Origin of the sequence: Streptomyces sp. NPDC006872 (assembly GCF_040635845.1) — a bacterium.
GTDB lineage: Bacteria > Actinomycetota > Actinomycetes > Streptomycetales > Streptomycetaceae > Streptomyces.
Window position 1 is genome coordinate 56,476 of record NZ_JBEYIL010000017.1, and the last position, 55,758, is coordinate 112,233.

Consider the following 55,758-nt stretch of genomic DNA (forward strand, 5'->3'; position numbering starts at 1 on the left):
GGACATCGCGGGCGCCCACCAGTCGTCGTACGGCCGCGAGGCGGCGGGTGTCTTCGCGGCGGCGGTGGCGGCCGCATGCGCTCCGGGCGCGACGGCGCAGTCGGTCGTGACGGCCTGTCTGGCCCTGGCGAAGGACGGCACGCGCACCGCGATCGAGAAGGTCTGCGAAACGGCGGCCCGCCACAGCGACTTCGAGTCCGCGCTCGTCCCGCTGCGGGAGGCGGTGGCGCCGTACGACACGGTGGGCCCCGACTACCGTCGGCCCTCCCTGGCCGCCCGCCGCCCCTCCCGCGTGCACGCGATCGAGGAACTCCCCGTCGCCCTGGGCATGTTGCTGGTCGCGGACGGCGACTACCGGCAGGCGGTCCTCGGCTCCGTGAACTACGGCCGCGACTGCGACTCGATCGCGACGATGGCGGGAGCGATCGCCGGCGCCCTCGGCTCGCCGGTCCCGGACGACTGGTCGAAGCAGGTAGCCGAGGCCAGCCGGCTCGACCTCTGGCAGCCGGCGGCGACGCTCACCGAGGTCGCCCACGAGGTCTTCCACCGCGACGCCGAGCGCCGCCGCACCCACGAGCGGGCGTTCCTCGCCCTCGGAGGCCCGCGATGCTCCGACTGACCTGGGTCCAGCCGGAGGACCTCCTCGGCCACGAACTGCGCCAGGCGGCCGAGGACGGCCGTGAGCCATGGGCGATCGCCGCACGCTGGAAGGCGGCGGGAGGCTGCGAGGCGCCGGCCCGAGCGGGTGCGTCCCCCCACCGCGCCTCCCGCTATCTGCGTCTCCTCGCGGAAGACCTGCTGGACGAACTGGCGGACCTGCCCAGCAGATCGGCGGAGGACGAGCCGACCGAACCGGAGCGGATCAAGGCCCTGTGCCCGCAGTGGCCCAGCGGCAGCCGTTCCCCCTCCCCCGCGCCCTCCCGGTCCCGCCTGGAAGCCGCCTGGCTGGGCCGGGCCGTCGGCTGTCTGCTCGGCAAGCCGGTCGAGAAACTCCCCCTCGACGCCATCCGCGACCTCGCCCGCGCCACCGGAAACTGGCCCCTGAACTCCTACTTCACCGCGAGAGGGGTCCCTGGGCCGCTCCTCGACGCGCACCCCTGGAACCGCCGCTCGGCGCCCACCTCCCTCGCCGAGAACATCGACGGCATGCCCGAGGACGACGACCTCAACTACCCCCTCCTCAACCTCCTCCTACTCAAGCGTCACGGCAGGCACTTCACCACCGCGGACGTGGCCCGGCTCTGGCTGGACGAGCTCCCGGCAGGCCGCACCTTCACCGCCGAACGCGTCGCCTACCGCAACCTCCTCTGCGGCATCGAGCCCCCGCAGACCGCCCGCCACCGCAACCCCTTCCGCGAGTGGATCGGCGCGCTGATCCGCGCCGACGTCCACGGCTGGACCAACCCCGGCGACCCGGCCGCCGCGGCCGAACAGGCCCACCGGGACGCCGTCCTCACCCATACCGCCAACGGCGTCTACGCGGCGATGTTCACGGCGGCCGCCGTCGCCACGGCAGCGACCGGCGCCCACGACGTCCACTCCTGTCTGCGCACCGGCCTGAGCGTCGTACCGCCCCGTTCCCGCCTCGCCCGGGCCGTCGCCCACGCCGTCCGACTCGCCGAGGAACACCCCGACTTCGACACGGTCGTCGACGAACTCCACGCCGCCCACAAGTCGGTCCACTGGGTGCACGCCGTCCCCAACACCGCCCTGATCGCCGCCGCCCTCACCCACGCGGACGGGGACTTCACCGGCTCCATCTGCCGTGCGGTGTCCGGGGGTTGGGACACCGACTCCAACGGCGCGACGGCCGGCGGCATCGCCGCCCTCCTGACCGGTGACCCGGCCGCCCTCCCCGAGCGGTGGACGGCTCCCCTCAAGAACCGGCTGGCCACCTCCGTCGCCGACTTCAACGGCGTCGGCTTCGACGCCCTGGCCCACCTCACCTGGTCCCTCACCCACCGGGAGGCTTCCCAGCCATGACCGACATCGTCGTGCTCGGCAGCACGAACATGGACCTCGTCGCCTACGTCGAGAAGCCCCCGCAGCGCGGGGAGACCGTGACCGGACGGGAGTTCCGAACGATCCCGGGCGGCAAGGGCGCCAACCAGGCGATCGCCGCGGCCCACGCGGGCGCCGTCGTCTCGATGATCGGCGCGGTCGGCAACGACGCCTTCGGCACCCGCCTGCGCTCCACCCTCGAACACTCCGGCGTCAACACCGACCACCTGCGCACCGTCGAGCGCCCCTCCGGCACCGCGCACATCGTCGTGGACGACGAGGGCGGCAACGCGATCGTCGTCATCCCCGGCGCGAACGGCACCGTCGACCATCTCGTCCCCGGCGACGAGGTCCTCATCGCCTCCGCCGACGCCCTCCTGCTCCAACTCGAAGTCCCCCTGGCCGCGGTCGTGGCCGGAGCCCGGGCGGCCCGCGCCCACGGCGTCCGGACGATCCTCACCCCGGCCCCCGCCCAACCCCTCCCGCCCGAACTCCTCGCCGCCACCGACCTGTTGGTCCCCAACGAGCACGAGGCGGCCACGCTCACCGGCCGCACCGACCCGCGCGAGGCGGCCACCGCCCTGCTGGACAGCGTGCCCGAGGTGGTCATCACCCTGGGCTCGGCCGGCAGCCTGTACGCGGCCCGGGGCGCCGAACCGCTGACCGTCCCCGCCCCGCGCGTCACCGCCGTGGACTCGACCGGCGCGGGCGACACGTTCGTCGGCGCCCTCGCGGTGGCGCTCGGCGAGGAACTCCCCGTGCGGGAGGCCCTGGCGTGGGCGGCCGCCGCGGCGGCGCTGTCGGTCCAGCGGCCCGGCGCCTCCGCCTCGATGCCGTACCGCTCCGAGATCGAGACGCAGTACACGTCATGACCGAGACCGCCACCGACACGGCCACCGAGTCCGCCCCCGAGAAGACCACTCCCCTGCACGGCGTGCGCGTCCTCGACCTCGCCACCCTCTTCGCCGGCCCCCTCGCCGCCACCATGCTCGGCGACTTCGGCGCGGAGGTCATCAAGGTCGAGCACCCCACCCGGCCCGACCCGTCCCGAGGCCACGGCCCGTCCAAGGACGGGGTGGGCCTGTGGTGGAAGCTCCTCGGCCGCAACAAGCGCACGATCACCCTGAACCTCTCCAGACCCGGCGGCCGCGCCACCCTCCTGCGGCTCGCCGCCACCGCCGACGTGATCATCGAGAACTTCCGCCCCGGCACCCTGGAGAAGTGGGACCTCGGCTGGGAGGAGCTGTCGGCGGCCAACCCCCGCCTGGTCCTCGCCCGCGTCACGGCCTTCGGCCAGTTCGGCCCCTACGCGCACCGCCCCGGCTTCGGCACCCTCGCCGAGGCGATGAGCGGATTCGCCGCGATCACCGGAGAACCGGACGCCTCCCCCACCCTCCCGCCGTTCGGCCTGGCCGACTCGATCGCGGGCCTGGCCACCGCCTACGCCGTCATGACGGCCCTCGCCGCACGCGAGCGCACCGGCGAGGGCCAGGTCGTCGACATGGCGATCATCGAGCCCATCCTGACCGTCCTGGGCCCCCAGCCCCTCTGGTACGACCAGCTGGGATACGTCCAGGCCCGCACCGGAAACCGGTCCGCCAACAACGCCCCGCGCAACACCTACCGCACGGCCGACGGCAGTTGGGTCGCCGTCTCGACCTCGGCCCAGTCGGTCGCGGAGCGGGTGCTGCGGCTGGTCGGCCGCCCCGAGCTGATCGACGAGCCCTGGTTCGCGACCGGCGCGGACCGGGCCGCCCACGCCGACGTCCTCGACGAGGCGGTCGGCGCCTGGATCGCCGCCCGCACCCGCACCGACGTCCTCGCCGCCTTCGAGAAGGCCGAGGCCGCGATCGCCCCGATCCAGGACGTACGGGACGTGATGACGGACCCCCAGTACCAGGCCCTCGACACCATCACCGCGGTGGACGACCCCGAACTGGGCCGGATCCGTATGCAGAACGTCCTCTTCCGGCTCTCCTCGACCCCCGGCGCGATCCGCTGGGCCGGCCGCCCGCACGGCGCCGACACCGAGACGGTGCTGACCGAGCTGGGCCTCACACCGACCGAGCTGTCCGCCCTGCGCACCGAGGGCGCCCTATGACGGCACTCCCTCTGACCTGGCTCTACGTCCCCGGCGATCACCCGAAGACCGTCACCAAGGCCCTTGCCTGCGGCGCCGACGTCGTCATCATCGACCTGGAGGACGCGGTCGCCCCCGACCGTAAGGAGTACGCCCGTACGGCCACCGCCGAACGCCTGTCCGAACCCCAGCCGGTCCCGGTCCACGTCCGGGTGAACGCCCTGGACACCCCGTTCGCCTCCGCGGACGTCCGCACGATGGCCGCCCTCCCCGGGGTCTCCGGCCTGCGCCTGCCCAAGGTGACCTCCCCGCACCAGATCACCCGGGTCGCCGAGACCGCGCCCCGCGCCGAGGCCGGAGCCACCCCGCTCCACGCCCTGCTGGAAACAGCCCTCGGCATCGAACACGCCTACGCCATCGCGTCCGCCCACCCCTCCCTGCGCGGCATCGCCCTCGGCGAGGCGGACCTCCGGGCCGACCTGGGCGTCCGCGAGGACGCGGGCCTCGACTGGTCCCGCTCCCGCGTGGTCGTCGCCGCCCGGGCCGCCGGGCTCGCGCCCCCGCCCCAGTCGGTCCACCCCGACATCCGCGACCTGGACGGCCTGGCCACCAGCTGCGCCCACGGCCGCACCCTCGGCTTCCTGGGCCGCGCCGCCATCCACCCCCGCCAGCTCCCGATCATCGAACGGGCCTACCTGCCCACCCAGCAGGAGCTGGAGGACGCCGAGACGATCGTCAAGGCGGCCGCCACCGACCAGGGCGCCCAGGCCCTCCCGGACGGCCGCTTCATCGACGCGGCCGTGGTGGCCACGGCCCACCGCACGCTGTCACTGGCCCGCAGCACCTAGCTCCCCCACACATACGACGAGGGCGCCCGGCAGACCCCGGGCGCCCTCGTCGTCGTACGACCAGCCGTCAGCTCTTCTTACCGGCCGACTCGGCTTCGTCCTTCTTCACGTCAACACCGTCGGACTCGGCATCGGCATCGGTCTCGACCTCGGCCTTGGCCTTGGCTTCGGCGTCGTCCTTGGCTTCGGCCTCGACGTCGGTGTCGTCAGCCTTGGCCTTGTCCTCCGACTTGCCCTCGCCCTCGTCGTCGCCGTCGGAGTCCGCGTCGGCGTCGGAGGCCTCCGCACCCGGCTCGACCACCGCTTCGCGCCCCGGCCGCTTCTTCGCCGAGATCACGATGTACGTCACCGCGAGCAGGAACACGATCAGCGCGGTCCAGACGTTGAGCCGCAGACCGAGGATGTGGTGGGCGTCGTCGACGCGCATGTTCTCGATCCACGCGCGGCCCGCGCAGTACCCGGCGACGTACAGCGCGAACGCCCGGCCGTGGCCCAGCTTGAAGCGGCGGTCGGCCCAGATGACGAGGAGCGCGACGCCGATGCACCACAGCGACTCGTACAGGAACGTCGGGTGGTAGTAGCCCGGCACCCGGCCGTCCGCGGAGGACGTGATGTGCAGGGCCCAGGGGAGGTCGGTCTCCTTGCCGTACAGCTCCTGGTTGAACCAGTTGCCCCAGCGGCCGATGGCCTGTGCGAGGGCGATGCCGGGCGCGATGGCGTCCGCGTACGCGGGCAGTGCGATGCCCCGGCGACGGCAGCCGATCCACGCGCCCACCGCACCGAGCGAGATCGCGCCCCAGATGCCGAGGCCGCCCTCCCAGACCTTGAAGGAGTCCACCCAGTCGCGGCCGTCGCTGAAGTACAGCTCGTAGTCCGTGATCACGTGGTAGAGCCGACCGCCCACCAGTCCGAAGGGCACCGCCCAGACGGAGATGTCGGCCACCGTGCCGGCCCGCCCGCCCCGGGCGAGCCAGCGCCTGTTGCCGAGCCAGACCGCGACGAAGACGCCGATGATGATGCAGAACGCGTAGCCGCGCAGCGGAACGGGGCCGAGGTACAGCACTCCGTGCGACGGGCTGGGAATGTAGGCAAGGTTCATGGCAGGGTCGACGCTACCTTGCCGGACCGGGCCGACGGCGGGCAGCCCGGCAACGGCTCCATAACGGGCAGGTGTGAAAAGGACTCAGCGCTTCGTCACCCCTTGTCGGCGTCCTCCACCATCTGCTTCAGCTTCGCCGGGGTCATCGACTGGTCCTGGTAGATGTTCTTGCCGTTGAACAACACGGTCGGGGTGCCGCCGAAGTGGCCGTTCTGGAAGGCCTGGTTGGACTTGTCGACCCAGCTGCCGTGCGTGCCGTCCTCGACACACGTGCGAAACGCGGGCGTGTCGAGACCGTCGACCTTGGCCGCGAGCTCGATGAGTCTGCTGTTCTCGGCGTAGGCGTCCTTCGTTTCTTCCGGCTGGTTCTCGAACAGCACGTCGTGGTACGCGGTGAACTTTCCGACGTCCTGGGCGCAGGCCGCCGCGTTGGCCGCGTTGCGGGAGCCGCTGCCGCCCATGTTCCCGTCGATGAGGGTGGCCAGGTGGTACTCGACCTTGAGCTTTCCGGCTTCCGCCAGCTCATGGACCGTGGGTCGGTACGCCGTCTCGAAGGCCTTGCAGGCCGGGCAGCGGAAGTCCTCCCACACCGTGAGCGTGGACTTGGCGGTGTCCTTGCCGACGGGGATCGCGAGCGCGTCCTCGCCCTGTGCGCCCGAGGGCGCCACGACCGGGCCCGCCTTGTCGCTGGTGTCGTCCTTGCCGGAGTTCGCGGCGACGACGCCGATCACCGCGGCCAGCCCCAGCACACAGACCACGCTCGCGCCGACGATCAGTGTGCGCCGACGCCGCTCGGCGGCCTTCTGCTTGTCGCGCTCCGCCGCCAGCCGCTCCCGGGCAGTGCGCTTTCCGTCACGATTCTTCTCGCTCACACCCCCAGAACGAACCGGGGAGGCGCAATGCGCCTCCCCGACCCCAGGTCCACCCGTTCGGGTGACCGAACCTCCTGTTACGCCTGACGGCTCACACCCGACGGCTCACACCCGACGGCTCACGCCTGTCCGCGCACGCCCTTCGCCAGCTCGCCCGCGAGCGCACGGACCGCCTCGACGCCTGCCGCGTCGTCCGGCGCGTCCAGCATCCGCTTGACGAAGGCCGAGCCGACGATCACTCCGTCGGCGAAGCCCGCCACCTCGGCGGCCTGCCGAGCGTCGGAGACGCCGAGGCCGACGCAGACGGGCAGGCCGGTGCCGGTGGCCCGGGTCCGCTCGACCAGGTCCTGGGCCTGCGCGCCGACCGACTCACGGGTGCCGGTGACGCCCATCAGCGAGGCGGCGTAGACGAAGCCGCTGCCCGCCTCGGTGATCTGCGCGAGCCGTGCGTCCTTGCTGCTCGGCGCCACGACGAAGACCGTCGCGAGGCCGTGCTTCTCGGCGTGCTCCCTCCACAGCGCCGCCTCCTGGACCGGCAGGTCGGGCAGGATGCAGCCCGCCCCGCCCGCCTCGGCCAGCTCGGCGGTGAAGCGCTCGACGCCGTAGCGGTCGATGGGGTTCCAGTACGTCATGACGAGGATCGGCCTGCCGGTGGCCTCGAAGGCCTCGCGCACCGTGCGCATGACGTCCGCGATGCGCACCCCGCCGCGCAGGGCGATGTCGTCGGCGGTCTGGATGACCGGGCCGTCGAGGACGGGGTCGCTGTGCGGCAGCCCGACCTCGACCACGTCCGCGCCGCCGTCGAGGACGGCCTTGATCGCCTCGATGCCGCCGTCCACGGTCGGGAACCCGGCCGGGAGGTAGGCGATGAGCGCGGCACGGCCGTCCGCCTTGGCGGCGGCGAGGGTGTCCGACAGCAGTTGGATGTTGCCGCTCACTTGGCGTCCCCCTCGATCTCGGCGGTGTCGGCCGTGTTGGCGGCGACCTCGGCGTCGGTGTCGTACAGCCCGAAGTAGCGGGCGGCCGTGTCCATGTCCTTGTCGCCGCGGCCGGACAGGTTGACGATGATCAGCCCGTCCTTGCCGAGCTCCCTGCCGACCTCCAGGGCCCCGGCCAGCGCATGGGCGCTCTCGATGGCCGGGATGATGCCCTCGGTGCGCGACAGCAGACGCAGCGCCTGCATGGCCGCGTCGTCGGTGACCGCGCGGTACTCGCCGCGGCCGCTGTCCTTGAGGTAGGAGTGCTCGGGGCCGATGCCCGGGTAGTCCAGGCCGGCCGAGATGGAGTACGGCTCGGTGATCTGGCCCTCGTCGTCCTGCAGGACGTAGGAGCGGGAGCCGTGCAGGATGCCGGGCTCGCCGGCGGTGAGGGTGGCCGCGTGCTCGCCGGTCTCGATGCCGTGGCCGGCCGGCTCGCAGCCGATCAGCCGGACGTCGGCGTCCGGGATGAACGCGTGGAAGAGACCGATGGCGTTGGAGCCGCCGCCGACGCAGGCGACGGCCGCGTCGGGCAGGCGTCCCGCGCGCTCCAGGATCTGGCGGCGGGCCTCGACCCCGATGACGCGGTGGAAGTCGCGGACCATCGCCGGGAAGGGGTGGGGGCCTGCGACCGTGCCGAACAGGTAGTGGGTGCGGTCGACGTTGGCGACCCAGTCGCGGAAGGCCTCGTTGATGGCGTCCTTCAGCGTGCGGCTGCCGGACTTCACGGCCACGACCTCGGCGCCCAGCATGCGCATGCGCGCCACGTTGAGGGCCTGGCGCTGGGTGTCGATCTCGCCCATGTAGATCGTGCAGTCGAGACCGAACAGGGCGCAGGCGGTGGCCGTGGCCACGCCGTGCTGGCCCGCGCCGGTCTCGGCGATCACGCGCGTCTTGCCCATGCGCTTGGTGAGCAGCGCCTGGCCGAGCACGTTGTTGATCTTGTGGGAGCCGGTGTGGTTGAGGTCCTCGCGCTTGAGGAACACCCGGGCGCCGCCCGCTTCCGCGGCGAACCGGGGCACCTCGGTGAGCTGCGAGGGGCGGCCGGTGTAGTGGACCAGCAGGTCCTCGAGCTCGCGCGCGAACTCGGGGTCGTGCTTGGCCTTGTCGTACTCGACGGCGACCTCGTCGACGGCGGCGACGAGGGCCTCCGGGATGAACTTGCCGCCGAACGCGCCGAAGTAGCCCTCGGTGTCGGGGACTTGACCCTCGGGGTCGGGAATGAAGAACTCGCTGGGCATGCGTCTACCTCACGGTGAGTGCGGGAAAAAACACTGAGCGCCGTGGGGGCGGGGGTTGTCGTATGACCTCAGGCCGTATGCGGCTGGTCGCGCTCGCGCGGCGGCAGCCGCAGATCGAGCAGGGCCCCGCGCCCCTGGGTAGGCCATCGCATGCCGTTCACCTGGCCAGGCTCGTCTCCGATGACGTAGCGCACCCGACGGCCGTGCACCCTGCGTGCGGGCGCACGGCAACCACGAGGGCGGCAGCCGCGCGCGAGGCGGGCGTACCGGTCCGTGGCAGTTGTCGTGGGCGTCATCGGGGCAAGCCTATCGAAAGATCAACTGCGGCCGTGCCGCAGTGCCGGGTGTTCGCCCGCCGCGACCAGGTCGGCCACCGCCGTCTTCGGGTCGCGGCCCGTCACCAGGGACTCGCCGACCAGGACCGCGTCGGCGCCGGCGTTGGCGTAGGCGATGAGGTCGTGCGGGCCTCGGACGCCGGACTCGGCGATCTTGACGATGTGGTCCGGGATCTCGGGGGCGACGCGCTCGAAGGTGCCCCGGTCGACCTCGAGGGTCTTCAGGTTGCGCGCGTTGACGCCGATCACCTTCGCGCCCGCGTCGACCGCGCGCTCCACCTCGTCCTCGTCGTGGACCTCGACGAGCGGGGTCAGGCCGATGGAGACGGCACGCTCGATCAGCGACTCCAGGGCCGACTGTTCGAGGGCGGCCACGATCAGCAGTGCGAGATCGGCGCCGTACGCGCGGGCCTCCCACAGCTGGTACGAGGTGACGATGAAGTCCTTGCGCAGGACCGGGATGTCGACCCGGGCGCGGACGGCCTCCAGGTCGGCCAGCGAGCCGCCGAAGCGGCGCTGTTCGGTGAGGACGGAGATGACGGCCGCGCCGCCCGCCTCGTAGTCCGCGGCGAGGCCGGCCGGGTCGGCGATCGCGGCCAGCGCGCCCTTGGACGGGCTGGAGCGCTTGACCTCGCAGATGACCTTGACGCCGTCGCCCCGGAGTGCGGCGACCCCGTCCTTGGCCGCGGGGGCCTTCGCCGCGCGCTCCTTGAGCTCGTCGAGGCTGACGCGCGCCTGCCGCTCCGCGAGGTCGGCACGGACTCCGTCGATGATCTCGTCGAGCACACTCACGCGAGCGGCCCCCTTCCAGCTGAGAGACGGGTGACAGTTCCAGCGACCAGCGAAAAAGGTGGTCACTGCGATGGTATCCGGAGGAAGGCGAAGGCCTCACATCCGGTTGACGGCGGTCCCAATACCTGGACGTCCGTCTGTTGATCAAGGGTGTAGCCAGCCACCGAACGGCAGGTTCCGGACAACCGTGAAGACCAGCAGCAACGCGCCCGCCGCCCAGAGCTGCACCGAGGTGAGATCGACGCGCACCGGTCGTCCACGGGCCGCACGGACCACCCAGACGGTCCACAGAACCGCGAAGCCCAGGTAGGCCAGAACGGCGGGCGCGTTGTCCTGGAGGGCGGCCTGGAAGTCGCCGTGCACGACGGCGTGCGCGCTGCGCAGGCCGCCGCAGCCGGGGCAGTACAGGCCCGTGTAGCGCAGCAGGGGGCAGGCGGGATAGTGACCGGGCTCGTTGGGGTCGACGGCCCCGACGTAGGCGAAGGCCCCGGCGACGGCCGCGAGGATCCCGGCGGGCACGGCCAGTCGTCCCAGGGCCGTGGACGTCACCCTCTGGCTGTCGGCGTTCACGCCTCGCATTGTGCCCCGCCGGTGCGCCGTGCGCGCGTGAGGGGCGGCCGGTTGCGCACCGGCCGCCCCTCATGAAGTCGCGGGAGACTCAGCCCTCGACGCTCGCCGGCTCACGGGTCGCGGTGGCCGCCGGGGTCGCCGCGACCCGGTGCACCGGGTGCGCGGTCCGCGGCTGGCCGAGGCCCGCCGCGCGCATCGCCATGCCGACGACACCGGCGAGAGCCACGATCGCCATGCCGGCCCAGAAGCCGAGCGGCTCGGCCATCACCATGAACGCGCCCGCGACGGTGAACCCGATGATGGCGATGGTGACACCGGTCCAGGCGGCCGGGGTGTGTCCGTGGCTGCTGCCCGCCATGTCTTGCTCCTCAGTGCTGTCTCTGTGTCCGTCCGAGCCGGACGCTCATCGTCCATTGTCCCGTACGCGCACGCGTACGGGACGCGGGGGTGGTCATCGGTCGCGTCTGATTCACCACATCGAGAGCCGCGCCGAAGAGGTCGGAAGAAGTCGGGAGAGGTCGGGAGGGGCGATCAGGCCGGATCCATGCCCGTCGGGTCCTCGCCTCGGTCCAGGGCCTTCCACATGTCCTCGGGCCGGTCGGGGTCGACGGGCCGGGCCGCGCGCCGGGGGCGCGGGGTGCCGTCGCGCTCGTAGCGGCCGGACATGGCGGGCCACAGCCGGCCGTAGCGCAGGGCGAGCAGGCCGGCCAGGAGGATCAGGGCGCCGCCCACGGCCGCGGCGTAGGGCCAGGCGGTGTGGGTGAAGGAGGCGACGGTGGCCGTGGTGTCGCCGGAGGCCTTTGCGGCCTGTTCGTCGAGGGCGGCGCCGTCGGTGGCGCCGAGCAGCGCGGCGGTCATGATCCCGGCGCCGGAGAGCGCGAGCAGGGCGGAGACCGCGAAGCGTCCGGCCCGGCGGACGGCGAAGACGGCGACGAGCGCAGCGAGGCCCACTATGGCGAGCGCCGCGGGCAGGCCCGTGACGTCGCTGCCCTTGGCGGTCAGCGGGAAGGCGCCGCCGGCGACCGTCGCCGTGCCCTCCGACCAGCGCTGCCGGGTGGAGAGCAGGGCCACGGCCGCGCCCAGCGCACCGCACAGCAGGGCGACGGCGAGGCTCAGACGGCCCGACCGGGCGGAGGCGGCTTCGGAACGGGGGTGCGGAACAGCAGCAGTCACGTACCCCACTATCGCCTGAACCCCGGGCGAACCGGCACCCGGGGTTCACGTGATACGCGCCCCACTGTCCGGACGGCGGCTATCCGGCGAGCCGGTTGGCGGTGTGGACCGCGCGCAGTACGGCCGCCGCCTTGTTGCGGCACTCCTGGTCCTCGGCGACCGGGTCGGAGTCGGCGACGATGCCCGCGCCGGCCTGGACGTAGGCGGTGCCGTCGCGCAGCAGGGCCGTGCGGATGGCGATGGCGGTGTCGGAGTCGCCCGCGAAGTCCAGGTAGCCCACGCAGCCGCCGTACAGGCCGCGGCGGGAGGGCTCCAGTTCGTCGATGATCTGCATGGCGCGCGGCTTGGGGGCGCCGGAGAGGGTGCCGGCGGGGAAGCAGGCGGTGAGGACGTCGAACGCGGTGCGGCCGGTCGCGACCTTGCCGGTGACCGTGGAGACGATGTGCATCACGTGCGAGTACCGCTCGATGGACATGAAGTCGACGACCTCGACCGAGCCCGGCTCACAGACCCGGCCCAGGTCGTTGCGGCCCAGGTCGACGAGCATGAGGTGCTCGGCGCGCTCCTTGGGGTCGGCGAGCAGCTCGTCGGCGAGGGCCTGGTCCTCCTGCGGGGTGGCCCCCCGGTGCCGGGTGCCGGCGATGGGGTGGACCAGGGCGTGGCCGTCCTCGACCTTGACCAGGGCTTCCGGGGAGGAGCCCACGACGTCGAAGCCCTCGAAGCGGAACAGGTACATGTACGGGGAGGGGTTGGTGGCGCGCAGCACCCGGTACACGTCCAGGGCGCTCGCCGTGCACGCCGTCTCGAAGCGCTGTGAGGGGACGACCTGGAAGGCCTCGCCCGCGCGGATGCGCTCCTTGACGTCCTCGACGGCTTCCTGGAAGTCGGGGCCGCCCCACCGGGCGGTGTACTCGGGGAGTTCGGAGGGCGGCAGCACGGCGGGCGGCTGGGCGACCGGGCGGGCGAGGTCGGCCTCCATGGCGTCGAGCCGGGCCGTCGCGTCCGCGTACGACTCGTCCACGCCCGTGTCGAGGTCGTTGTGGTTGATCGCGTTGGCGATCAGCAGGACGGAGCCCTCCCAGTGGTCCATGACGGCGAGATCGCTGGTCAGGAGCATGGTCAGTTCGGGGAGCCGCAGGTCGTCCCGCTCGCCGGGGCCGATCTTCTCCAGGCGGCGGACGATGTCGTAGCCGAGGTAGCCGACCATGCCGCCGGTGAAGGGGGGCATGCCCTCCTGGTGGGGGGTGTGCAGGGCCTCGATGGTGGCGCGCAGCGCGGCGAGCGGGTCGCCGTCGACGGGGACGCCGACGGGCGGGGTGCCGAGCCAGTGCGCCTGTCCGTCCCGCGCGGTGAGCGTGGCCGAGCTGCGGACGCCCACGAAGGAGTACCGGGACCAGGAGCGGCCGTTCTCCGCGGACTCCAGCAGGAAGGTGCCGGTGCGCTCGGCGGCGAGCTTGCGGTAGAGCGCGACCGGGGTGTCGCCGTCGGCGAGGAGCTTGCGGGTGACCGGGATGACCCGACGGTCGGTGGCCAGCTTGCGGAACGTCTCGAGGTCCATGGCGGCTGACCTTACTGATCCGAGGCCGGTACGCCGGAATCGGCGCCCTCGGCGTCCTTGAGGAGCACATCGGCGTCGAAGCAGGTGCGCGCGCCGGTGTGGCAGGCGGCGCCGACCTGGTCGACCTTGACCAGCACGGTGTCGGCGTCGCAGTCGAGGGCGACCGACTTGACCCACTGGAAGTGGCCGGAGGTGTCGCCCTTGACCCAGTACTCCCGGCGGCTGCGCGACCAGTAGGTGCAGCGGCCGGTGGTGAGCGTGCGGTGCAGTGCCTCGTCGTCCATCCAGCCGAGCATGAGCACCTCACCGGTGTCGTACTGCTGGGCGATGGCGGGGACGAGCCCGTCGGCGCTGCGCTTGAGGCGTGCGGCGATCTCGGGGTCGAGGGTGCTGGGCGAGGGCGTGCTGGTCATGCCTGCCATTGTGCCGCGCGCCACTGACAGTGACGGTGCGGTGTCCACTGATTGGAAGGAGCGGCGCGACGCGTCTCGGTGGGGGTGGTGGTCGGGCGACGGGTGGGCGGTCCTCGTACGTGGTCGTAGGCTGACTCCATGTCGACTTTCGCCAAGCGTGAACGGCTCCTGCTCGCCGACCTCTTGGAGACCGCGGGTCCCGAGGCGCCGACCCTCTGCGAGGGCTGGCAGACCCGGGATCTGGCGGCGCATGTGGTGGTGCGCGAGCGCCGACCGGACGCGGCCGGGGGGATCCTGATCAAGCAGCTCGCGTCCCGCCTGGACAAGGTGATGGAGGAGTTCGCCGCCAAGCCGTACGAGGAGCTCCTCCAGCTGATCCGCACGGGTCCGCCGCGCTTCTCCCCCTTCCAGCTCAAGCAGCTCGACGAGGCGTCGAACACGATCGAGTTCTACGTCCACACCGAGGACGTCCGCCGCGCCCGGCCCGACTGGACGCCGCGCGAGCTCGACCCGGTGTTCCAGGACGCGCTGTGGTCCCGGTTGGAGCGCACCGCGCGCCTGATGGGCCGCGGCACCCCGACGGGCCTGGTCCTGCGCCGCGCGGACGGCCGTACGGCGGTCGCCAACCGGGGCACGCCGGTCGTGACGGCGACCGGGGAGCCGTCGGAGCTGCTGCTGTTCCTGTACGGCCGGCAGAGCGCCGCGAAGGTGGAGCTGGACGGCGACAAGGACGCGATCGCCAAGCTGTCGGCCGGCAAGCAGCTCGGGATCTGAGCGGCGGCGGATGTCGGCTGCGAGCTGACTAGCGAACGGGATGCCCGGCGCCCCGCAGCGCGTCCTTCACCTCACCGATCCGCAGATCGCCGAAGTGGAACACCGACGCCGCCAGGACCGCGTCCGCGCCCGCCTCGACCGCCGGCGGGAAGTCGGCGAGCTTGCCGGCGCCGCCGGAGGCGATCACCGGGACCGTCACGTGCTTGCGGACCGCGGCGATCATCTCCAGGTCGTAGCCGTCCTTCGTGCCGTCCGCGTCCATCGAGTTGAGCAGGATCTCGCCCGCGCCCAGCTCGGCCGCCCGGTGCGCCCACTCGACGGCGTCGATGCCGGTGCCCTTGCGGCCGCCGTGCGTCGTCACCTCGAAGCTCCCGGACGGGGTCCGCCGGGCGTCCACCGACAGCACCAGGACCTGGCTGCCGAACCGCTCGGCGATCTCCTTGATCAGCTCGGGTCGGGCGATGGCCGCGGTGTTCACGCCCACCTTGTCGGCGCCCGCCCGCAGCAGCTTGTCGACGTCCTCGGGAGCGCGCACCCCGCCGCCGACGGTCAGCGGGATGAAGACCTGCTCGGCGGTGCGGCGCACCACGTCGTAGGTCGTCTCGCGGTTGCCCGACGAGGCGGTGATGTCCAGGAACGTCAGTTCGTCGGCGCCCTCGGCGTCGTACACCTTGGCCATCTCGACGGGGTCGCCCGCGTCGCGCAGGTTCTGGAAGTTGACGCCCTTGACGACCCGGCCGTTGTCCACGTCCAGGCAGGGGATGACTCGTACGGCGAGGCTCATGGTGCGGACTCCCCTCGGAACGCCTCGACCTCGACCTCGACGACCAGACTCGGGTCCACGAGGCCGGAGACGATGATCATGGATGCGGCGGGCCGGACGGCGTCGAACAGCTCCTTGTGGGCGCGGCCGACCTCCTCCACGTCCCGGGCGTGGGTGAGGTACATGCGCGTGCGCACGACGTCGTCGCTGCCGAGGCCCAGCTGCCCCAGCGCCGCGAACGCGACGTTGAAGGCGTTGACCGTCTGCTCGTAGGGGCCGCCGCCGGCGATCTGGCCGTCCACTATCGAGGTGCAGCCGGAGACCAGCACCAGGCCGTTCGGCAGCTCCACCGCGCGGGAGTAGCCGAAGGCGTCCTCCCAGGGCGCGCCGGTCGAGACGCGTCGCAGATCGCTCACCGGGCCACCGCCTCCAGGGCCTCTTCCAGGGTGAACGCCTTCGCGTAGAGCGCCTTGCCGACGATGGCGCCCTCGACGCCGAGCGGCACCAGCTCGGCGATGGCGCGGAGGTCGTCGAGGGACGACACGCCGCCCGACGCCACGACCGGCCGGTCCGTCGCCGCGCACACATTGCGCAGCAGCTCCAGGTTCGGGCCCTGCAGCGTGCCGTCCTTGGCGATGTCGGTGACGACGTACCGTGCGCAGCCCTCGCCGTTGAGCCGCTCCAGCGTCTCGTAGAGGTCGCCGCCGTCCCGGGTCCAGCCGCGGCCGCGCAGGGTCGTGCCCCGCACGTCCAGGCCCACCGCGATCTTGTCGCCGTGCTCGGCGATGACCTTGGCGACCCAGTCGGGCGTCTCCAGGGCGGCCGTGCCCAGGTTCACGCGCGTGCAGCCGGTGGCGAGGGCGGCGGCCAGGGTGTCGTCGTCGCGGATGCCGCCGGACAGCTCCACCTTGATGTCCATCGCCTTCGCGACCTCGGCGATCAGCGCCCGGTTGTCGCCGGTGCCGAACGCGGCGTCCAGGTCGACCAGGTGCAGCCATTCTGCGCCCGAGCGCTGCCAGGCGAGGGCGGCCTCGAGCGGGGAGCCGTAGGAGGTCTCGGTCCCGGACTCGCCGTGCACGAGCCGGACGGCCTGGCCGTCGCGGACGTCGACGGCGGGGAGGAGTTCGAGCTTGCTCACAGTGTTCCGATCCAGTTGGTGAGGAGCTGGGCGCCGGCGTCGCCGGACTTCTCGGGGTGGAACTGCGTGGCCCACAGGGCGCCGTTCTCCACGGCGGCCACGAACGGCTTGCCGTGCGTCGACCAGGTCACCTTGGGGGCGCGTATGGCCGGGTTCAGCACTTCGAGGGACCAGTCGTGGACGGCGTAGGAGTGCACGAAGTAGAAGCGCGCGTCCGCGTCCAGCCCGGCGAAGAGCTCGGAGCCTTCCGGCGCGTCGACGGTGTTCCAGCCCATGTGGGGCACGATGTCGGCCTGGAGCGGGCCGACGGTGCCGGGCCATTCGTCCAGGCCCTCGGTCTCCACACCGTGCTCGATGCCGCGCGCGAACAGGATCTGCATGCCGACGCAGATGCCCATCACCGGGCGTCCGCCGGACAGCCGGCGGTCGATGATCCAGTCGCCGCGGGCCTCGCGCAGGCCCTTCATGCAGGCGGCGAAGGCGCCGACGCCCGGCACCAGCAGTCCGTCGGCGTTCATGGCTGTGTCGAAGTCACGCGTGATCTCGACGTCGGCCCCGGTGCGCGCGAGGGCGCGCTCGGCGGAGCGGACGTTGCCGAAGCCGTAGTCGAAGACGACGACCTTCTTGGATGCGGTGCCTTTGCTCAATTCCACACCTCCAGCCTCATGACGCCGGCGACGAGACACATCGTCGCGCCGATCGAGAGCAGCACGATCAGGCTCTTCGGCATCTGCTGCCTGACGAAGGAGTAGATGCCGCCGGCCAGGAAGAGGCCGACGACGATCAGGATGGTCGACAGTCCGGTCATGGCTCAGAGCGCGCCCTTCGTGGAGGGAAGGATGCCGGCCGCGCGCGGGTCGCGCTCGGAGGCGTAGCGCAGGGCTCGGGCCAGCGCCTTGAACTGGCACTCCACGATGTGGTGCGCGTTGCGCCCGTAGGGCACGTGCACGTGCAGCGCGATCTGCGCCTGGGCGACGAAGGACTCCAGGATGTGCCGGGTCATCGTGGTGTCGTACTCGCCGATCATCGGCGCCATGTTCTCGGGCTCGGTGTGCACGAGGTACGGGCGGCCGGAGAGGTCGACGGTGACCTGGGCGAGGGACTCGTCCAGCGGGACCGTGCAGTTGCCGAAGCGGTAGATGCCCACCTTGTCGCCGAGGGCCTGCTTGAAGGCGGCGCCCAGCGCGAGGGCGGTGTCCTCGATGGTGTGGTGGGAGTCGATGTGCAGATCGCCGTCGGTCTTGACGGTCAGGTCGAACAGACCGTGCCGGCCGAGCTGGTCGAGCATGTGGTCGTAGAAGCCGACGCCGGTCGACACATCGACCTTGCCGGCGCCGTCGAGGTTGATCTCGACGAGGACCGACGTCTCCTTCGTGGTGCGCTCTATGCGTCCTACGCGGCTCATGCGCTCTGCTCCTTCTTGACTTCACGGACCGCGTCGAGGAACGCGTCGTTCTCTTCGGGGGTTCCTGCGGTGACCCGCAGCCAGCCGGGCACGCCGTTGTCCCGGACCAGGACGCCCCGGTCGAGGATCTGCTGCCAGACCGCGTGGGCGTCTTCGAACCGCCCGAACTGCACGAAGTTGGCGTCGGACGCGGTGACCGCGTAGCCGATCGCGCGCAGCTCGCTCACCAGCCGGTCCCGCTCCGACTTCAGCTGCTCGACGTACTTCAGCAGCGTGTCGGTGTGCTCCAGCGCGGCCAGGGCGGTCGCCTGGGTGACGGCCGAGAGGTGGTACGGCAGCCGGACGAGCTGGACGGCGTCCACCACCGCCGGGTGCGCGGCGAGGTAGCCGAGGCGCAGCCCCGCCGCGCCGAAGGCCTTCGACATCGTGCGCGAGACGACGAGATTCGGCCGACCTTCGAGCAGCGGCAGCAGTGAGTCGCCGTGGCTGAACTCGATGTACGCCTCGTCGACCACCACCATCGACGGCTTGGCGGCCTGCGCGGCCTCGTACAGCGCGAGGACCGTCTCGGCCGGGACCGCGGTGCCGGTGGGGTTGTTGGGGGTGGTGATGAAGACGACGTCCGGGCGGTGCTCGGCGATCGCCTTCTCGGCGGCCGCGAGGTCGATGGTGAAGTCCTCGCGCCGAGGACCGGAGATCCAGCCGGTTCCGGTGCCGCGTGAGATGAGCCCGTGCATCGAGTAGGACGGCTCGAAGCCGATCGCGCTGCGGCCCGGCCCGCCGAAGGTCTGCAGCAGCTGCTGCAGGACCTCGTTGGAGCCGTTGGCGGCCCATACGTTGGCCGGGCCGACCTCGTGGCCGGAGGTGTCCGTCAGGTACTGCGCGAGCCGGGTGCGCAGTTCCACGGCGTCCCGGTCCGGGTAGCGGTTGAGGTTCCGGGCGGCCTCGCGCACCCGCTCGGCGATCCGCTCGACCAGCGCCTCGGGCAGCGGGTAGGGGTTCTCGTTCGTGTTCAGCCGTACCGGCACGTCCAGCTGGGGCGCGCCGTAGGGGGACTTGCCGCGCAGCTCGTCCCGTACGGGGAGATCGTCGATTCCGAAGTTCACTTGCTCGCCGGTACCTTCCACTCGAACCGGGCCTTGATCGCCGCGCCGTGCGCGGGCAGGTCCTCCGCCTCCGCCAGCGTCACCACGTGGTGCGCGACCTCGGCCAGCGCGTCGCGCGTGTAGTCGACGATGTGGATGCCCCGCAGGAAGGACTGCACGGACAGCCCGGAGGAGTGGCAGGCGCAGCCGCCGGTGGGGAGCACATGGTTGGACCCGGCCGCGTAGTCGCCCAGGGACACCGGCGCCCAGGGCCCGATGAAGATCGCGCCCGCGTTCTTCACCCGGTCGGCCACGGCGGCGGCGTCGGCCGTCTGGATCTCCAGGTGCTCGGCGCCGTACGCGTCGACCACCTTGAGGCCTTCCTCCACCCCGTCGACCAGCACGATCGCCGACTGCCGGCCGGCCAGCGCCGGGACGATCCGGTCCTCGATGTGCTTGGTGGCCGCGACCTGCGGCTGAAGCTCCTTCGCGACCGCGTCCGCCAGCTCGACGGAGTCGGTGACCAGGACGGCGGCGGCCAGCGGGTCGTGCTCGGCCTGGCTGATCAGGTCGGCGGCCACGTGCACCGGGTCGGCCGTGTCGTCGGCCAGGACCGCGATCTCGGTCGGGCCGGCCTCGGCGTCGATGCCGATCTTGCCGGTGAAGTAGCGCTTGGCGGCGGCGACCCAGATGTTGCCGGGGCCGGTGACCATGTTGGCGGGCGCGCAGGACTCGGTGCCGTACGCGAACATCGCGACGGCGGTGGCGCCGCCGGCCGCGTAGACCTCGTCGACGCCGAGCAGCGCGCAGGCGGCGAGGATCGTGGGGTGCGGAAGGCCGTCGAACTCGGCCTGCGCCGGGGAGGCGAGCGCGATGGACGGGACGCCGGCCTCCTGCGCGGGCACCACGTTCATGATCACGGAGGACGGGTAGACCGACCGGCCGCCGGGCGCGTACAGCCCGACCCGCTCGACCGGCACCCACTTCTCGGTCACCGACCCGCCGGGCACGACCTGGGTCGTGTGCGTCGTACGGCGCTGCTCGCGGTGGACGAGACGGGTGCGGCGGATGGACTCCTCCAGGGCCGCGCGCACGGCCGGGTCGAGCTGCTCCAGCGCCTCGGTGATCGCCCGCGCCGGGACCCGTACGGATTCCAGCCGCACTCCGTCGAACCGCTCGGCGAAGTCGATCAGCGCCGCGTCGCCCCGATGATGCACGGCCTCGCAGATCGGACGCACCTTCTCCAGGGCGGCCGAGACGTCGAAGTCGGCTCGGGGCAGCAGGTCGCGCAGTGCGGGGCCCTCGGGGAGGGCGTCGCCGCGCAGATCGATTCGGGAGATCACGCGGTCAATTCTCTCAGACCGGAATCGGGCGTCGTCCGCGCGTATCAATGGCTGATACAGAACGTGGCCGGAACCCTGAAGATCGCCTTCCCCCTTAGCGTTCGGGGGTCGCCCAGCGGGCATGAACGGCTGTGCGAAACCGGTGAGTAACGAAGAGGGTGAACAGCGTGACGGAGGGGGCGGGCATCCGTACGGGAGACGGCACGGGAGACCTGCCGGACGACCTGACCGCCGCCGAGGCAGGCATGTGGCAGGCCTTCCGCAACGGCAGCGCGTACGACCTGAGCAGCGGGGACACGGTCGTCGACGATCCGCACGGAGGGCATCCGTGGGGCGCGGCGCGGACCGTGCGGGCCCGGATCGTGGCCTGGCTGCTGCTGGCCGGACCGCCCGCGCTGGCCGGCCGGGTGGCGTCCCTCAAGCTCTCCGGCGTGCAGATCAGCGGCACCCTGGACCTCGCGGGCGGCACGGTGGTGCCGTACGTGGAGCTGAAGCGCTGCCGGTTCGAGCGCGAGGTGCTGCTGCCGGAGGCGCGGTTCACGACCCTGCGGATGGTGGACTGCTCGGTGCCGCGCCTGGAGGCGGCCCGGGTGCACACCGAGGGCGATCTGCACCTCCCGCGCTGCCGCTTCCACAACGGCGTACGGCTCACCGACGCGCACATCGGCACGGACCTGCTGCTCAACCAGGCGATCGTCTACCGCGACCGCACCGGCCGCTCGATCGCCGGCGACGGCTTGACGGTCGGCCAGGACCTCCAGGCCGAGCTCCTCGAATCGCACGGCGAGCTGAGTCTGCGCAGCGCCAAGATCGGCGTGTCGTTGAGCCTGCGCGGGGCGCGGCTGGCCAACCCGTACACGCGGCTCGCGCTGAACGCCCCGCAGCTGACCGTGGAGCGCTCGCTGTATCTGACCCCGGCGGGCGTCGGCGGCCAGGCGCTGAGCGGCACGACCCCCGCGCGCGGGACGCGCATCCAGCGCTTCGAGTGCCGGGGCGGGGTGCGCCTGGACGACGGCCGGTTCGGGGACGCCGTGGACCTGGAGCGGGCCCGGTTCACCTTCACCGACGACCAGGAGCTGTCGCTGCGCCGGGTGCAGACGCCCGAGCTGCGCTTCCTCGGGGAGCCGCCGAGACGCGGCAAGGTCGTGCTGTCCGGCGCCCGGGTGATCAACCTCGTGGACCGCGCGAGCGCCTGGCCGGGCCCCGGCAATCTGCACATGGGCGGCTTCGCGTACGAGAACCTGGTGCCGCAGGGACCGTTCCCGCTGGCCGAGCGGTTGCGCTGGGTGGCCGCGGCGACCGCCGAGTACGCCCCGGAACCGTACGAGCGGCTGGCGACCGTGCTGCGGGCCGGCGGGGAGGACGAGGACGCCCGCGAGGTGCTGCTGGCCAAACAGCGCCGCCGCCGCGAGACGCTGCCGCCGGCCGCGAAGCTCCTGGGGTACGTGCAGGACTGGACGGTCGCGTACGGCTACCGGCCGGGCCGGGCGGCGGTGTGGATGGCGGTGCTGTGGGCGGCGAGCTCGCTGGCCTTCGCGCACGCCGCGCATCCGCCGGTCGACGGCAACGGCGACGGACACCCGCCCTGGAACCCGGCCCTCTTCGCCCTCGACCTGCTGCTGCCGGTCATCGACCTGGGGCAGGTCGGCCAGTGGCGGTTGCACGGCGGCTGGCAGTGGCTGTCCACGGCGCTGATCCTGCTCGGCTGGATCCTGGCGACGACGGTGGCGGCGGGGGCGACGCGGCTGCTGCGCCGGGGCTGACACGGCTGCTGCGCCGGGGCTGAGGACAGCGCCCGATGCACACGCGATGCGCACACCATCAGCACACTCCCACCGCACCGACACCCTTTGAGCAGCCTCCTTTTACCGTCCCTTGACTCTGGGTCGTACAACTTTCCGCAGGTTGCGTGAAGGCTCTGGCGCAATCTGAAGCTGCGGCTTTTCAATGGCGAGACCATGGCTCTGCTGCCCCCGTTCATCCGCGCCTCCCGGGCCTCCCGGGCGCTACGGAACGCCGCGCCCCACAGCACCGCCGCCGGGCTCCCCGCCGACGACGAGGTGCTCCTCGACGTACCCGACGAGCGGCTCGGTCCCGCGCTCGTCGCCGCCGGCCTGGGCGCCTACGCGCCCGCCGCCGAGCTGATGGCCCATACCCGCGAGCAAGCCCAGTGGGAGTACCGCGACCGGGACGCGATCCGGCTGGCGTCCTTCGCGCTCTCCCGTCCGGAGTGGTTCGAGGAGTGGCGTGCCGCCGCCCCGCGCGACCCCGATGTGCTGCTCGTCTCCGCCCAGCTCGCGGTGGACCGCGCCTGGCGGTCGCCGGCCCGCGCGGAGCTGCTGCGCGAGGTGAGCCCGCTGATCACGGCCGCCGCGCAGAGCGACGTCCGCGACCCCGTGCCGTGGCGCATCGCCCTGGACCACGCGCGCGGCGCACGGGCCGGACACAAGTACTTCGGCGAGCTGTGGGCGGCCGCGGTCCGCCGCGCCCCGCACCACTACGGCTGCCATGTGGCCGCCAAGCGCTATCTGGCCGCGTCCTGGCACGGCTCCCACCGCGAGTGCTTCGACTTCGCCGACCGGGCCGCCCAGGACGCGCCCGCCGGTTCCCTCGTCCAGGCGCTGCCGGCCCGGGCGGCCTTCGCGTACCTGACCGACGGCTGCGGCCCCGACGTGCCGCGCGAGCGGCTGGACGCGGCCGCCGACCGCGCCATCGCGCTCTCCGTGCGCTTCCCCGGCCTCGACCCCTGGACGGCCGAGATCCGCAACCTGCTGACGTACGTCCTGGTCCGCCTGGACCGCCGTGACGAAGCCCTCGTACAGCTCCGGCTGATCGGCCCGTACGCCACGTCGTTCCCCTGGGGCCTGCTGTCGGACGACCCGCTCGGCCACTTCCTGGCGGTACGCGAGGAAGTGCGCTCGGGGCCTTCCGGACAGCCTCCGTGGCATCCAGGGAATGGGCACGGCGGACGAGACCGCCCGCTGGACCACTAGGCTTCTGCGTCGTGACCACCGTCCGCCTGCCGCTCTTCCCCCTGAACTCGGTGTTGTTCCCGGGACTCGTGCTCCCGCTCAACGTCTTCGAGGAGCGCTATCGCGCCATGATGCGCGACCTGTTGAAGACCCCCGAGGACGAATCGCGCCGGTTCGCCGTCGTCGCCATCCGCGACGGCCACGAGGTGGCGCCCAGCGCGCAGGGCCTGCCCGACCAGACCGCCGTGCCCGAGCGCGGCCCCGCGGCCGGCTTCGGCGACGACCCGGTCAAGGCGTTCCACGGCGTCGGCTGTGTGGCGGACGCGGCGACGATCCGCGAGCGCGCCGACGGCACGTTCGAGGTGCTGGCGACGGGCACGACCCGGGTGAAGCTGCTGTCGGTGGACGCCTCGGGCCCCTTCCTGACGGCTGAGCTCGAGGAGCTGCCGGAGGACCCGGGCGACGAGGCGGGCGCCCTCGCGGAGGGCGTGCTGCGGGCCTTCCGTCAGTACCAGAAGCGCCTGGCGGGCGCCCGCGAACGCTCCCTGGCCACCGGCGCGGAGCTCCCGGACGACCCGTCGGTGGTGTCGTACCTGGTGGCGGCCGCGATGATGCTGGACACCCCCACCAAGCAGCGTTTCCTCCAGGCCCCCGACACGGCCTCCCGGCTGCGGGACGAGCTGACGCTCCTGCGCGCGGAGACCGCGATCATCCGCAACCTGCCCTCGCTGCCCGCGGCGGACCTGACCCGCGGCCCGACGAGTCTCAACTGAAGGTCGAGCATGGCGAAGAAGCAACGTCAGCAGTCCGGGGGCACGCCCGCGACGGTGGCCCTGACGGCGGCGGGCGTGGACTTCACGGTCCACTCCTACGACCACGACCCCGGCCACCCGTCCTACGGCGAGGAGGCGGCCGAGGCGATGGGCGTCTCCCCCGACCGCGTCTTCAAGACCCTGGTCGCGGACGTGGACGGCGCCCTGACGGTGGCGGTGGTTCCCGTGGCCGGCTCCCTGGACCTCAAGGCCCTGGCCTCGGCGGTGGGCGGCAAACGAGCGTCGATGGCCGACCCGACCCTGGCCGAACGCACCACAGGCTACGTCCGGGGCGGCATCTCCCCACTGGGCCAGCGCAAGAAGCTCCCCACCGTGCTGGACGCCTCGGCGACGAACCACGCGACGATCTGCGTCTCGGCCGGCAGAAGGGGCCTGGAGGTGGAACTCTCCCCGACCGCCTTGGCCACCCTGACGGCAGCGGTGCTGTCGCCGATCGCCCGCGGGTGAGTTCTCTCGGCCCGTGAACCGGCTCCTCAGGCCGTCGGCGCCCCGTATCCGTCCTTGGGCACGGTCCCCTGCGCCGCGTACGGATCGGGATCGCGGGGCCCGAACAGCGACGTGAGCCCCAGATGCACCATCAGGGCGGCCAGCGACCACGCGAGCAACGCGCCCTTCGCCCCCAGCTTCAACGGCGCCGAGAACGTGACCCCCTTGCCCGCCGACTGCGCATGCGCGATCACATCGGACTCGGGCCCGAGCCACATCCCCAGCCGCCAGGCCAGCAGCGACCCGAGGAACCCGCCGAGGGCGAGCGCGACCACCGCCGGCACTCCACCGCGCCGCCGCCAGGCGAACACCGCCAGCGCGCTCACGGCGCCGCACGCCAGGGCCAACAGCGTGAACGTTCCGTCCACCCCGATCGCCTGCTCCCCCTCGGTGTCCTTGAAGAAGACGACCCAGTCGCCGTCCACCACATCACCGACGAGCGGCACCTTCGGCGCCAGCCACACCCACAGCAGCCCGAGCACCACACCGACGAGCGCGACGACCACCGTGATCACGGCGGCTTCCCGCAGTTCGGTCTTCATCCCGGGCCCGTCCTGTCCGTACGAGACGTCGTGGGGCACGGCGGCCACCCCCGCGTACCCTCCGGACGACGGTGCCGGAGCCGACGACGACGGCGGCGGCCAGGCTCCGTGCGGAGAAGATTCGTGCGGCGGCGGAGGCGGAGTCAGCGGTGCGGTCACCCTGACATCGTGCCAGGCCCGGCTGTGCGGCGCGTCACCGGACGGCGGCCCGGCGATACGCCCAGGTGGCGACCGCCAGTGACACCACGCCGACACCCGCGCAGACGGCGAGGTCGCCCAGCACGAACGCCCAGTCCGGACTGGCCTGGAAAGTCCGCGCGAACGCCTCGACCCCGTACGTGGACGGCAGCAGATCACGGGCGAAGCGCACCGCCTCCGGCATCCGGTCCGGCGGCAGCACGCCCAGCAGCAGCGCGGCGGACATGCCGAGCTGCCCCAGCAGGGTGGCCAGCTCCGGTCGCGGCGCGAGCAGCCCGAAGGCCGCGCCGAGCCCGGACAGCGCGGCGCCCGCCAGTGGGATGACGAGGGCGAGCACCCACAGATGGATCAGCGGCAGCCCGAACAGCACGCACCCGAACACCGCGGTCACCAGGGTCCCCGGCACGGTGAACGACGCGTACGCCCCCGCCGCCCCCAGCACCACGGCCGCGGGCGGCACCGGCAGCGTCGCGTAGTGGTCGAGCCCCCCGCTGGCCCGCAGCTGTCCGAAGTACTGCGCGAGCAGGTTCAGCGCGACGAAGGCGACGACGAGCACGGCGGACCCGGCCACCACGGCCTCCGCCTCGCGCCCGCCGTCCACGACGCCCCGCATCATGATCAGGATGCCGACCGACTGGAAGGTCGCCACGAACAGCAGCGGGATGCGCGCCACCCGCGCGCGGGACAGCTGGGCCCGGTAGACGGCCACGAGCGACGGCCACAGCCGTGCGCGGGGCGCCAGCTCGGCGGCGGCGCCGCGGACCGGCTCCGTCACGGTCCGGGCGCTCCCCGGCAGAACCTCGGCGGGTACGACACTCACGTGGCGCTGCTCCTCTTCCCTACGGTTCTCATACCGTCCCATACGGCCCCGGCGGCCCGCCCCGGCGCCTCTCGGTCTCGCCGCTCGCGCCCCGCTCATCGCCCTGCTCATGCCCGTACCAGCCCCTGTCGTGCCGCCCCGCCCAGCGCCAGGTAGACGTCCTCCAGGCTCGGGGTGGCCAGGGTGAAGTCGTCCAGGGCGGCGAAGGCGGCGCCGCCGGTCACGGTGGCGACGATCGCCCGGGCCTCGTCGGGGGCCAGCCGCAGCGTCCAGCGGCGGCCGGACTCCACGGCCCGCTCGCGCAGCGCGGCGACCTCGGGCACGTCCAGCGGCGCCCGCTCCCGCCACACCAGCTCGACCCGCACCTCGCCGGCGACCTGCTCCTTGAGCCTGGTGGGGGTGTCGCAGGCGATGACCCGGCCCTGTTCGAGGACGGCCACCCGATCGAGGACGGTCTCGGCCTCGATGACGTTGTGGGTGACGAGCAGCACGGTCGTCCCGCGCTCGGCCCGCCGTCGGTCCACTGCGGCCCACACGGCCCGCCGGGCGACCGGGTCCATGCCGGTGGTCGGCTCGTCCAGCACCAGCAGGGGGCGCTCCCCCACCAGCACGGCGGCGAAGCAGGCCAGCCGCCGCTGTCCGCCGGACAGCTTGCGCAGCGTCCGTCCGGCGAGGGGCGTGAGGCCCAGCTCGTCGAGGACGTCGTCCCGCTCCCGGCGCGCCGCGCGGACGTCGAGGCCGCGCAGCCTGCCGGTGGTCTCGGCGGCGAGGGAGACGGTGAGTTCGTCGAGGGCGGTGGACTCCTGCCCCAGGTAGGCGAGGATGCGCGCGGCCCGCTCGGGGTGGCGCACGATGTCGTGCCCGAGGATCTCCACGCTGCCCGCGTCGGGCCGCATCAGGCCGGTCATCTGGCGGACGAGGGTGGTCTTGCCCGCGCCGTTCGGCCCGAGCAGGCCGAAGATCTCACCGCGCCGGATGTCCAGCCGTACGTCGTCGGTGGCCCGGACCGCAGGCGTCGCGGGAGTGCCGCGCCGGCCCCGGACCGCCGGATACGACTTGGTCAGCCCGCGTACGGCACACACGACCTCGTCTTTGTGCCGCATTGCCGGTGCCACGCGCGTACTCACAAAGGACGAGACTACGGGGTCGGCGACCTCCGCTCGCCGTCGGGGGCGTTCCCGAAGCCCGGTTCAGTCCGCGGCCGGAGCGTGTTCGGCGGCCGTCCGCACATCGATCTCACGCCAGAAACCCGCCCGGATGGCGTACCGGTCGTGCTCGTCGATCTGGTCGTCCTTGTGCGCGAGCAGTCCGAAGCGGGCCGCGTATCTGAGCAGCTCGCCGTCGATGCGGTGCGGGATCCGCGGGTACATGCCGGACAGCTTCTGCAGATGGCCCTGGTCGCCGAGGCGGCCCATCCACCGGCGCGCGAAGACCTGCCCCACCTCGTAGGGGTCCCCGCCGACGGTCGTGATGTCCTCCTCGCGGTCGGCCCACCGCTGCTCCGCCGTGGTGACCTGGGCGAGCGTCGGCATCGAGGCGACCTCGGAGGGCTCCGGGGCGACCCCGGGGCGGTCGACCCAGCCCTTGTCGGAGGACCAGCGCAGGGTCGCGGTGGTGGGGTGCTGGACGGCCTGGGCGCCGGGCGCGCGCAGGGCGGCCAGGTCCTTGGGGGTCGGTACGCCCTTGGGGGCGGGGACGCGCTCCTGCGCGCCGTTCTGCGAGGCGGCGGAGGCGTGCTCGGCCTCCTCGGCGGTCCGCTCGGCGGCGGGGGCGAGGCCGGAGTCGGGCAGCGGCGCGGAGAGGATCGCGGCGATCTCGGGCCGGGGCGCGGGCGGCGGCGCGCAGATCCCGCCGAGGTCCTTCGCGCGGACGGCCTTGGTGATCCAGGTGCGGTCCAGGACCCGTCGTTCGTCGGCCTCGGCGACGAGGTCCTCGGACTGGTTGTAGTCGCCGTCGGCGGCCTGGACGGCCCACAGGTGGACGGCGACGCCGTGCTCCTTGGCGGCCATCATGCCGGGCAGCAGATCGCCGTCGCCGGTGACGAGGACGACGTCGGAGCAGGCGCGGTTGCGGGCCAGCTCGGTCAGCTCGGCGTGCATCGCGGCGTCGACGCCCTTCTGCGCCCAGCGGCCGTCACTGCGGGTCAGCGCGCCCAGCCGGACCGTCACCCGGGGCATCACGCGCAGCCTGCGGTGTTCGGGCTGCGGGACACGGTCCGGGGCGCCGTCGAACCAGTAGATGCGCAGCAGCGGCCGCTCGGTCTCGGACTCGGCCTGTTCGCGCAGGCCCTGGACGAGAGCGGCGTGATCGACGGTGATCCGGGATCGCGAGGGCTCTCCGGCGAGGAGACTGGCGGCGGCCCCCAGCAGATACCCGGCGTCCACCAGGACGATGCAGCGGTCCACGACTCACCCTCTTTCCGGGAGGTTTGCTTCGGGCTTCCTTCGAGTCTGCCCGACCACGCGGAGGTTAACGGCCCGAACTCGATCTTCGGCGTGGCGTTTCGGGCGCTTGCGCTGTGACAAACCCTGTTACAGACGGTAATTATCCGAAATGCGCTGTAAGTCAGCCTATGTGACTCTGGTCGCGGACCTGGCCCCTCGATCCCCCACAGGAGGCAGATCACCATGGCCAAGCACAAGAAGCAGGAGCGTAAACAGCCGCAGTCCGAGCGCGGTCAGCAGGCGGCGCAGCAGTCCTCGATGCAGGAGCAGGCCGAGCAGCGCATCTCCCAGGTGACGCCCGCCGATGTCGCCCGTAAGGGCCGGCAGAAGCGCTTCGGCCACAACTGACGTCCGCACTGCGGGCTGTTGCAGCCCAGGCACACCGAGGGGCGCATCCGATACCGGATGCGCCCCTCATGGTTCACGGGTCCGTGCGGCCTCAGCCCGCCAGGCAGGACGGGCCGAGCAGCACCTTCAGGTCGCCGAACAGAGCGGGGTCGGGCTTGACCCGGTGCCGGTCGAGCCGCAGGACGGTCGTCTTCGTCGGGCCCTGGAGCCTGATGCGGACCTCGCTGTCACCCCTGTGGTGGGTGAGGATCTCCCCGAGGCGGTTGATCATCGGCGGGGTGACCCGGGTGGCCGGGATGGTGAGGATCACCGGCGCGTTGGTGCCCGCGTTCGACAGGTCCGGGACCTGGAGCTCCATCGCGACCAGCCGCGGCACGTCCTCGCGCTTGTCGAGGCGGCCCTTGACGAAGACCACGGCGTCCTCGACGAGTTGGGTCGAGACGAGCTGGTAGGTCGCCGGGAAGAACATGCACTCGAGGGAGCCCGCGAGGTCCTCGACGGTGGCGATCGCCCAGGCGTTGCCCTGCTTGGTCATCTTGCGCTGGAGACCGGAGATGATGCCGCCGATCGTCACCACCGCGCCGTCCGCGTGCTCGCCTCCGGTGAGCTGGGCGATACCGGCGTCGGCCTTGTCGGACAGCACGTGCTCCAGGCCGAACAGCGGGTGGTCGGACACATAGAGGCCGAGCATCTCCCGCTCCTGGGCGAGCAGATACGTCTTCTCCCACTCGTCGGTGGTGAACTCGACGTCGAGTCCGAAGCCGGGCTCGCTGGTCTCCTCCTCGCCCATGCCGCCGAAGAGGTCGAACTGGCCCTCGGCCTCCTTGCGCTTGACCGCGACCACGTTGTCGATCATCGGCTCGAACTGCGCGGTGAGGCCCTTGCGGGTGTGCCCCAGGGTGTCGAACGCGCCCGCCTTGATCAGCGATTCCGTGGTGCGCTTGTTGCACGCGACCGCCTCGACCTTGTCGAGGTAGTCGGGGAACGAGCCGTACTTGCCCTTGGCCTTGCGGCTCCTGATGATCGACTCGACCACGTTCGTGCCGACGTTGCGGACCGCTTCGAGGCCGAAGAGGATCACGTCGTCGCCCTGCGCGGCGAAGTTGTGCACCGACTCGTTGACGTTCGGCGGGAGCACCTTGATGCCCATGCGCCGGCATTCGTTCAGGTAGACGGCCGACTTGTCCTTGTCGTCCTTGACCGAGGTGAGCAGCCCGGCCATGTACTCGGCGGGGTGGTTGGCCTTCAGATAGGCGGTCCAGTACGAGACCAGGCCGTACGCGGCGGAGTGCGCCTTGTTGAAGGCGTAGCCGGCGAACGGGACCAGCACGTCCCACAGGGCCTGGATGGCCTCGTCGCTGTAGCCGTTCTTCTTCGCGCCGGCCTGGAAGATGGTGAAGTTCTTCGCCAGCTCGTCGGGCTTCTTCTTGCCCATCACGCGGCGCAGGATGTCGGCCTCGCCGAGCGAGTACCCGGCGATGATCTGGGCGGCCTTCTGCACCTGCTCCTGGTAGACGATCAGGCCGTAGGTGACGGCCAGGACCTCTTCCAGGGGCGCCTCGAGCTCCTTGTGGATCGGGGTGATCTCCTGGAGCTTGTTCTTGCGCAGCGCGTAGTTGGTGTGCGAGTCCATGCCCATCGGGCCCGGACGGTAGAGCGCGGAGACGGCGGAGATGTCTTCGAAGTTGTCGGGCTTCATCAGGCGCAGCAGCGAGCGCATGGGGCCGCCGTCGAACTGGAAGACGCCGAGGGTCTCACCGCGCTGGAGCAGTTCGAAGGTCGTCGGATCGTCGAGCGGCAGGGCCAGCAGGTCGAGGTCGATGCCCTTGTTGGACTTCACCATCTTGACGGCGTCGTCCATGATCGTCAGGTTGCGCAGGCCGAGGAAGTCCATCTTCAGCAGGCCGAGCGACTCGCACTGCGGGTAGTCCCACTGGGTGATGGTCACGCCGTCCGTGTGCCGCACCCAGATGGGGGCGTGGTCGACGATGGGCTCGCTGGACATGATCACGCCGGCCGCGTGCACGCCCATCTGCCGGACCAGGCCCTCGACGCCCTTGGCGGTGTCGATGACCTTCTTGACGTCCGGCTCGTTCTCGTACATCGAGCGGATCTCGCCGGCCTCGCTGTAGCGCGGGTGCGAGGGGTCGGTGATGCCGTTGAGGTCGATGCCCTTGCCCAGGACGTCGGCGGGCATCGCCTTGGTGAGGCGGTCGCCCATCGCGTACGGGTAGCCCAGCACGCGCGCGGAGTCCTTGATCGCGTTCTTGGCCTTGATCTTGCCGTAGGTGCCGATCATGGCGACCTTGTCGGCGCCGTACTTCTCGGTCACGTACCGGATCACCTCGACGCGCCTGCGCTCGTCGAAGTCGATGTCGACATCGGGCATGGAGACGCGCTCGGGGTTGAGGAACCGCTCGAAGATCAGACCGTGCGGGATCGGGTCGAGGTCGGTGATGCCCATCGCGTAGGCGACGATCGAGCCGGCCGCGGAACCTCGGCCGGGGCCGACCGCGATGCCGTTCTTCTTCGCCCACATGATGAAGTCGGCGACGACGAGGAAGTACCCCGGGAACCCCATCTGGATGATGACGTCCATCTCGTACTCGACCTGCTTCTGGCGGTCGTCGGGGACGCCGCCGGGGAAGCGGCGGTTCATGCCGAGGCGGACCTCCTCCTTGAACCAGGTGACCTCGGTGAAGCCGTCGGGGATGTCGAACTTCGGCATGAGGTTCTTCGCCTCGAACATGCCGGTGGTGTCGATCTGCTCGGCCACCAGGAGGGTGTTGGCGCAGCCCTCCTGCCAGGCGTCCGAGGAGTCGACGGCGTACATCTCGTCCGTGGACTTCAGGTAGTAGCCGGTGCCGTCGAAGCGGAAGCGGTCCGGGTCGGAGAGGTTCTTGCCGGTCTGGATGCACAGCAGCGCGTCGTGCGCGGTCGCCTCGTGCGCGTACGTGTAGTGCGAGTCGTTCGTCACCAGCGGCGGGATGCCGAGCTTCCTGCCGATCTCCAGGAGGCCGTCGCGGACCCGGTGCTCGATCTCGATGCCGTGGTCCATCAGCTCCAGGAAGTAGCGGTCCTTGCCGAAGATGTCCTGGTACTCGGAGGCCGCCTTGAGCGCCTCGTCGAACTGGCCGAGGCGCAGCCGGGTCTGGAGCTCGCCGGAGGGGCAGCCGGTGGAGGCGATGAGCCCCTCCGACCACTGGGAGATGGTCTCCTTGTCCATCCGGGGCCACTTCTGGAGCCAGCCCTCGGCGTACGCGTCCGAGGAGAGCTTGAAGAGGTTGTGCAGGCCCGTCGCGTTGGCCGCCCAGATCGTCTTGTGGGTGTAACCGCCGGAACCGGAGACGTCGTCGCGCTTCTGGTGCGGCTGGCCCCACTGGATCTTGCGCTTGTTGCGCCGCGACTCGGGCGCGACGTACGCCTCGATGCCGATGATCGGGGTGACTCCGGCCTTCTTCGCGGTGTGGAAGAAGTCGTACGCCCCGTGCAGGTTGCCGTGGTCGGACATGGCGATATGGGTCATGCCCATCTCGTTGCACGCGTCGAACATGTCCTTCAGCCGCGCGGCACCGTCCAGCAGCGAGTACTGGGTGTGGACGTGCAGGTGCGTGAACGGCGGTTTTGACACGGCGTGGCCTCCATGGAAAACACTGGGCGACGGGCTGGCGGACAGTCCGGGGGTCAGCGTCGAAGTCTAAGCCTCGCCACTGACACCCGGGCCCGTTCACCGCGTACCTTCACCGGGGGGAAACGGGCACTCCCGCGTACCTTCGCCCGTTGGAGACGGCAGAGACGCTGTCGTACATGCACTGCACCAGGAGGCACCCAGCGATGTCGGTTCCGCAGCCAGGCGACGAGCACCGCGGCGAGGAGATCCTCGCCGTCTTCGACACCGCGTTCGGCGAGCTCCTGGCCGCCGACCCGGCCGCGTTCCGCGTGAAGTTCCGGAAGATGGCGGCCTCGGCGTTCGCGTTCTACCGCGGCACGGCGAGCCTCTTCTACCACGACCTCGACGCGGAGAAGCGGGGCGGCCCGTTCCTGGACGAGCGCACCTCGCGCGTGTGGATCCACGGCGACCTGCACGCGGAGAACTTCGGCACGTACATGGACGCCACGGGGCGGCTGATCTTCAACGTCAACGACTTCGACGAGGCCTACGTCGGCCCCTTCACCTGGGACCTCAAGCGCTTCTCCGCGTCCATCGCCCTCATCGGGTACGCGAAGGCCCTCAGCGACGAGCAGATCAGCGAGCTGGTCGAGGTGTACGCGGGCGCGTACCGCGAGCGCATCCACGCGCTGGCCACCGGCGCCAAGAGCGACGAGGTGCCGCCGTTCACCCTGGACACGGCCCAGGGCCCGCTGCTCGACGCGCTGCGCGACGCCCGCTCGCTGACCCGCTTCGGGCTGCTGGACTCGATGACCGAGATCCGCGACTTCGAGCGCCGCTTCGCGTCGGGCGGCGGCTCCATCGAGCTGGACGCGGCCACCCGCTACAAGGTCCTCGCCGCCTTCGACGGCTATCTGGAGACGCTGCCGGAGACCTCGCTGGCCCGCCCCGACTCCTACCGTGTGAAGGACGTCGTCGGCCGCCGCGGCATCGGCATCGGCTCGGCCGGACTGCCGTCGTACAACATCCTCCTGGAGGGCCACAGCGACGCCCTGGAGAACGACGTCGTGATCTACATCAAGCAGGCCCAGACCCCGGCCGTCTCCCGGCACATCACCGACCCGGCGATCCGCGACTACTTCCGGCACGAGGGCCACCGCACGGTGATCTCCCAGCGCGCCCTGCAGGCCCACGCCGACCCATGGCTGGGCTGGACCGAGCTGAACGGCGCGGGACAGCTCGTCGCCGAGGTCTCGCCGTACGCGGTCGACCTGGACTGGAGTGACATCGACGACCCCGACGAGATCGCGGGCGTCGTCGCCGACCTGGGCCGGTCCACGGCCACGATGCACGCGGCGGCGGACGACACCTCCGGCGAGTCCCTGGTCCCGTTCTCCACGGAGCGGGCCATCGACGCGGCGATCGCGGCCGACGAGGAGGGCTTCGCGCCCCTCCTGGTCGACTTCGCGCACTCCTACGGCGCCCGCGCGCGCGGCGACCACCAGATCTTCCTCGACCTCTTCCGCAACGGCCGGATTCCCGGCCTCTGAACACAGGCCTCTGAACACAGGCCTGTGAGCACAGGCCTTCGACAACAGGTCGCTAACAGTCGGCGTTCTCACAGGCATCCTTTAGGGGTCTCCTACAGGAGCGCGTGACACACTTCCTCCGCTATGGACATATCCGGGACCCGCCTCAGAGCCGCGCGCGCGGCGCTGTTCACGGCACTCGTCGTGACGCTCAGCACCGCGTCGCACGTGCTGCTGTCGCGGGCCCCGCTGCCGCTCAACACGGTGGCCGTCGTCGCGGCCGCCGTCTTCACCCTCGCGTACGCCCTCGCGGGCCGCGAGCGCGGCTTCGGGCGGATCGCCGCCCTGCTGATCCCGCTGGAGCTGGCGGCCGACACCGTCTTCACCACCGGCCAGCACGTCTGCTACGGCCGGGCGGGCGGACCGGTCGCCGGCCCGCTGGCCTCGGTCGGCTGGGACGTGCTGTGCGGCGACGGCACGCCCGTCGGCACACCGTTCGCCCAGGTCACCGGCACCGACACCGACCGGCTCGGCGGGGTCCTCGCGCACGCCGACCCGGCGACCGCCTGGCTGCTGCTCGGCGCGCACATCTGCGTCGGTCTGATCGCCGCCGCCTGGCTGCGCCGGGGCGAGCGGGCGCTGGCCCAGCTGCTGCGCGCGGCGACCGCGACGACCTTCCGGCCGCTGCTGCTGGCCGTCGCCGCCGTGACCGTACGACGCGCCCCGGCCGCCCGCCGCCTGCCGCGCCCCGTGCGCCGTACGCCCACCGTCCGCGAGCGGATCCTCGTGCACTCCCTGGGACGGCGTGGACCGCCGTGCTCGGTCGCCACGGCCTGAACGGACGGCCTGAACGGACGACCTGGACCGACGGCCTGAGCAGTCGGCCTGAGCAAACGCCCGAACAGACCGTCTGAGCACGTGGCACCCCCTCAGTCAGTCCCCACACGAACTTCCGCGTACCAGGTGTGCGCGTCCCCCTTTGGAGAACACCGACATGAGCAAGCGGAACAGCGCGGCAGCGAAGACGGCGGCCCGGGAGCGGCTGCGCATCGAGCGTGAGCGCGAGGCCAAGCGGGCCAAGGTCAGGCGGCAGATCATCGTCGCCTGCTCGGCGGTCGGCGTGCTGGCCGTGGCCGGCGGCATAGGTTACGCCGTCGTCCAGGCCAACCAGCCCAGCTACTGGGACGAGGCCGCGAAGGACAAGCTGGTCGCGCCGGCCAACACCACCGGCAAGAACGGCCTGACCGTCGTCATGGGCAAGGCGAGCGCCAAGAAGACCCTCGTGATGTACGAGGACCCGCGCTGCCCGGTCTGCGCCCAGTTCGAGCAGACCGTCGGCGCGACGGTGAAGAGCGACTACGACGCCGGCAAGTTCAAGATCCAGTACGTCGGCGCGACCTTCCTCGACCGCAGCCTGACCGGCGAGGGCTCCAAGAACGCGCTCAGCGCCCTGGGCGCCGCGCTGAACGTCAGCCCCGAGGCGTTCCTGGAGTACAAGACCGCGCTGTACTCGGCGAAGTACCACCCCGAGGAGACCGACGACAAGTTCAAGGACGACTCCTACCTGATCAAGGTGGCGGACACGGTCGCGGCACTGAAGGGCAACGCCAAGTTCCAGAGCGCCGTGAAGGACGGCACCTACGACAAGTGGGCGCTGGAGATGTCCAAGACGTTCGACAAGAGCGGGGTCTCGGGCACCCCGACCCTGAAGATGGACGGCAAGACACTGACCGACTCCGGCGGGCAGAACGCCCCGATGACGGTCGCCGACTTCACCACGGCGATCGACGCGGCCCTCAAGGCCTGATCCGACACTCTGACGAAGAGCGGGCGAACTTTTGGGAGTTCGCCCGCCCTTCGGTCGTACTGGTCAGTAATCTCATCGCCCGTGACCAGTCGACACAGATCCTCCGAGAGCGCCGACACACCGTCAGAGCGCCCCCACTCCCTGTCGCCGCGCCGCCGTACGGTCGTCAAGGCGGCCGCGGCCACCGCCGTGCTGGCCGGCCCGCTCGTCGCCGCGCTGCCCGCCCGCGCCGCCGACGCCCCCGCCTTCCTGCACGGCCTCGCCTCCGGCGACCCGCTGCCCGACGGGGTCCTGCTGTGGACCCGGGTGACGCCCACCGCCGAGGCGACGCCCGGCTCCGGGCTCGGCCCGGACACCGAGGTGAGCTGGGTCGTCGCCCGGGACAAGGCGCTGACGAACGTCGTCGCCAAGGGCTCCCTCACCGCCACCGCCGCGACCGACCACACCGTCAAGGCCGACCTCCGGGGCCTTGCTCCCGCCACCGACTACTACTTCCGCTTCTCGGCCGGCGGCACCGACTCCCCGGTGGCGCGCACCCGCACCGCGCCGGCGGCGGACGCCGCCGTGCCGGGCCTGCGGTTCGGCGTGGTCTCCTGCGCCAACTGGGAGGCCGGCTACTTCTCCTCGTACCGCCACCTCGCGGCCCGCGGCGACCTGGACGCCTGGCTGCACCTCGGCGACTACATCTACGAGTACGGCACCGGCGAGTACGGCGCCCGCGGGACCGTCGTCCGGCAGACCGCGCCCGCGCACGAGATCCTCACCCTCGCCGACTACCGCACCCGGCACGGCAAGTACAAGACGGACCCGGACCTGCAGACCCTGCACGCGAAGGCGCCGGTCGTCGCGATATGGGACGACCACGAGTTCGCCAACGACACCTGGTCGGGCGGCGCGGAGAACCACACCGAGGGCGCCGAGGGCGCCTGGACGACCCGTCAGGCGGCCGCCAAGCAGGCCTACTTCGAGTGGATGCCGGTCCGCCCGGCGATCGCCGGCACCACCTACCGCCGGCTGCGCTTCGGCAAACTGGCCGACCTGTCCCTGCTGGACCTGCGCTCGTTCCGCTCGCAGCAGGTCGCCGTCGGCAACGGCACGGTCGACGACCCGGACCGGACGATCACCGGGCGCGCCCAACTGGACTGGCTGAAGGCCGGGCTGAAGGCCTCCGACACGACCTGGCGGCTGGTCGGCAACTCGGTGATGATCTCCCCGTTCGCGATCGGCTCGCTCTCGGCGGACCTGTTCAAGCCGCTCGCCAAGCTGCTCGGCCTGCCGCAGGAGGGCATCGCCCTCAACACCGACCAGTGGGACGGCTACACCGACGACCGCCGCGAGCTCCTCGCCCATCTGCGCTCCCACGCCATCGGCAACACCGTCTTCCTGACCGGCGACATCCACATGGCATGGGCCAACGACGTGCCGGTGGACGCGGGCACCTACCCCCTTTCGGCCTCGGCCGCCACGGAGTTCGTGGTCACCTCGGTGACCTCCGACAACCTGGACGACATCGTGAAGGTCCCCGAGGGCACCCTCACCGCGATCGCCTCCCCGATCATCCGGGCCGCCAACCGGCACGTCCACTTCGTCGACACCGACCGCCACGGCTACGGCGTCCTGGACATCACCGCCGAGCGCGCGCAGATGGACTACTACGTGCTGTCCGACCGCACCAGCGCCACCGCGACCTCCTCCTGGTCCCGCTCGTACCGCACGCGCAGCGGCACGCAGAAGGTGGAGCGCACGTACGACCCGGTGTAGCCGCCTGTCACAGGGTTTCGCCGGTCACAGAGTTTCGCCGGTCACAGGGTTTCGAGGAAGCCGAGCGCCACCCGCCAGGTGGCCTCGGCGGCCTCCTCGTCGTAGTCGGGCAGGTCGGGGTCGGTGTACAGGTGCCCGGCGCCCGCGTACCGGTAGATCTCCACGTCCGCGCCCGCTCTGCCCATCTGGAGATACCAGGCGCTCAGCCAGTCGTCGGTCTCGAACGGGTCCGGCTCGGCGACGTGCAGCTGCACCGGCAGGTCGGGCGCCGAGACGTTCGGCGCGAGGTCCGAGGTGCCGTGCAGGAGCAGCAGGCCGCGCGCCTTGGCGTCGCCGAGGGCGAGGGTCTGCGCGATCGACGCGCCCAGCGAGAACCCGGCGTACACCAGCCCCCGCTCCGAGTAGGGCGCGGCGGCCAGGACGGCTCTTCTCAGCAGCTCGTCCTTGCCGATCTTCTCGTTGTGCGCCATGCCCTCCTCGACCGTGTCGAACGTGCGCCCCTCGAAGAGGTCCGGGGTCCACACCTCGTGGCCGGCGGCGCGCAGCCGGTCCGCCGCCGCGCGCACCGCGGGCCGCAGGCCGTAGGTCGAGTGAAAGAGCATGATGTTCATGCGCCCATGGTGCCAGCCGGCACTGACAACGCCGTGCGCACGGTTCTGCACGGAAGTCACATGTTCAAGGCCCCTCCCGCCCGGTTACGTTCGAGGGCATGGAGAACCTGCTCCGCCCTGTGATCGTGGTCGGCGGCTCGGTCGTACTGACGCTGCTCATCGGCTGGGCCACCGACCTGCTGCTGCGCAAGGCCGACGCCCGGCACGGCGGTACGTCCCTGTGGGGCCTGCTGCGCCGCGCCCGGATCCCCTACCAGCTGGTGCTGTGCGCGGCGCTGCTGAGAGGCTCCTACGACCACGCTCAGCTGCTCGAAACCCACCGGGTCGGCGTCGGCCGGCTGCTCACCCTGGTGCTGATCGGGTCGGCGGCCTGGCTGGCGATCAGGATCGCCGGGGCGGTCGTGGAGACGTCGTACTCGCGCTATGCGCGCGCCCAGAGCGATCCGGCCCGGGTGCGGCGGGTGCGGACCCAGGTGTCGCTGATCGTGCGGGTGGTGTCGGCCGTCGTCGGTGTGGTGGCGGTGGCCGCGATGCTGCTGACGTTCCCCGCCATGCGGGCGGCGGGCGCCTCGCTGCTGGCCTCGGCCGGGATCCTCGGCATCGTCGCCGGTGTCGCCGCCCAGTCGACGCTCGCCAATCTCTTCGCCGGCCTGCAGATCGCCTTCGGCGACATGGTGCGCATCGGCGACACGGTCGTGGTCGACGGCGAGTGGGGCACCGTCGAGGAGATCACCCTGACCTTCCTGACCGTACGGACCTGGGACGAGCGCCGCATCACCATGCCGGTGTCGTACTTCACCTCGAAGCCCTTCGAGAACTGGTCGCGCGGCACCCCGCAGATGACCGGCATCGTCTACTGGCACGTCGACCACGCGGCGCCGGTGGAAGCGATGCGCGAGAAGCTGCGCGACATCCTGCGCGAGTGCCCGGCCTGGGACGGTCGCGCCTGCGGCCTGGACGTCACGGACACCACCCCGAACACCATGGAGGTGCGGGCGCTGGTCACGGCGAAGGACGCGGACGACATCTGGAAGGTGCGGGTCACGGTCCGCGAGCAGATGATCCGCTGGCTGTCGAAGGAGCACCCGTACGCGCTCCCGAGGGTCAACACCGCGGACGCGGCCCTGCCCCCGGGGCGCGTCCCGGGCCAGGCCCAGTCCCCCTCCGCCTCGTCCGCCTCCCCCGACGGCGCTCCCCGCCGCGCCCACGAGCCGCCGCGGACGGATCGCTGAGCGTCAGTTGCCCCGCTCCGCGCCCCCGTTGACCTGGACCACCTGTGAGGTGACGTGCCCGGCGCCCGGGGAGGCCAGCCAGTGCAGGGTGGCGGCGATGTCCCCGGGGGTCCCGGCCCGCCCGGTGAGGGTCTCGCCGACGAGCCGCTCGCGCCGGGCGGGCTCGATGGCCTCCCCGAAGAATCCGGTGTCCTCGACATACCCGGGGGCGACGACGTTGACGGTGACGCCCCGCGGCCCCAGCTCCCGGGCGAGATCCCGGGCGTACGGGTGCAACGCGGCCTTGGCGCCGCCGTACGCCCCGCTGCCGGACCCCCGGTAGGCGGCGATGGAGCTGACGAACAGGACCCGACCGCCGGGCGAGGCGAGCCGGTCCTTCAGGGCCTCGGTGAGCAGGGCCGCGGAGAGGGTGTTGTTCCGGAAGTTGACGGTCCAGTCGTGCGCGACCCGGTCGAGCGGATCGTCGCTGTCGCTCGGGGGCTCCAGATGCCCCGCGCCCCCGGCGCTGTGGACGAGCACGTCGACGGTGACGAGCTCCTCCCCGACGAACCGGGCGACCCCCCGCACCTCCTCCGGCTCGCTCAGGTCGGCGGCGTAGGTCAGCGCCCCGTCCACCCCGGCCTTCGCCAACACGTCCGCCCGCCGCCCGAGGAGCAGCACGCGGTCCCCGTCCGCCGCGAAGGCCTGCGCCGCAGCCAGCCCGATTCCCGTCCCGCCACCACTGATCACCACATTGCGTGCCATGCCCCGAACGTAACCAGACGCATCGACGGAGATCGTCGCGCTTTACACGACTGCCATGAACGCAGGGGAGATCACCGAAGGCTGCGCACGTCCAGATGTCGCAGGACGCGGTCGACGATCTCCGGATCGGCGCCCGGCTCGCTGCGCGCCGCCACCACCTCGTGGCGGGCCGCGCTGAGCATCTCCCCCTGGATGCGGCGCACCCGCTTCAGCCTGCGCACGCGGTGCTCGTGCCCCTCCAGCCGCTCGTCCTCGGCGACGTCCGGACTGATCCGCAGCCCGATGTCGAAGGCCCGTCGCAGCATCTGCTCGGAGAGCTCGTCCGACAGGTCCTCCTCGGCCTCGATCTCCCGCAGCCGTCGCTTCGCCGCCTTCGCCGCCCGCACCGCCAGTTCCTTCTCGAACTCCTTCTCCCGGTCGGTGTCCGCCCGCACGCCGAGCCGCTTCACCAGCCACGGCAGGGTCAGTCCCTGGAGGACCAGGGTCGCCATGATCACGCCGAAGGCGATGAAGATGATCTCGTTCCGGTCGGGGAAGGCCGTCCCCTCGTCGGTCTCCAGGGGAACGGCCAGCGCCAGCGCCACCGAGGCCACCCCGCGCATCCCCGCCCACCACATGACGACGGTCTCCCGCCAGTTCGTCGGAATGTCCTCGAGGTGGTCCTGCCGGGCATGCAGCCGTTGCGTCAGCCAGGTCGCCGGCAGCAGCCACAACAGCCGTACGACGACGACCACGGCCACGATCACGCCGGCCCACCCGAGCATCTCCTGCCACCGCCCGGACGCCGTGCGGATCGCGATGTGCAGCTCCAGGCCGATCAGCCCGAACGCGACGCCCGTGACCAGCGTGTCGATGATGTCCCAGAAGGTGTGACCGGCCAGCCGGGTCAGCACGTCGTCGGGGTCGGTGGCGTACTCGGCGAGGAACAGCGCGGTGGTCAGGACGGCCAGCACGCCCGACCCGTGGAACTCCTCCGCCAGCACATAGGAGGCGTACGGCACCAGGAGGGTCAGGCCGATCTGCAGCGTCGTGTCCCCGAGGACGTCCAGCAGCTTGTTCGCGCCCCAGCCGAGCACCACGCCCACCGCCAGCGCCACGACGGCGGACAGCACCAGGTCGAGCCCGGCCTGCCACGGCGAGAACGTCCCGCTCACGGCCGCCGCGATCGCGACGTGGTACAGCACGATGGCCGTCACATCGTTGAAGAGCCCCTCGCCCTCCAGGATGGACACCAGTCGGCGGGGCAGCCCCAGCTGTCCGGCGACGGCGGTGGCGGCCACCGGGTCGGGCGGCGCCACGAGCGCCCCCAGCGCGACGGCCGCGGCGGTCGGCAGCCCCGGCACGATCGCATGGGCCACGGCGGCCACGCAGACCGTCGTCACGAACACCAGTGCCACGGCGAGCAGGAAGATCGGCCGCACGTTCGCCGCGAACTGCCGCCAGGACGTCCGCCGCACCGCCGCGTACAGCAGCGGCGGCAGCAGGAGGGGCAGGATCAGCTCCGGCGGGATCTCCACGTTGGGCACGAAGTCGAGCACCGCGAGGACGATCCCTAGCAGCGTCATGAGCACCGGCGCGGGCAGCCCCAGCCGGTCCCCGACCGGGACGCTCACCACGGCCCCGAGCAACAGCACGAACAGCAGGGCCAACTGATCCACGGTCAGCGCTCCGATCTAGACGATCAAAGACATCCAGACCTCCAGCGTCGCACGCGGCGCAGCGGGCTAGAGAGAACGCCGCATGGACCTGTGCGGAATACCCGCGTCCGGGAACTCCGGCCCGTACGCCTCGTACCCGAGCCGCTCGTAGAAGCCCAGCGCGTGCGTCTGCGCGTGCAGATCCACCGCCGCGAGCCCACGCGCGCGTGCCGCCTCCTCGATCGCCCGCACCAGCGCCGCCCCGACGCCCAGCCCGCGCGCCTCCCGGGTCACGGCGAGCCGCCCCAGCGAACCCACCGACGGATCGCCGGCGGTCCTGGCCGCGGCCGCCTCGCCGAACAGCAGCCGCCCGGTGCCGAGCGGCACGCCGTCCGCCCGGACCGCCAGCACATGCACCGCGTCGGCGTCGTGCGCGTCGTACTCCAGGTCCTCGGGCACGCCCTGCTCACCGACGAAGACCTCCTTGCGCACCGCGAAGCAGGCCTCCCGGTCGGCGAGGTCGTCGGCGACGCGCACCGCGTACGCGCGCGTACCGCTCGTCCGACCCGTCCCGCTCATCCGTAGGTCTCCTCGCGGACCTGGTCCAGGGCCTTCTGCAGGTCCTCGGGGTACTCGCTGGCGAACTCCGCCCACTGCCCGTCCCCGGGGTGCTCGAAGCCGAGCCGCACGGCGTGCAGCCACTGCCGGGTCAGATGCAGCCGCTTGGAGAGCGTCGGGTCGGCGCCGTACGTGAGGTCGCCGACGCAGGGGTGGCGGTGGGCGGCCATGTGGACACGGATCTGGTGGGTGCGGCCGGTCTCCAGCTTGACGTCCAGGAGAGAGGCCGCACGGAAGGCCTCTATCAGGTCGTAGTGCGTGACCGACGGCTTGCCCTCGGCCGTGACCGCCCACTTGTAGTCGTGCTGGGGGTGTCGGCCGATCGGCGCGTCGATGGTGCCGCTGGTCGGGTCGGGATGGCCCTGGACGAGCGTGTGGTAGCGCTTGTCGACAGTGCGTTCCTTGAACTGGCGCTTCAGCGACGTGTACGCCCGCTCCGACTTGGCGACGACCATCAGTCCGGACGTGCCCACGTCGAGCCGGTGCACGATGCCCTGGCGCTCGGCGGCGCCGGAGGTCGAGATGCGGTAGCCGGCCGCGGCCAGCCCGCCGATGACGGTGGGGCCGCTCCAGCCGGGCGACGGGTGCGCGGCCACGCCCACCGGCTTGACGATCACGACCACGTCGTCGTCGTCGTGCACGATCTCCATGCCCTCGACCGGTTCGGCGACGATCTGCACGGGTGCCGGGGCCTGCGGCATCTCGACCTCCAGCCAGGCCCCGCCGCTCACCCGCTCGGACTTTCCGACCACCGAGCCGTCGACCGAGACCTTCCCCGCCGCGGCGAGCTCCGCGGCCTTGGTGCGGGAGAAGCCGAACATGCGGGAGATGGCGGCGTCTACGCGCTCGCCCTCCAGGCCGTCCGGCACGGGCAGGGTACGGATCTCGGGAATCGTGCTCACCCGTCGAGTATGCCGGACGGCTCCGGTACCGCCGTACGGCGCTGTGGACAACCGCCGGGCGGTCAGTCCTTGTGGACGGTCCCGTCCGGGTCCAGGCCCTTGAAGGACAGCAGCACGATCAGGATGCCGCCGCAGACGATCGCCGAGTCCGCGAGGTTGAAGACCGCGAAGTGCTTGGGCGCGATGAAGTCCACGACCGCCCCCTCGAAGACGCCCGGCGCACGGAAGATCCGGTCGGTGAGGTTGCCCAGCGCGCCGCCCAGCAGCAGACCCAGCGCGATCGCCCAGGGCAGGCTGTAGAGCTTGCGGGCCAGCCGGGCGATCACCACGATCACGGCCGAGGCGATCACCGTGAAGATGATGGTGAAGGCCTCCCCGAAACCGAAGGCCGCGCCCGCGTTGCGGATGGCCTCGAACCTCAGCCAGTCCCCGACGATCTCGATCGGCGCGTGGTGCTCCAGCTTGGCGACCACGATCATCTTGCTGACCAGGTCGAGCACGTACGCGAACGCGGCCACGGTGAACAGCACGGCGATACGGCGCTTGCCCTTGGGCCGTGCCCCGTTGCCCTCCTGCTCGCCCGCGCCGGACGACTCCTCCGGATCGGAACCCGCTTCTGGGGTGTCCGGCGTACCGATGACGCGCTCCGCCTCTGCCACGTGAGTCCCTCAACCTAGGTACCTGACTGAGGACGAGGGTACGGCACGCCCCCCGGCAGCCAGGAGATCAGTACCGGCGCTCCTGCTTCTGCTTGCACTCGACGCACAGCGTGGCCCGCGGGAAGGCCTGCATCCGGGCCTTGCCGATGGCGTTGCCGCAGTTCTCGCACAGCCCGTAGGTGCCCGCGTCCAGCCGCTCCAGGGCGTGCTCGGTCTGGATCAGCATCTCGCGCGCGTTGGCGGCCAGCGCCAGTTCGTGCTCGCGCGTGATGTTCTTGGTGCCGGTGTCGGCCTGGTCGTCGCCGGCGCCGTCCCCCGAGTCCCGCATCAGGCCGACCAGGGCCGTCTCGGACGAGGCCAGCTCCGCCCGCAGCCGCTCCATCTCGGAGCTCAACTGTGCGCGGGCCTCCTCGACCTCCTCCTGTGTCCACGGCTCCTCGCCGGGGCGCACCGCGAGCTCGCCCGGCTCCGCCGCGGCGAGGCGTGCCTTGGGGACGGCGGTCTTCGCCGCCGTGGCCGTACCCGGAGTCTTCTTCGCAACCACTGTCGTGGCTCCCGTCTGCTCCGCGGCCGAGGCCGCGCCCACCTTCTTGGCCGTGTTCTTCCTGCCCGCACCCGTAGCGGCCACGCCCTTGGCACCGGCGACCTTCGCGGCCGCCGCCTTCCTGCCGGTGACCTTCGCGGCCGCCGCCTTCTTCCCGGTCGTCTTCTTCGCAGCCGGCTCCTTGACGGCCGCCTTCCTGGAGCCCGCCTTCTTCGCGACCGTCTCCTTGACGACCGTCTTCCTGGCGACCGCTTTCTCCTCGCTCGCCTTCTTCGCAGCGGTCGTCTTCACGGCGGACTTCTTCGCGGTGGCCGCCTTCTCGGCCTTCGCCTGCTTTCCCGCATTCCCGGCCGTCGTAGCCCTGGCCGCGCCGCCGGAGGCACTCGTGGACCTGCCGGACGCCGACTGCTGTACGGCGGTCTTCTTCGCCACCATGGCCGCGGCCCCTTCACATATTGTGATCTTGCACGCGAATCGTGCTGGGACGATAAATCGACTTGGGGCCCGCGGCAACGGGGCGCACCGCCCGATTCGCCCGCCTCGCGCACGCGACGCGGCAAGCCTGCATCCGTTGTGCCCAGCTCCCCGCCGGGTAATCCGCCGGGCCGGACGTCCCGGAATGCGAACACACGTACCTCCGCATCCAACCACCATTCGGGGCATCTCGACCCCTGCCGCCCACCCCGCCGGGAGGCCCCGTAAACCGGTCGGCCGCTGTCGTCGTGGAGCCGTACACTGGGCGGAGCGAAAAGCATGGATGGGGACGAGTAGCGGCGCACGCAGCCCAGAGCGACCCGGGGACGGTGGAAGCCCGGGGGCCTGCACGACGCGAAGATCACCCCGGAGCCGCCGGAAGAAGACCCCTCGAGGGTTGGTAGAACCGGCATCGCGACCCCAATGAGGGGGCTCACCGGCGCGCAGGGCGCACCGGAGGGCCAAGGAGGGTGGTACCGCGGGAGCGCGCCGCAGAAGGCGTAGACAGGCAACAAGGCTCTCGTCCCTCCGACGGAAGGCAGTACGTCCGCCGGAGGAAGATCGATGACGCAGTACCGCCAGGTGCCCGCCCAGGTCGACCTGCCCGCCCTCGAGCACGCGGTGCTCGACTTCTGGCGCGAGCAGAAGATCTTTGCCAAGAGCCTGGAGCAGTCCGAGGGCCGCCCCGAATGGGTGTTCTACGAGGGCCCGCCCACCGCCAACGGCATGCCGGGCGCCCACCACATCGAGGCGCGCGTCTTCAAGGACGTCTTCCCCCGCTTCCGCACCATGCGCGGCTACCACGTGGCCCGCAAGGCCGGCTGGGACTGCCACGGCCTGCCGGTGGAGCTGGCCGTGGAGAAGGAGCTCGGCTTCTCCGGCAAGCAGGACATCGAGGCGTACGGCATCGCCGAGTTCAACGCCAAGTGCCGGGAGTCCGTGACCCGGCACACCGACGCCTTCACCGACCTGACGACCCGCATGGGCTACTGGGTCGACCTCGACGACGCGTACCGGACCATGGACCCGGAGTACGTCGAGTCCGTCTGGTGGTCGCTCAAGGAGATCTTCGACAAGGGCCTGCTGGTCCAGGACCACCGCGTCGCCCCCTGGTGCCCCCGCTGCGGCACCGGCCTCTCCGACCACGAGCTGGCGCAGGGCTACGAGACGGTCGTCGACCCTTCCGTGTACGTCCGTTTCCCACTCACCTCCGGTCCGCTCGCCGGCGAAGCCTCCCTGGTCGTCTGGACGACGACCCCCTGGACGCTGGTCTCCAACACGGCCGTGGCCGCGCACCCCGAGGTCACCTATGTCGTCGCGACCGACGGCGAGGAGAAGCTCGTCGTGGCCGAGCCGCTGGTCGCCAAGGCGCTCGGCGAGGGCTGGGAGACCACCGGTCAGAGCTTCACCGGCGCCGAAATGGAGCGTTGGTCCTATCAACGTCCGTTCGAGCTGGTCGAGTTCCCGGCGGACGTGAAAACCCACTACGTGGTCAACGCCGAGTACGTGACGACCGAGGACGGCACGGGTCTGGTCCACCAGTCCCCCGCCTTCGGCGAGGACGACCTCAAGGTCTGCCGCGCCTACGGTCTGCCGGTCGTCAACCCGGTCCGCCCCGACGGCACCTTCGAGGAATCCGTCCCCATGGTCGGCGGTGTCTTCTTCAAGAAGGCGGACGAAAAGCTCACCGAGGACCTCCAGCAGCGCGGCCTCCTGTTCAAGCACATCCCGTACGAGCACAGCTACCCGCACTGCTGGCGCTGTCACACCGCGCTCCTCTACTACGCGCAGCCGTCCTGGTACATCCGCACGACGGCCGTCAAGGACCGTCTGCTCCAGGAGAACGAGAAGACCAACTGGTTCCCGGACACGGTCAAGCACGGCCGCTTCGGCGACTGGCTGAACAACAACATCGACTGGGCGCTGTCCCGCAGCCGTTACTGGGGCACCCCGCTGCCGATCTGGCGCTGCGAGGACGACCACCTCACGGTCGTCGGCTCGCGCGCGGAGCTCACCGCACTGACCGGCGAGGACCAGTCCGAGCTGGACCCGCACCGGCCGTACGTCGACGCCGTCACCTTCGACTGCCCGCAGGATGCCTGCGGAAAGACGGCCACGCGCGTGCCGGAGGTCATCGACGCCTGGTACGACTCGGGTTCGATGCCGTTCGCGCAGTGGGGCTACCCGTACAAGAACAAGGACCTGTTCGAGTCCCGCTACCCGGCGCAGTTCATCTCCGAGGCCATCGACCAGACCCGCGGCTGGTTCTACACGCTGATGGCCGTCGGCACGCTGGTCTTCGACAAGTCGTCGTACGAGAACGTCGTCTGTCTCGGTCACATCCTCGCCGAGGACGGCCGCAAGATGTCCAAGCACCTGGGCAACACCCTGGATCCGATCCCGCTGATGGACCGGCACGGCGCCGACGCCGTCCGCTGGTTCATGGCGGCCGGCGGCTCCCCGTGGGCGGCCCGCCGGGTGGGCCACGGCACCATCCAGGAGGTCGTCCGCAAGACGCTCCTCACGTACTGGAACACGGTCGCCTTCCAGGCGCTGTACGCGCGCACGTCCGACTGGGCGCCGAGCGAGGCCGACCCGGCCCCGGCCGACCGCCCCGTCCTGGACCGCTGGCTGCTCTCCGAACTCCACGCGCTCACCGACCAGGTGACGCAGGCTCTGGAGGCGTACGACACCCAGCGCGCCGGCAAGCTGCTCTCGGCGTTCGTCGACGACCTGTCCAACTGGTACGTCCGCCGCTCCCGGCGCCGCTTCTGGCAGGGCGACAAGGCCGCGCTGCGCACCCTGCACGAGGTCGTCGAGACGGTCACCAAGCTGATGGCCCCGCTGACCCCGTTCATCACCGAGCGGGTCTGGCAGGACCTCGTCGTGCCGGTCACCCCGGGCGCCCCGGACTCCGTCCACCTGGCCGCCTGGCCGGAGGCGGACCTGTCCGCGATCGACCCGGAGCTGTCGCGGCAGATGGTCCTGGTCCGCCGTCTGGTGGAGCTGGGCCGCGCCACGCGCGCGGAGTCGGGCGTCAAGACCCGCCAGCCGCTGCGCCGCGCCCTGATCGCCGCCACGGGCTTCGACGGCCTCGACCGCGAGCTGCACGCGCAGATCACGGAGGAGCTCAACGTCGAGTCCCTGGCGTCCCTCTCCGAGGTGGGCGGCAGCCTGGTCGACACGACCGCCAAGGCCAACTTCCGCGCCCTGGGCAAGCGTTTCGGCAAGCGCGTCCAGGACGTCGCCAAGGCCGTCGCGAACGCCGACGCGGCCGCGCTGTCCCTCGCCCTGCGCGAGGGCACGGCGTCGGTGGAGATCGACGGCGAGACGATCGATCTCGCCCCCGACGAGGTGATCATCACGGAGACCCCGCGCGAGGGCTGGTCGGTCGCCTCCGACTCCGGCGCCACGGTCGCGCTGGACCTGGAGATCACCGAGGAGCTGCGCCGCGCGGGCCTGGCCCGTGATGCGATCCGGCTGATCCAGGAGGCCCGCAAGAACAGCGGCCTCGACGTCGCCGACCGCATCGCGCTGCGCTGGACCGCGACCGACCCGGGAGCCGTCGACGCCCTGTCCGGCCACGCCGGCCTCATCGCCGACGAGGTCCTCGCCACGGACTTCGCCCAGGGCGAGGCGGACGACACGTACGGCGCCCCGTTCACGGACGAGGGCCTGACGCTGACCTTCCGCCTGCGCAAGGCGTAAGGCGTAAGGGCACAAGGGCGCAAGAACGTAGGGCCCGGTTCCCCCAAGGGGAGCCGGGCCCTACGCGTTGTGCCGCCGACTCCCCCACTGGACACCGCCGTCCCCACTGTCAACATCGTCAACACGCGTAAAAAGGGCGGGACCCCGGATCGAAAATCCGGGGTCCCGCCCTTTGAACGCTGCCGACGCCTAAGGCGTACTAGTGGCCGTCAGTTGTCGTCCTCGTCGATGAGGAAGCCGCGCATCGGCGAGGGGGCCTGGCCCATCGGCGACGGGCCCTGCGGCCGCACCGGAGCCATCGGCTGGGTCATCGCCGGGGACATCTGCTGCTGCTGACCGCCGTAGGACGGAGCGGCCGGGCTCGGGGCGCCCATGCCCGGGTTGCCGCCGTAGGACGGGGCGCTCGCGCCGGCCGGAGCCATGGAAGGCGCCGGGGACGGCGGCAGCGAAGCCGCGGCCGGAGTACGCGGCGGAGCGAGCGAGTCGTCCGCCTGGGTCTCCAACTGACGCAGCTGGGACTCGAGGTAGGACTTCAGACGCGTCCGGTACTCGCGCTCGAAGCCACGCAGGTCCTCGACCTTGCGCTCCAGCGTCGCGCGGGCGGACTCCAGGGAGCCCATGGCCACGCGGTGCTTCTCCTGCGCGTCCCGCTCCAGGGCGTCGGCCTTGGCACGGGCGTCACGCTCGAGACCCTCGGCACGCGAACGCGCCTCGCCGACGATCTTGTTGGCCTCGGAACGGGCCTCGGCGATCGCCTGGTCGGCGGTCTGCTGGGCCAGCGAGAGGACACGGGCGGCGCTGTCGCCACCGGGGCCCTGACCGGGGCCGCCCATCGGACCGCCCATGGGGCCGCCCATCGGGCCACCCATCTGCTGCTGCATGGGCTGGCCGCCCATCGGACCCTGACCCATCGGACCCTGACCCATCGGACCCTGACCCATCGGACCCTGACCCATCGGACCCTGACCCATCGGACCCTGGCCCATGGGGCCCTGACCCATCTGGCCGGGACCCTGCGGGCCGCCCTGACCACCGCCGGGACCGGCGGGCAGCTGCGGGGCACCGCTCGGCAGCTGGGGCGGGCCGCCCATGGGGCCACCCATCTGCTGCTGCGGCGGGCCCGATATGCCGGCGGGCACCGGAGCGCCGGGACCGCGCATGCCCTGCGGAGGCATGCCCTGGGGGGGCATCCCCTGCTGCGGCATGCCCTGCTGGGGCATCCCGCCCTGCTGCATCCCGCCTTGCTGCATGCCGCCCTGTTGCATGCCGCCCTGCTGCATCCCGCCCTGCTGCGGCATGCCACCCTGCTGCTGGTCCTGCTCCGGCGGCTTGCGCATGTTCTGCTGGTTCTGGGCAGCAGCGCGCGTGGCAGCGGCCAGTTTGGCGCGCAGATCCTCGTTCTCGCGGAGCAGGCGGGTCAGTTCGGCTTCGACCTCGTCGAGGAAGGCATCGACCTCGTCCTCGTCATAGCCTTCTCGGAGGCGGACGGTCGTGAACTGCTTGTTCCGCACGTCCTCGGGGGTCAACGGCATCTCTTCACCTCAACGTAGTCGTCGGCATCGGCAAGACGGTAGTTCACATCGCTCACAGCCGGCTCACGATCGAGATCAGGATGTAGACGATGATCATCAGTACGAAGAAGGACAGGTCGAGCGCCACGCCCCCGAGACGCAACGGCGGGATGACCCGCCGCAGAAGCTTGAGCGGTGGATCGGTGACAGTGTAGGTGGCCTCCAGAACGACCACCATCGCCTTGCCGGGCTGCCATGAGCGGGCGAACTGGAAGACGTAGTCCATGACCAACCGGAAGATGAGCACGATGAGGAAGACCATCAGCGCGATGTAGATGACATCAAGGACCACGCTCATGTTCGGTGTTTCCCTCTCCCCTGTTCCGTGCCGCTCTGTACTGCTCTGTACTGCTTTCCGGTCTTACGTCTCAGCTCTGGTTGAAGAACCCGCCCTCTGCGATGCGGGCCTTGTCCTCCGCCGTGACATCGACGTTAGCAGGCGACAACAGGAACACCTTCTGCGTCACCCGCTCGATGCTGCCGTGAAGACCAAACACCAAACCGGCCGCAAAGTCGACAAGTCGCTTCGCGTCTGTGTCATCCATCTCAGTCAGATTCATGATCACCGGGGTGCCCTCACGGAAGTGTTCCCCGATGGTACGGGCCTCGTTGTAGGTCCGGGGGTGGAGTGTGGTGATCCGGTACGGCTCTCGTTCCGACACGACCTTGGGCATGATCACCGGTGCGTTCTTCTCCAGGGACTGACGTTCTTGTGTGATGGATGCCACGGGCGCGATGCGCGCCGGACGCCCGGATTCCGCGGCTGGCGAAGCGGATCGCGCCACCGGCTCACGCGGAGCGGGCGGCTGTACGATTCGCACCTCTTCGCCCCTTTGGGACTGGTGTGCACCGTGGGACTGGTGCACCGGCTCGTGACGCCGGTGGTCCCGCTCGGGCTCAGGGTCGAGCTCGGGTTCGAAGTCGTCGTCGGGGTCGAAACCCCGGCCGTCGTACCCATCGTCCTCCACGAGGCCGAGGTAGACCGCCATCTTGCGCATCGCGCCGGCCATGCTCTGAGTCCTCCGCTCTGTGGTGGATCGACTTCCGACTGCCAAGTCCCGCGATCCACGTGGCCCTTGTGCCGCCTCGCGGCGGTAATGACCATATTTTCTGCTGTGGTCCGACTTCCTGGCGACGTTACCCGAGCCTGGGGCGGACGCCGAGTACCGCGGTGCCGACGCGTACATGTGTCGCTCCGGCCGCCACGGCCTCCTCGAGGTCCGCACTCATCCCTGCCGACACCATGTTCGCAGCCGGACGGTCTCTGCGCAGGTCGGTCGACAAATCCATCAACCGCCCGAATGCTGCCCGTTGACGCCCGGCGTACTCCCCGGTCAGAGGTGCGACGGTCATCAGTCCGTCAAGCCGCAACCCCGGGGAGCCGGCGACCAGCTCGGCCAACTCCTCGATGCCGCCCGGGGCCACTCCGCCGCGCTCCCCCCGCTCGCTCAGCCCGGCGTCCAGGGCCACCTGGATCAGGCAGCCCAGCTCACGGCCGGCCCGCACGGCCTCCTTGGACAGGGCCGTCACCAGCCTCGCGCGGTCGACCGACTGCACGACGTCCGCGTAACCGACCACGGAGCGCACCTTGTTGGTCTGCAGCTGGCCGACGAAGTGCCACCGAAGCGGCAGGTCGGCGCAGTCGGCCGCCTTGGGCGCCGCGTCCTGGTCCTTGTTCTCGGCGACGTCCTGCACGCCGAGCTCGGCGAGGATCCGCACATCGCTCGCCGGGTAGGTCTTGGTGACCACGATCAAGGTCACCTCCTCCCGCTTGCGACCGGCGGCCGCGCACGCGGCGGCGATGCGTTCCTCCACCTTCGCCAGGTTTGCTGCGAGTTCGTCCCTACGGTCCGTCATGCCCCATCAGTCCAGCCAGACATATCCCGCGAGTCGCCCCGTGGAGCGGTCGCGGCGATACGAGAAGTGATCCTTCGACTCCCGAGTGCACACCGGCGACGATTCCCGGTCGTGCACCCCGAGCCGGTCGAGCTGTGCGTGCACCCCGGCGGTCACATCGACCGCGGGAGTGCCCCAGCTCGTCTCGGCGTGCGCCGCCGGCTCGACGGCGGCCACCTCGGCGCGCATCTCCTCCGGCACCTCGTAGCACCGGCCGCACACGGCGGGTCCGGTGCGGGCGACGATCCGGGCGGGGTCGGCGCCGAGCGACTCCATCGCGTCGACGGCGGCGGGCACGATCCCCTTGACCATGCCGGGCCGTCCCGCGTGAGCGGCGGCGACGACACCGGCGACGGGGTCGGCGAGCAGCACCGGCACGCAGTCCGCCGTCAGCACGGCGAGGGCGAGTCCGCGGGTCGCGGTCACCAGGCCGTCGACCGGCGGGGTCAGCCGGGTGGTCCAGGGTCCTTCGACCTCGGCCACGTCGTTGCCGTGCACCTGGTTCATCCAGACGACCCGGCCCGGATCCAGCCCCAGCGACTTGGCGGCCAGCTCACGGTTGACGCGTACGGCGTCGGGGTCGTCGCCGACCGCCCCGCCGAGGTTGAGCTCCTCATGCGGAGCGGCGCTCACCCCGCCCCACCGGTCGGTGAAGGCGAAGTGCGCGCCGCTCACGCTCTCGCGCTGTCCTATCACTTCAGGAAGTCCGGCACGTCCAGCTCCTCGGCCGCGCTGTCCGAGTACGTCCGCGACGGCGGCACCGGCGGGGAGACCGGGAGGTCGGCCACCGGCTCGGGGGCCGGCTCCGGCTCCTCCTTCGGCGTCACGCTGCCGAGCGAGCCGAAGGACGGACGGCTGTCGGACTGCCGTACCGGAGTGGGCTCGTCGCGGCGGGCCGAGGACGAGGACGAGCCGATGACGGTCTCCCGGCGGGCCGGGGGCTGCCCCCCGTCGAAGCCGGCTGCGATGACGGTGACCCGGACCTCGTCGCCGAGCGCGTCGTCGATGACCGCGCCGAAGATGATGTTGGCCTCGGGGTGGGCCGCCTCGCTGACCAGCTGGGCGGCCTCGTTGATCTCGAACAGGCCGAGGTCGGAGCCGCCGGAGATGGAGAGCAGGACGCCCCGGGCGCCGTCGATGGAGGCCTCCAGCAGCGGCGAGGAGATCGCCATCTCGGCGGCGGCCACCGCGCGGTCGTCGCCGCGGGCCGAGCCGATGCCCATGAGGGCCGAGCCGGCCTCGGACATGACCGACTTGACGTCGGCGAAGTCGAGGTTGATCAGACCGGGGGTGGTGATCAGGTCGGTGATGCCCTGGACGCCGGAGAGCAGGACCTGGTCGGCCGACTTGAAGGCGTCGAGGACCGAGACCTGGCGGTCCGAGATGGACAGCAGCCGGTCGTTGGGGATGACGATGAGGGTGTCGACCTCTTCGCGGAGTTCGGCGATGCCGTCCTCGGCCTGGTTGGCGCGGCGCCGTCCCTCGAAGGTGAACGGGCGGGTGACCACGCCGATGGTGAGGGCGCCGAGGTTGCGGGCGATGTTGGCCACGACGGGCGCGCCGCCGGTGCCGGTGCCGCCTCCCTCGCCGGCCGTCACGAAGACCATGTCGGCCCCCTTGAGGACCTCCTCGATCTCCTCGCGGTGGTCCTCGGCGGCCTTGCGGCCGACGGCCGGGTTGGCGCCGGCGCCGAGTCCGCGGGTCAGTTCGCGGCCGACGTCGAGCTTGACGTCGGCGTCGCTCATCAACAGCGCCTGCGCGTCGGTGTTGATGGCGATGAACTCGACGCCCTTGAGACCGACCTCGATCATCCGGTTGATGGCATTGACACCACCGCCGCCGACACCGATGACTTTGATGACTGCGAGGTAGTTCTGCGGTGCTGCCACGTCGAAGGCCTCTCGCCTCGAGTTACGTGTCGTCGCCTCACATGGTGATGCGATCCGACGACTGATGCCGAATGGGACGGTCCGTTTCGCCGACCCGAACCCTAACGCTGAAGTTTAGGGTTACCAGTGTGTCTGTTCCTTGAAGTCTTCTGAACAGGACACTAAGTCGACAAGTGGCGCCCGTTCAACGAACACGCCGAACCTCCCGTTTTTCTTTTCACCCTATGTGATCAGCCGTGTCAGTGCCCAACCAGGGTGCTGGCCTGCGCTGATGTGCGTCAACTCCCTGATGACGCAGGGGCCGTGGGAGCGCTGACATCGAAGTGCCGCGCGTCCGGGGCGGCTTTCATGAGAGCGGTGAGTGCACGGCCCTTCGCGGCGCCCTGCTCGGCGCTCCCCCACGCGACCGTGCGGCCGCCGGTCAACTCCAGCGAGATGTCGTCGTAGGAAAGGACCTTGACGAGGCGGGTGTCGCGGGCGACGGCGGCCGGGAGGGAGCCGGCCGCCTCGACCGCCTCCCGCACCAGCCGGCCCGCGCCGAAGCGGCGCAGGCTCGCGGCGGCGGAACGCGAGGACGAAACGGCCATTTCCAGAAGAGGAACGCCTTTCGGAGCCTCGGAAACCGTGGCGAAACGGACGCCGTCGTCGTCCACTTCCACGAACTTCGACCCCTTTTGGACAAGCAGAACCGGAGTCCGCTCGGTCACTTTCAGACCGATTCCATGCGGCCAGGAACGGACCACGTCAACGGAGTCGATTCGGGGCAATTCCGTACGCAATCGCGCCTCGATCGCCTCCGTGTCGACGGAAATCATCGGCGATCCGACCGGTACCGCGGCGGCTTCACGCACCTGCTGCGGCGTCAGCACGCTCGTGCCGGAGACGGCGACGCGCTGAACCCGCAGCCACTGCGAGCCGTACAACACCCAGACGACGCCCGCCCCGAGGAGCACGACGACCAGCGCAAGAATGATGATCACACGAAGTCTGCGCGGCCCCAACCACGGCCCCAACCGACCCAACCGCCGGACGAGGGGCGGGCCGGAGGACTCCTGCTGACGTGCACCGCGCTCGGCGGTGGCGGATCCGGCCACGCTCCCCTGTCCTTTCGTCAAACGTGCCTATCGGTGTGCACGGGAGGCGGCGATCGCCTCGTACACCATGCCGACGAGCAGGTCGTCGGCGTCACGGCGGCCGAACTCGCTGGCGGCGCGGGACATCTCGTACAGCCGGTGCGGGTCGGCGAGCACGGGCAGGACGGTCTCCCGGACCCACTCGGGGGTCAGTTCCGCGTCGTCGACCAGCAGTCCGCCGCCCGCCTTGACCACCGGCTGGGCGTTCAGCCGCTGTTCGCCGTTGCCGATGGGCAGCGGGACATAAGCGGCCGGGAGCCCGACGGCGGAGAGTTCGGCGACGGTCATCGCGCCCGCGCGGCAGAGCATCATGTCGGCGGCGG

General features: G+C 71.3%; 56 protein-coding genes (2 of these 56 cut by a window edge). 17 read left to right on the forward strand and 39 right to left on the reverse strand.

Features of this window, described 5'->3' with window-relative positions; genetic code table 11:
* The 5 genes in view from ABZ725_RS38660 to ABZ725_RS38680 are tightly spaced (each overlapping or abutting the next) and all read left to right on the forward strand, a layout consistent with a single transcriptional unit that may run on beyond the window.
* Positions 1-619, forward strand: partial view of an ADP-ribosylglycohydrolase family protein gene (locus ABZ725_RS38660; RefSeq protein ID WP_358807083.1) — the 3' portion only. The gene continues 557 nt to the left of window position 1, outside the view; the window shows 619 of its 1,176 coding nt (coding positions 558-1,176); its start codon lies off the left edge, out of view; the stop codon is at positions 617-619.
* On the forward strand, positions 607-1,983 hold the full coding sequence (locus ABZ725_RS38665) for an ADP-ribosylglycohydrolase family protein (protein ID WP_358807084.1): 1,377 nt from the start codon (positions 607-609) through the stop codon (positions 1,981-1,983). The genes ABZ725_RS38660 and ABZ725_RS38665 overlap by 13 nt, the downstream gene beginning before the upstream one ends.
* The gene (gene rbsK / locus ABZ725_RS38670; protein ID WP_358807085.1) at positions 1,980-2,873 is read left to right on the forward strand and encodes a ribokinase; all 894 of its coding nucleotides are present in this window, start codon (positions 1,980-1,982) and stop codon (positions 2,871-2,873) included. Before ABZ725_RS38665 ends, rbsK begins: the two co-directional genes overlap by 4 nt.
* Positions 2,870-4,102 carry a CoA transferase gene (locus ABZ725_RS38675; RefSeq protein ID WP_358807086.1) on the forward strand — a complete coding sequence of 411 codons (1,233 nt, stop codon included), beginning with the start codon at positions 2,870-2,872 and terminating at the stop codon, positions 4,100-4,102. Before rbsK ends, ABZ725_RS38675 begins: the two co-directional genes overlap by 4 nt.
* The gene (locus ABZ725_RS38680) at positions 4,099-4,929 is read left to right on the forward strand and encodes a CoA ester lyase (protein WP_358807087.1); all 831 of its coding nucleotides are present in this window, start codon (positions 4,099-4,101) and stop codon (positions 4,927-4,929) included. Before ABZ725_RS38675 ends, ABZ725_RS38680 begins: the two co-directional genes overlap by 4 nt.
* A 67-nt stretch (positions 4,930-4,996) precedes the next feature.
* Here ABZ725_RS38680 and lgt read toward each other — a convergent pair whose 3' ends face one another.
* The 11 genes from lgt to hisI all read right to left on the reverse strand — a co-directional run bounded on the left by lgt (position 4,997) and on the right by hisI (position 13,959).
* Positions 4,997-6,028 (reverse strand): prolipoprotein diacylglyceryl transferase, encoded by a 1,032-nt coding sequence (gene lgt / locus ABZ725_RS38685; RefSeq protein WP_358807088.1) that lies wholly within the window; start codon positions 6,026-6,028, stop codon positions 4,997-4,999.
* 95 nt (positions 6,029-6,123) lie between these two features.
* Positions 6,124-6,900, reverse strand: coding sequence for a thioredoxin domain-containing protein (locus ABZ725_RS38690; protein ID WP_351910951.1), 777 nt, complete (start codon positions 6,898-6,900; stop codon positions 6,124-6,126).
* 119 nt (positions 6,901-7,019) lie between these two features.
* Positions 7,020-7,838 (reverse strand): tryptophan synthase subunit alpha, encoded by an 819-nt coding sequence (trpA, locus tag ABZ725_RS38695; protein ID WP_358807089.1) that lies wholly within the window; start codon positions 7,836-7,838, stop codon positions 7,020-7,022.
* Positions 7,835-9,118, reverse strand: coding sequence for a tryptophan synthase subunit beta (trpB, locus tag ABZ725_RS38700; protein ID WP_358807090.1), 1,284 nt, complete (start codon positions 9,116-9,118; stop codon positions 7,835-7,837). The genes trpA and trpB overlap by 4 nt, the downstream gene beginning before the upstream one ends.
* Positions 9,119-9,186: 68 nt before the next feature.
* Positions 9,187-9,414, reverse strand: coding sequence for a tryptophan synthase subunit(beta) (locus ABZ725_RS38705; RefSeq protein ID WP_358807091.1), 228 nt, complete (start codon positions 9,412-9,414; stop codon positions 9,187-9,189).
* Between the two features lie 21 nt (positions 9,415-9,435).
* Entirely contained in the window at positions 9,436-10,245 is an 810-nt protein-coding gene (trpC, locus tag ABZ725_RS38710; protein WP_351910954.1) for an indole-3-glycerol phosphate synthase TrpC, read from the reverse strand.
* Between the two features lie 144 nt (positions 10,246-10,389).
* Entirely contained in the window at positions 10,390-10,824 is a 435-nt protein-coding gene (locus tag ABZ725_RS38715) for a DUF2752 domain-containing protein (RefSeq protein ID WP_358807092.1), read from the reverse strand.
* 79 nt (positions 10,825-10,903) lie between these two features.
* Positions 10,904-11,173: an HGxxPAAW family protein gene (locus ABZ725_RS38720; protein WP_351910956.1), complete on the reverse strand. Its 270-nt coding sequence runs from the start codon at positions 11,171-11,173 to the stop codon at positions 10,904-10,906.
* Positions 11,174-11,346: 173 nt separating this feature from the next.
* A complete protein-coding gene (locus ABZ725_RS38725) occupies positions 11,347-11,997 on the reverse strand; it encodes a TIGR02234 family membrane protein (RefSeq protein ID WP_358807093.1) in 651 nt (216 codons plus the stop codon).
* A 70-nt stretch (positions 11,998-12,067) separates the two neighbouring features.
* The gene (locus ABZ725_RS38730; protein ID WP_358807094.1) at positions 12,068-13,546 is read right to left on the reverse strand and encodes an anthranilate synthase component I; all 1,479 of its coding nucleotides are present in this window, start codon (positions 13,544-13,546) and stop codon (positions 12,068-12,070) included.
* Positions 13,547-13,557: 11 nt separating this feature from the next.
* On the reverse strand, positions 13,558-13,959 hold the full coding sequence (gene hisI / locus ABZ725_RS38735; RefSeq protein ID WP_358807095.1) for a phosphoribosyl-AMP cyclohydrolase: 402 nt from the start codon (positions 13,957-13,959) through the stop codon (positions 13,558-13,560).
* Positions 13,960-14,097: 138 nt separating this feature from the next.
* Here hisI and ABZ725_RS38740 point away from each other — a divergent pair, with 138 nt between their 5' ends.
* Positions 14,098-14,733, forward strand: coding sequence for a TIGR03085 family metal-binding protein (locus ABZ725_RS38740; protein ID WP_358807096.1), 636 nt, complete (start codon positions 14,098-14,100; stop codon positions 14,731-14,733).
* 28 nt (positions 14,734-14,761) lie between these two features.
* On the opposite strand, the gene hisF is transcribed toward ABZ725_RS38740, so the two are convergent.
* From hisF to hisD, 8 genes are read right to left on the reverse strand one after another with little or no spacing between them, the layout of a single operon-like run.
* Entirely contained in the window at positions 14,762-15,517 is a 756-nt protein-coding gene (gene hisF / locus ABZ725_RS38745) for an imidazole glycerol phosphate synthase subunit HisF (RefSeq protein WP_351910961.1), read from the reverse strand.
* Positions 15,514-15,912 carry a RidA family protein gene (locus ABZ725_RS38750; protein ID WP_358807097.1) on the reverse strand — a complete coding sequence of 133 codons (399 nt, stop codon included), beginning with the start codon at positions 15,910-15,912 and terminating at the stop codon, positions 15,514-15,516. Before ABZ725_RS38750 ends, hisF begins: the two co-directional genes overlap by 4 nt.
* Positions 15,909-16,634 (reverse strand): bifunctional 1-(5-phosphoribosyl)-5-((5-phosphoribosylamino)methylideneamino)imidazole-4-carboxamide isomerase/phosphoribosylanthranilate isomerase PriA, encoded by a 726-nt coding sequence (gene priA / locus ABZ725_RS38755; RefSeq protein WP_351910963.1) that lies wholly within the window; start codon positions 16,632-16,634, stop codon positions 15,909-15,911. The genes ABZ725_RS38750 and priA overlap by 4 nt, the downstream gene beginning before the upstream one ends.
* Positions 16,631-17,287 carry an imidazole glycerol phosphate synthase subunit HisH gene (gene hisH, locus ABZ725_RS38760; RefSeq protein ID WP_358807098.1) on the reverse strand — a complete coding sequence of 219 codons (657 nt, stop codon included), beginning with the start codon at positions 17,285-17,287 and terminating at the stop codon, positions 16,631-16,633. Before hisH ends, priA begins: the two co-directional genes overlap by 4 nt.
* Positions 17,278-17,442, reverse strand: coding sequence for a hypothetical protein (locus tag ABZ725_RS38765; protein WP_358807099.1), 165 nt, complete (start codon positions 17,440-17,442; stop codon positions 17,278-17,280). The genes hisH and ABZ725_RS38765 overlap by 10 nt, the downstream gene beginning before the upstream one ends.
* A gap of 3 nt (positions 17,443-17,445) precedes the next feature.
* Positions 17,446-18,039, reverse strand: coding sequence for an imidazoleglycerol-phosphate dehydratase HisB (hisB, locus tag ABZ725_RS38770; protein ID WP_351910966.1), 594 nt, complete (start codon positions 18,037-18,039; stop codon positions 17,446-17,448).
* Positions 18,036-19,145, reverse strand: a complete 1,110-nt coding sequence (locus ABZ725_RS38775) for a histidinol-phosphate transaminase (RefSeq protein WP_351910967.1) — start codon at positions 19,143-19,145, stop codon at positions 18,036-18,038. The genes hisB and ABZ725_RS38775 overlap by 4 nt, the downstream gene beginning before the upstream one ends.
* The gene (hisD, locus tag ABZ725_RS38780) at positions 19,142-20,467 is read right to left on the reverse strand and encodes a histidinol dehydrogenase (RefSeq protein WP_358807100.1); all 1,326 of its coding nucleotides are present in this window, start codon (positions 20,465-20,467) and stop codon (positions 19,142-19,144) included. The genes ABZ725_RS38775 and hisD overlap by 4 nt, the downstream gene beginning before the upstream one ends.
* A 167-nt stretch (positions 20,468-20,634) precedes the next feature.
* Here hisD and ABZ725_RS38785 point away from each other — a divergent pair, with 167 nt between their 5' ends.
* From ABZ725_RS38785 to ybaK, 4 genes are all read left to right on the forward strand, one after another.
* Entirely contained in the window at positions 20,635-22,230 is a 1,596-nt protein-coding gene (locus ABZ725_RS38785; protein ID WP_358807101.1) for an oxidoreductase, read from the forward strand.
* A gap of 195 nt (positions 22,231-22,425) precedes the next feature.
* A complete protein-coding gene (locus tag ABZ725_RS38790) occupies positions 22,426-23,460 on the forward strand; it encodes a hypothetical protein (protein ID WP_358807102.1) in 1,035 nt (344 codons plus the stop codon).
* 11 nt (positions 23,461-23,471) lie between these two features.
* Entirely contained in the window at positions 23,472-24,212 is a 741-nt protein-coding gene (locus ABZ725_RS38795) for an LON peptidase substrate-binding domain-containing protein (RefSeq protein ID WP_351910971.1), read from the forward strand.
* A gap of 9 nt (positions 24,213-24,221) precedes the next feature.
* On the forward strand, positions 24,222-24,719 hold the full coding sequence (gene ybaK / locus ABZ725_RS38800) for a Cys-tRNA(Pro) deacylase (protein WP_358807103.1): 498 nt from the start codon (positions 24,222-24,224) through the stop codon (positions 24,717-24,719).
* Positions 24,720-24,745: 26 nt separating this feature from the next.
* Here ybaK and ABZ725_RS38805 read toward each other — a convergent pair whose 3' ends face one another.
* The 4 genes from ABZ725_RS38805 to ABZ725_RS38820 all read right to left on the reverse strand — a co-directional run bounded on the left by ABZ725_RS38805 (position 24,746) and on the right by ABZ725_RS38820 (position 28,723).
* Positions 24,746-25,459, reverse strand: a complete 714-nt coding sequence (locus tag ABZ725_RS38805) for a DUF2567 domain-containing protein (protein ID WP_358807104.1) — start codon at positions 25,457-25,459, stop codon at positions 24,746-24,748.
* A 34-nt stretch (positions 25,460-25,493) separates the two neighbouring features.
* Positions 25,494-26,318 (reverse strand): ABC transporter permease, encoded by an 825-nt coding sequence (locus ABZ725_RS38810; protein WP_358807105.1) that lies wholly within the window; start codon positions 26,316-26,318, stop codon positions 25,494-25,496.
* Between the two features lie 107 nt (positions 26,319-26,425).
* Complete coding sequence (locus ABZ725_RS38815) at positions 26,426-27,400, reverse strand: ABC transporter ATP-binding protein (protein ID WP_358807214.1); 975 nt, start codon at positions 27,398-27,400, stop codon at positions 26,426-26,428.
* A gap of 108 nt (positions 27,401-27,508) precedes the next feature.
* Positions 27,509-28,723, reverse strand: a complete 1,215-nt coding sequence (locus ABZ725_RS38820) for an NYN domain-containing protein (protein WP_358807106.1) — start codon at positions 28,721-28,723, stop codon at positions 27,509-27,511.
* 222 nt (positions 28,724-28,945) lie between these two features.
* On the opposite strand from ABZ725_RS38820, the gene ABZ725_RS38825 reads away from it, so the two are divergent.
* Entirely contained in the window at positions 28,946-29,110 is a 165-nt protein-coding gene (locus ABZ725_RS38825) for a hypothetical protein (protein ID WP_351910977.1), read from the forward strand.
* Positions 29,111-29,201: 91 nt separating this feature from the next.
* Here ABZ725_RS38825 and dnaE read toward each other — a convergent pair whose 3' ends face one another.
* On the reverse strand, positions 29,202-32,741 hold the full coding sequence (gene dnaE / locus ABZ725_RS38830) for a DNA polymerase III subunit alpha (protein WP_358807107.1): 3,540 nt from the start codon (positions 32,739-32,741) through the stop codon (positions 29,202-29,204).
* Positions 32,742-32,944: 203 nt separating this feature from the next.
* Between dnaE and ABZ725_RS38835 the strand changes: the two genes are divergently transcribed.
* The 4 genes from ABZ725_RS38835 to ABZ725_RS38850 all read left to right on the forward strand — a co-directional run bounded on the left by ABZ725_RS38835 (position 32,945) and on the right by ABZ725_RS38850 (position 37,817).
* Positions 32,945-34,270, forward strand: a complete 1,326-nt coding sequence (locus ABZ725_RS38835) for a DUF2252 domain-containing protein (protein WP_358807108.1) — start codon at positions 32,945-32,947, stop codon at positions 34,268-34,270.
* Positions 34,271-34,393: 123 nt separating this feature from the next.
* Positions 34,394-35,086: a hypothetical protein gene (locus ABZ725_RS38840; protein ID WP_358807109.1), complete on the forward strand. Its 693-nt coding sequence runs from the start codon at positions 34,394-34,396 to the stop codon at positions 35,084-35,086.
* Positions 35,087-35,243: 157 nt separating this feature from the next.
* Complete coding sequence (locus ABZ725_RS38845) at positions 35,244-36,056, forward strand: DsbA family protein (protein WP_351910981.1); 813 nt, start codon at positions 35,244-35,246, stop codon at positions 36,054-36,056.
* 81 nt (positions 36,057-36,137) lie between these two features.
* Positions 36,138-37,817, forward strand: coding sequence for an alkaline phosphatase D family protein (locus ABZ725_RS38850; protein ID WP_358807110.1), 1,680 nt, complete (start codon positions 36,138-36,140; stop codon positions 37,815-37,817).
* 41 nt (positions 37,818-37,858) lie between these two features.
* On the opposite strand, the gene ABZ725_RS38855 is transcribed toward ABZ725_RS38850, so the two are convergent.
* Positions 37,859-38,428, reverse strand: coding sequence for a dienelactone hydrolase family protein (locus ABZ725_RS38855; RefSeq protein WP_358807111.1), 570 nt, complete (start codon positions 38,426-38,428; stop codon positions 37,859-37,861).
* 98 nt (positions 38,429-38,526) lie between these two features.
* Between ABZ725_RS38855 and ABZ725_RS38860 the strand changes: the two genes are divergently transcribed.
* Positions 38,527-39,660: a mechanosensitive ion channel domain-containing protein gene (locus ABZ725_RS38860; RefSeq protein WP_358807112.1), complete on the forward strand. Its 1,134-nt coding sequence runs from the start codon at positions 38,527-38,529 to the stop codon at positions 39,658-39,660.
* A 3-nt stretch (positions 39,661-39,663) separates the two neighbouring features.
* Here the strand turns inward: ABZ725_RS38860 and ABZ725_RS38865 are convergent, their stop codons facing one another.
* The 6 genes from ABZ725_RS38865 to ABZ725_RS38890 form a co-directional block, all read right to left on the reverse strand.
* Positions 39,664-40,404 (reverse strand): SDR family oxidoreductase, encoded by a 741-nt coding sequence (locus ABZ725_RS38865; RefSeq protein ID WP_358807113.1) that lies wholly within the window; start codon positions 40,402-40,404, stop codon positions 39,664-39,666.
* Between the two features lie 71 nt (positions 40,405-40,475).
* Positions 40,476-42,062 (reverse strand): Na+/H+ antiporter, encoded by a 1,587-nt coding sequence (locus tag ABZ725_RS38870; RefSeq protein WP_358807114.1) that lies wholly within the window; start codon positions 42,060-42,062, stop codon positions 40,476-40,478.
* A 66-nt stretch (positions 42,063-42,128) separates the two neighbouring features.
* A complete protein-coding gene (locus ABZ725_RS38875) occupies positions 42,129-42,620 on the reverse strand; it encodes a GNAT family N-acetyltransferase (RefSeq protein WP_358807115.1) in 492 nt (163 codons plus the stop codon).
* Positions 42,617-43,561: an RluA family pseudouridine synthase gene (locus tag ABZ725_RS38880; protein ID WP_351910987.1), complete on the reverse strand. Its 945-nt coding sequence runs from the start codon at positions 43,559-43,561 to the stop codon at positions 42,617-42,619. Before ABZ725_RS38880 ends, ABZ725_RS38875 begins: the two co-directional genes overlap by 4 nt.
* Positions 43,562-43,623: 62 nt before the next feature.
* Positions 43,624-44,220, reverse strand: a complete 597-nt coding sequence (lspA, locus tag ABZ725_RS38885) for a signal peptidase II (protein ID WP_351910988.1) — start codon at positions 44,218-44,220, stop codon at positions 43,624-43,626.
* A gap of 67 nt (positions 44,221-44,287) precedes the next feature.
* Positions 44,288-45,199 (reverse strand): TraR/DksA C4-type zinc finger protein, encoded by a 912-nt coding sequence (locus tag ABZ725_RS38890; RefSeq protein WP_358807116.1) that lies wholly within the window; start codon positions 45,197-45,199, stop codon positions 44,288-44,290.
* A gap of 603 nt (positions 45,200-45,802) precedes the next feature.
* Here ABZ725_RS38890 and ileS point away from each other — a divergent pair.
* Entirely contained in the window at positions 45,803-48,946 is a 3,144-nt protein-coding gene (gene ileS / locus ABZ725_RS38895) for an isoleucine--tRNA ligase (RefSeq protein WP_358807117.1), read from the forward strand.
* A gap of 209 nt (positions 48,947-49,155) precedes the next feature.
* On the opposite strand, the gene ABZ725_RS38900 is transcribed toward ileS, so the two are convergent.
* The 8 genes from ABZ725_RS38900 to murG all read right to left on the reverse strand — a co-directional run.
* Entirely contained in the window at positions 49,156-50,478 is a 1,323-nt protein-coding gene (locus ABZ725_RS38900) for a DivIVA domain-containing protein (RefSeq protein ID WP_358807118.1), read from the reverse strand.
* Between the two features lie 52 nt (positions 50,479-50,530).
* Positions 50,531-50,815, reverse strand: a complete 285-nt coding sequence (locus ABZ725_RS38905; RefSeq protein ID WP_037668845.1) for a YggT family protein — start codon at positions 50,813-50,815, stop codon at positions 50,531-50,533.
* 70 nt (positions 50,816-50,885) lie between these two features.
* Positions 50,886-51,527 carry a cell division protein SepF gene (gene sepF / locus ABZ725_RS38910; RefSeq protein WP_358807119.1) on the reverse strand — a complete coding sequence of 214 codons (642 nt, stop codon included), beginning with the start codon at positions 51,525-51,527 and terminating at the stop codon, positions 50,886-50,888.
* Between the two features lie 127 nt (positions 51,528-51,654).
* Positions 51,655-52,374, reverse strand: a complete 720-nt coding sequence (locus tag ABZ725_RS38915) for a YggS family pyridoxal phosphate-dependent enzyme (RefSeq protein WP_351910993.1) — start codon at positions 52,372-52,374, stop codon at positions 51,655-51,657.
* A 6-nt stretch (positions 52,375-52,380) separates the two neighbouring features.
* Positions 52,381-53,109, reverse strand: coding sequence for a peptidoglycan editing factor PgeF (gene pgeF / locus ABZ725_RS38920; protein WP_358807120.1), 729 nt, complete (start codon positions 53,107-53,109; stop codon positions 52,381-52,383).
* Entirely contained in the window at positions 53,106-54,302 is a 1,197-nt protein-coding gene (gene ftsZ / locus ABZ725_RS38925) for a cell division protein FtsZ (protein ID WP_358807121.1), read from the reverse strand. Before ftsZ ends, pgeF begins: the two co-directional genes overlap by 4 nt.
* A gap of 278 nt (positions 54,303-54,580) precedes the next feature.
* A complete protein-coding gene (locus ABZ725_RS38930; protein ID WP_358807122.1) occupies positions 54,581-55,396 on the reverse strand; it encodes an FtsQ-type POTRA domain-containing protein in 816 nt (271 codons plus the stop codon).
* A gap of 27 nt (positions 55,397-55,423) precedes the next feature.
* Positions 55,424-55,758: the 3' end of an undecaprenyldiphospho-muramoylpentapeptide beta-N-acetylglucosaminyltransferase gene (murG, locus tag ABZ725_RS38935; protein WP_351910997.1), read on the reverse strand. 763 nt of this gene lie beyond the right edge of the window; the window shows 335 of its 1,098 coding nt (coding positions 764-1,098); its start codon lies off the right edge, out of view; the stop codon is at positions 55,424-55,426.

What these genes read in the sequence shown, in the direction of transcription:
- ABZ725_RS38765 (WP_358807099.1), bottom strand. Translation starts at nt 17,442, where the DNA reads ATGACCGGACTGTCGACCATCCTGATCGTCGTCGGCCTCTTCCTGGCC.
- ABZ725_RS38865 (WP_358807113.1), bottom strand. Translation starts at nt 40,404, where the DNA reads ATGGCACGCAATGTGGTGATCAGTGGTGGCGGGACGGGAATCGGGCTG.
- ileS (WP_358807117.1), top strand. Translation starts at nt 45,803, where the DNA reads ATGACGCAGTACCGCCAGGTGCCCGCCCAGGTCGACCTGCCCGCCCTC.
- sepF (WP_358807119.1), bottom strand. Translation starts at nt 51,527, where the DNA reads ATGGCCGGCGCGATGCGCAAGATGGCGGTCTACCTCGGCCTCGTGGAG.
- ybaK (WP_358807103.1), top strand. Translation starts at nt 24,222, where the DNA reads ATGGCGAAGAAGCAACGTCAGCAGTCCGGGGGCACGCCCGCGACGGTG.
- ABZ725_RS38720 (WP_351910956.1), bottom strand. Translation starts at nt 11,173, where the DNA reads ATGGCGGGCAGCAGCCACGGACACACCCCGGCCGCCTGGACCGGTGTC.
- ABZ725_RS38790 (WP_358807102.1), top strand. Translation starts at nt 22,426, where the DNA reads ATGGCTCTGCTGCCCCCGTTCATCCGCGCCTCCCGGGCCTCCCGGGCG.
- hisI (WP_358807095.1), bottom strand. Translation starts at nt 13,959, where the DNA reads ATGACCAGCACGCCCTCGCCCAGCACCCTCGACCCCGAGATCGCCGCA.
- hisF (WP_351910961.1), bottom strand. Translation starts at nt 15,517, where the DNA reads ATGAGCCTCGCCGTACGAGTCATCCCCTGCCTGGACGTGGACAACGGC.
- hisB (WP_351910966.1), bottom strand. Translation starts at nt 18,039, where the DNA reads ATGAGCCGCGTAGGACGCATAGAGCGCACCACGAAGGAGACGTCGGTC.
- ABZ725_RS38730 (WP_358807094.1), bottom strand. Translation starts at nt 13,546, where the DNA reads ATGGACCTCGAGACGTTCCGCAAGCTGGCCACCGACCGTCGGGTCATC.
- ABZ725_RS38890 (WP_358807116.1), bottom strand. Translation starts at nt 45,199, where the DNA reads ATGGTGGCGAAGAAGACCGCCGTACAGCAGTCGGCGTCCGGCAGGTCC.
- ABZ725_RS38855 (WP_358807111.1), bottom strand. Translation starts at nt 38,428, where the DNA reads ATGAACATCATGCTCTTTCACTCGACCTACGGCCTGCGGCCCGCGGTG.
- lgt (WP_358807088.1), bottom strand. Translation starts at nt 6,028, where the DNA reads ATGAACCTTGCCTACATTCCCAGCCCGTCGCACGGAGTGCTGTACCTC.
- ABZ725_RS38860 (WP_358807112.1), top strand. Translation starts at nt 38,527, where the DNA reads ATGGAGAACCTGCTCCGCCCTGTGATCGTGGTCGGCGGCTCGGTCGTA.
- ABZ725_RS38665 (WP_358807084.1), top strand. Translation starts at nt 607, where the DNA reads ATGCTCCGACTGACCTGGGTCCAGCCGGAGGACCTCCTCGGCCACGAA.
- ABZ725_RS38705 (WP_358807091.1), bottom strand. Translation starts at nt 9,414, where the DNA reads ATGACGCCCACGACAACTGCCACGGACCGGTACGCCCGCCTCGCGCGC.
- ABZ725_RS38680 (WP_358807087.1), top strand. Translation starts at nt 4,099, where the DNA reads ATGACGGCACTCCCTCTGACCTGGCTCTACGTCCCCGGCGATCACCCG.
- ABZ725_RS38675 (WP_358807086.1), top strand. Translation starts at nt 2,870, where the DNA reads ATGACCGAGACCGCCACCGACACGGCCACCGAGTCCGCCCCCGAGAAG.
- ABZ725_RS38900 (WP_358807118.1), bottom strand. Translation starts at nt 50,478, where the DNA reads ATGCCGTTGACCCCCGAGGACGTGCGGAACAAGCAGTTCACGACCGTC.
- ABZ725_RS38715 (WP_358807092.1), bottom strand. Translation starts at nt 10,824, where the DNA reads ATGCGAGGCGTGAACGCCGACAGCCAGAGGGTGACGTCCACGGCCCTG.
- rbsK (WP_358807085.1), top strand. Translation starts at nt 1,980, where the DNA reads ATGACCGACATCGTCGTGCTCGGCAGCACGAACATGGACCTCGTCGCC.
- ABZ725_RS38915 (WP_351910993.1), bottom strand. Translation starts at nt 52,374, where the DNA reads ATGACGGACCGTAGGGACGAACTCGCAGCAAACCTGGCGAAGGTGGAG.
- ABZ725_RS38840 (WP_358807109.1), top strand. Translation starts at nt 34,394, where the DNA reads ATGGACATATCCGGGACCCGCCTCAGAGCCGCGCGCGCGGCGCTGTTC.
- ABZ725_RS38835 (WP_358807108.1), top strand. Translation starts at nt 32,945, where the DNA reads ATGTCGGTTCCGCAGCCAGGCGACGAGCACCGCGGCGAGGAGATCCTC.
- trpB (WP_358807090.1), bottom strand. Translation starts at nt 9,118, where the DNA reads ATGCCCAGCGAGTTCTTCATTCCCGACCCCGAGGGTCAAGTCCCCGAC.
- ABZ725_RS38845 (WP_351910981.1), top strand. Translation starts at nt 35,244, where the DNA reads ATGAGCAAGCGGAACAGCGCGGCAGCGAAGACGGCGGCCCGGGAGCGG.
- ABZ725_RS38905 (WP_037668845.1), bottom strand. Translation starts at nt 50,815, where the DNA reads ATGAGCGTGGTCCTTGATGTCATCTACATCGCGCTGATGGTCTTCCTC.
- ABZ725_RS38825 (WP_351910977.1), top strand. Translation starts at nt 28,946, where the DNA reads ATGGCCAAGCACAAGAAGCAGGAGCGTAAACAGCCGCAGTCCGAGCGC.
- ABZ725_RS38740 (WP_358807096.1), top strand. Translation starts at nt 14,098, where the DNA reads ATGTCGACTTTCGCCAAGCGTGAACGGCTCCTGCTCGCCGACCTCTTG.
- ABZ725_RS38875 (WP_358807115.1), bottom strand. Translation starts at nt 42,620, where the DNA reads ATGAGCGGGACGGGTCGGACGAGCGGTACGCGCGCGTACGCGGTGCGC.